General features: G+C 52.1%; 47 protein-coding genes, 1 pseudogene and 2 other annotated features (1 of these 50 running past the window's edge). Of the genes and pseudogenes, 37 read left to right on the top strand and 11 right to left on the bottom strand.

Annotated elements, in window-relative coordinates; all coding sequences use genetic code 11:
• From RB298_RS20970 to RB298_RS20915, 12 genes are all read left to right on the top strand, one after another.
• Positions 1 to 1,510, top strand: partial view of a glycoside hydrolase family 2 protein gene (locus RB298_RS20970; RefSeq protein ID WP_486048394.1) — the 3' portion only. The gene continues 233 nt to the left of window position 1, outside the view; only the last 1,510 of its 1,743 coding nucleotides appear in the window; the start codon falls outside the window, past its left edge; the stop codon is at positions 1,508 to 1,510.
• An 87-nt stretch (positions 1,511 to 1,597) separates the two neighbouring features.
• Positions 1,598 to 2,995 carry a family 43 glycosylhydrolase gene (locus tag RB298_RS20965; RefSeq protein ID WP_213579476.1) on the top strand — a complete coding sequence of 466 codons (1,398 nt, stop codon included), beginning with the start codon at positions 1,598 to 1,600 and terminating at the stop codon, positions 2,993 to 2,995.
• Between the two features lie 246 nt (positions 2,996 to 3,241).
• Complete coding sequence (locus RB298_RS20960) at positions 3,242 to 4,189, top strand: ArsR/SmtB family transcription factor (protein WP_096776185.1); 948 nt, start codon at positions 3,242 to 3,244, stop codon at positions 4,187 to 4,189.
• Between the two features lie 308 nt (positions 4,190 to 4,497).
• Positions 4,498 to 5,529, top strand: coding sequence for a tetracycline efflux ABC transporter Tet(58) subunit A (tetA(58), locus tag RB298_RS20955; RefSeq protein ID WP_486048392.1), 1,032 nt, complete (start codon positions 4,498 to 4,500; stop codon positions 5,527 to 5,529).
• Complete coding sequence (gene tetB(58), locus RB298_RS20950; protein WP_486048390.1) at positions 5,526 to 6,341, top strand: tetracycline efflux ABC transporter Tet(58) subunit B; 816 nt, start codon at positions 5,526 to 5,528, stop codon at positions 6,339 to 6,341. Before tetA(58) ends, tetB(58) begins: the two co-directional genes overlap by 4 nt.
• 117 nt (positions 6,342 to 6,458) lie before the next feature.
• Positions 6,459 to 6,691, top strand: a binding site (T-box leader).
• Positions 6,692 to 6,782: 91 nt separating this feature from the next.
• Positions 6,783 to 8,042 carry a tyrosine--tRNA ligase gene (gene tyrS / locus RB298_RS20945; protein ID WP_009591882.1) on the top strand — a complete coding sequence of 420 codons (1,260 nt, stop codon included), beginning with the start codon at positions 6,783 to 6,785 and terminating at the stop codon, positions 8,040 to 8,042.
• Positions 8,043 to 8,337: 295 nt separating this feature from the next.
• On the top strand, positions 8,338 to 9,438 hold the full coding sequence (locus RB298_RS20940; protein WP_486048388.1) for an NAD(P)H-dependent flavin oxidoreductase: 1,101 nt from the start codon (positions 8,338 to 8,340) through the stop codon (positions 9,436 to 9,438).
• A gap of 419 nt (positions 9,439 to 9,857) precedes the next feature.
• The gene (locus RB298_RS20935) at positions 9,858 to 12,566 is read left to right on the top strand and encodes a winged helix-turn-helix domain-containing protein (RefSeq protein ID WP_486048386.1); all 2,709 of its coding nucleotides are present in this window, start codon (positions 9,858 to 9,860) and stop codon (positions 12,564 to 12,566) included.
• A 112-nt stretch (positions 12,567 to 12,678) separates the two neighbouring features.
• Positions 12,679 to 13,599, top strand: a complete 921-nt coding sequence (locus tag RB298_RS20930) for an NAD(P)-dependent alcohol dehydrogenase (protein WP_486048384.1) — start codon at positions 12,679 to 12,681, stop codon at positions 13,597 to 13,599.
• Between the two features lie 321 nt (positions 13,600 to 13,920).
• Entirely contained in the window at positions 13,921 to 14,106 is a 186-nt protein-coding gene (locus tag RB298_RS20925) for a hypothetical protein (RefSeq protein ID WP_145037067.1), read from the top strand.
• Complete coding sequence (locus tag RB298_RS20920) at positions 14,090 to 15,058, top strand: helix-turn-helix transcriptional regulator (protein ID WP_486048382.1); 969 nt, start codon at positions 14,090 to 14,092, stop codon at positions 15,056 to 15,058. The genes RB298_RS20925 and RB298_RS20920 overlap by 17 nt, the downstream gene beginning before the upstream one ends.
• Before the next feature lie 79 nt (positions 15,059 to 15,137).
• The gene (locus RB298_RS20915) at positions 15,138 to 15,758 is read left to right on the top strand and encodes an SRPBCC domain-containing protein (RefSeq protein WP_486048381.1); all 621 of its coding nucleotides are present in this window, start codon (positions 15,138 to 15,140) and stop codon (positions 15,756 to 15,758) included.
• Between the two features lie 251 nt (positions 15,759 to 16,009).
• Here RB298_RS20915 and RB298_RS20910 read toward each other — a convergent pair whose 3' ends face one another.
• Both RB298_RS20910 and RB298_RS20905 read right to left on the bottom strand, forming a co-directional pair.
• Complete coding sequence (locus tag RB298_RS20910; RefSeq protein ID WP_486048380.1) at positions 16,010 to 16,234, bottom strand: hypothetical protein; 225 nt, start codon at positions 16,232 to 16,234, stop codon at positions 16,010 to 16,012.
• Between the two features lie 396 nt (positions 16,235 to 16,630).
• Positions 16,631 to 17,277 (bottom strand): annotated as a pseudogene (locus RB298_RS20905) (transcriptional regulator).
• Between the two features lie 846 nt (positions 17,278 to 18,123).
• Here RB298_RS20905 and RB298_RS20900 point away from each other — a divergent pair.
• The 4 genes from RB298_RS20900 (at position 18,124) to RB298_RS20885 (ending at position 22,836) form a co-directional block, all read left to right on the top strand.
• Positions 18,124 to 18,306 carry a GapA-binding peptide SR1P gene (locus tag RB298_RS20900; RefSeq protein ID WP_009591018.1) on the top strand — a complete coding sequence of 61 codons (183 nt, stop codon included), beginning with the start codon at positions 18,124 to 18,126 and terminating at the stop codon, positions 18,304 to 18,306.
• Positions 18,307 to 18,649: 343 nt separating this feature from the next.
• Complete coding sequence (locus RB298_RS20895) at positions 18,650 to 19,504, top strand: NAD-dependent epimerase/dehydratase family protein (protein ID WP_486048378.1); 855 nt, start codon at positions 18,650 to 18,652, stop codon at positions 19,502 to 19,504.
• 425 nt (positions 19,505 to 19,929) lie between these two features.
• Positions 19,930 to 21,231 (top strand): DUF1963 domain-containing protein, encoded by a 1,302-nt coding sequence (locus RB298_RS20890; RefSeq protein WP_486048376.1) that lies wholly within the window; start codon positions 19,930 to 19,932, stop codon positions 21,229 to 21,231.
• Positions 21,232 to 21,354: 123 nt separating this feature from the next.
• Positions 21,355 to 22,836: a stalk domain-containing protein gene (locus tag RB298_RS20885; protein WP_486048374.1), complete on the top strand. Its 1,482-nt coding sequence runs from the start codon at positions 21,355 to 21,357 to the stop codon at positions 22,834 to 22,836.
• Between the two features lie 194 nt (positions 22,837 to 23,030).
• On the opposite strand, the gene RB298_RS20880 is transcribed toward RB298_RS20885, so the two are convergent.
• Positions 23,031 to 24,194: an MFS transporter gene (locus tag RB298_RS20880; protein ID WP_486048454.1), complete on the bottom strand. Its 1,164-nt coding sequence runs from the start codon at positions 24,192 to 24,194 to the stop codon at positions 23,031 to 23,033.
• Between the two features lie 382 nt (positions 24,195 to 24,576).
• Here RB298_RS20880 and RB298_RS20875 point away from each other — a divergent pair, with 382 nt between their 5' ends.
• The 4 genes from RB298_RS20875 (at position 24,577) to RB298_RS20860 (ending at position 26,886) form a co-directional block, all read left to right on the top strand.
• Entirely contained in the window at positions 24,577 to 25,158 is a 582-nt protein-coding gene (locus tag RB298_RS20875) for a TetR/AcrR family transcriptional regulator (protein ID WP_486048372.1), read from the top strand.
• A gap of 84 nt (positions 25,159 to 25,242) precedes the next feature.
• Positions 25,243 to 25,752: a GNAT family N-acetyltransferase gene (locus RB298_RS20870; protein ID WP_486048370.1), complete on the top strand. Its 510-nt coding sequence runs from the start codon at positions 25,243 to 25,245 to the stop codon at positions 25,750 to 25,752.
• 227 nt (positions 25,753 to 25,979) lie between these two features.
• Complete coding sequence (locus RB298_RS20865; RefSeq protein ID WP_096776170.1) at positions 25,980 to 26,264, top strand: autorepressor SdpR family transcription factor; 285 nt, start codon at positions 25,980 to 25,982, stop codon at positions 26,262 to 26,264.
• Positions 26,248 to 26,886 carry an SdpI family protein gene (locus tag RB298_RS20860; RefSeq protein ID WP_096776169.1) on the top strand — a complete coding sequence of 213 codons (639 nt, stop codon included), beginning with the start codon at positions 26,248 to 26,250 and terminating at the stop codon, positions 26,884 to 26,886. Before RB298_RS20865 ends, RB298_RS20860 begins: the two co-directional genes overlap by 17 nt.
• 99 nt (positions 26,887 to 26,985) lie before the next feature.
• On the opposite strand, the gene RB298_RS20855 is transcribed toward RB298_RS20860, so the two are convergent.
• Entirely contained in the window at positions 26,986 to 27,969 is a 984-nt protein-coding gene (locus RB298_RS20855) for a glycoside hydrolase family 43 protein (RefSeq protein WP_486048367.1), read from the bottom strand.
• Between the two features lie 167 nt (positions 27,970 to 28,136).
• Here RB298_RS20855 and RB298_RS20850 point away from each other — a divergent pair, with 167 nt between their 5' ends.
• Together RB298_RS20850 and RB298_RS20845 are read left to right on the top strand one after the other, a co-directional pair.
• On the top strand, positions 28,137 to 29,486 hold the full coding sequence (locus tag RB298_RS20850; RefSeq protein WP_096776167.1) for an aminotransferase-like domain-containing protein: 1,350 nt from the start codon (positions 28,137 to 28,139) through the stop codon (positions 29,484 to 29,486).
• A gap of 32 nt (positions 29,487 to 29,518) precedes the next feature.
• Entirely contained in the window at positions 29,519 to 29,893 is a 375-nt protein-coding gene (locus tag RB298_RS20845; RefSeq protein ID WP_192570941.1) for a winged helix-turn-helix transcriptional regulator, read from the top strand.
• A gap of 66 nt (positions 29,894 to 29,959) precedes the next feature.
• Here the strand turns inward: RB298_RS20845 and RB298_RS20840 are convergent, their stop codons facing one another.
• The 3 genes from RB298_RS20840 to mgtE all read right to left on the bottom strand — a co-directional run bounded on the left by RB298_RS20840 (position 29,960) and on the right by mgtE (position 33,448).
• Positions 29,960 to 31,036 carry an SDR family oxidoreductase gene (locus RB298_RS20840; protein WP_486048364.1) on the bottom strand — a complete coding sequence of 359 codons (1,077 nt, stop codon included), beginning with the start codon at positions 31,034 to 31,036 and terminating at the stop codon, positions 29,960 to 29,962.
• Positions 31,037 to 31,306: 270 nt separating this feature from the next.
• Positions 31,307 to 31,903 carry a DUF1349 domain-containing protein gene (locus tag RB298_RS20835; protein ID WP_486048362.1) on the bottom strand — a complete coding sequence of 199 codons (597 nt, stop codon included), beginning with the start codon at positions 31,901 to 31,903 and terminating at the stop codon, positions 31,307 to 31,309.
• Between the two features lie 189 nt (positions 31,904 to 32,092).
• Entirely contained in the window at positions 32,093 to 33,448 is a 1,356-nt protein-coding gene (gene mgtE, locus RB298_RS20830) for a magnesium transporter (RefSeq protein ID WP_213579458.1), read from the bottom strand.
• Between the two features lie 211 nt (positions 33,449 to 33,659).
• Between mgtE and RB298_RS20825 the strand changes: the two genes are divergently transcribed.
• Positions 33,660 to 34,580: an aldo/keto reductase gene (locus RB298_RS20825; RefSeq protein WP_486048359.1), complete on the top strand. Its 921-nt coding sequence runs from the start codon at positions 33,660 to 33,662 to the stop codon at positions 34,578 to 34,580.
• 146 nt (positions 34,581 to 34,726) lie between these two features.
• Here RB298_RS20825 and RB298_RS20820 read toward each other — a convergent pair whose 3' ends face one another.
• Positions 34,727 to 35,623, bottom strand: a complete 897-nt coding sequence (locus RB298_RS20820) for an NAD(P)-dependent oxidoreductase (protein WP_096776161.1) — start codon at positions 35,621 to 35,623, stop codon at positions 34,727 to 34,729.
• Positions 35,624 to 35,979: 356 nt separating this feature from the next.
• Here RB298_RS20820 and RB298_RS20815 point away from each other — a divergent pair, with 356 nt between their 5' ends.
• A complete protein-coding gene (locus tag RB298_RS20815; protein WP_192570946.1) occupies positions 35,980 to 36,936 on the top strand; it encodes a 3'-5' exoribonuclease YhaM family protein in 957 nt (318 codons plus the stop codon).
• A 64-nt stretch (positions 36,937 to 37,000) separates the two neighbouring features.
• Here RB298_RS20815 and RB298_RS20810 read toward each other — a convergent pair whose 3' ends face one another.
• The gene (locus tag RB298_RS20810) at positions 37,001 to 38,458 is read right to left on the bottom strand and encodes a sensor histidine kinase (RefSeq protein ID WP_486048357.1); all 1,458 of its coding nucleotides are present in this window, start codon (positions 38,456 to 38,458) and stop codon (positions 37,001 to 37,003) included.
• On the bottom strand, positions 38,455 to 39,150 hold the full coding sequence (locus tag RB298_RS20805) for a response regulator transcription factor (protein ID WP_486048355.1): 696 nt from the start codon (positions 39,148 to 39,150) through the stop codon (positions 38,455 to 38,457). The genes RB298_RS20810 and RB298_RS20805 overlap by 4 nt, the downstream gene beginning before the upstream one ends.
• A gap of 346 nt (positions 39,151 to 39,496) precedes the next feature.
• Between RB298_RS20805 and RB298_RS20800 the strand changes: the two genes are divergently transcribed.
• The 12 genes from RB298_RS20800 (at position 39,497) to RB298_RS20745 (ending at position 56,011) form a co-directional block, all read left to right on the top strand.
• Positions 39,497 to 40,702 (top strand): DUF418 domain-containing protein, encoded by a 1,206-nt coding sequence (locus RB298_RS20800; RefSeq protein ID WP_486048353.1) that lies wholly within the window; start codon positions 39,497 to 39,499, stop codon positions 40,700 to 40,702.
• 429 nt (positions 40,703 to 41,131) lie between these two features.
• On the top strand, positions 41,132 to 42,202 hold the full coding sequence (locus RB298_RS20795; protein ID WP_096776156.1) for a bifunctional 3-deoxy-7-phosphoheptulonate synthase/chorismate mutase: 1,071 nt from the start codon (positions 41,132 to 41,134) through the stop codon (positions 42,200 to 42,202).
• 81 nt (positions 42,203 to 42,283) lie between these two features.
• Positions 42,284 to 42,513: a binding site (T-box leader), on the top strand.
• 95 nt (positions 42,514 to 42,608) lie between these two features.
• Positions 42,609 to 44,177 (top strand): 2-isopropylmalate synthase, encoded by a 1,569-nt coding sequence (locus RB298_RS20790; protein ID WP_192570950.1) that lies wholly within the window; start codon positions 42,609 to 42,611, stop codon positions 44,175 to 44,177.
• Positions 44,178 to 44,604: 427 nt separating this feature from the next.
• A complete protein-coding gene (locus RB298_RS20785) occupies positions 44,605 to 46,176 on the top strand; it encodes an extracellular solute-binding protein (protein ID WP_096776154.1) in 1,572 nt (523 codons plus the stop codon).
• A 29-nt stretch (positions 46,177 to 46,205) separates the two neighbouring features.
• Entirely contained in the window at positions 46,206 to 47,417 is a 1,212-nt protein-coding gene (locus RB298_RS20780; protein WP_486048351.1) for a glucuronate isomerase, read from the top strand.
• A gap of 118 nt (positions 47,418 to 47,535) precedes the next feature.
• The gene (locus RB298_RS20775; RefSeq protein WP_009591021.1) at positions 47,536 to 47,838 is read left to right on the top strand and encodes an ArsR/SmtB family transcription factor; all 303 of its coding nucleotides are present in this window, start codon (positions 47,536 to 47,538) and stop codon (positions 47,836 to 47,838) included.
• 142 nt (positions 47,839 to 47,980) lie between these two features.
• Positions 47,981 to 49,165 carry an MFS transporter gene (locus tag RB298_RS20770; protein ID WP_486048349.1) on the top strand — a complete coding sequence of 395 codons (1,185 nt, stop codon included), beginning with the start codon at positions 47,981 to 47,983 and terminating at the stop codon, positions 49,163 to 49,165.
• 241 nt (positions 49,166 to 49,406) lie between these two features.
• Positions 49,407 to 50,447 (top strand): LacI family DNA-binding transcriptional regulator, encoded by a 1,041-nt coding sequence (locus RB298_RS20765; protein WP_486048347.1) that lies wholly within the window; start codon positions 49,407 to 49,409, stop codon positions 50,445 to 50,447.
• Positions 50,448 to 51,178: 731 nt separating this feature from the next.
• On the top strand, positions 51,179 to 52,138 hold the full coding sequence (locus RB298_RS20760) for an ABC transporter permease (RefSeq protein WP_192570954.1): 960 nt from the start codon (positions 51,179 to 51,181) through the stop codon (positions 52,136 to 52,138).
• An 18-nt stretch (positions 52,139 to 52,156) separates the two neighbouring features.
• Positions 52,157 to 53,041, top strand: a complete 885-nt coding sequence (locus RB298_RS20755) for a carbohydrate ABC transporter permease (RefSeq protein WP_009590996.1) — start codon at positions 52,157 to 52,159, stop codon at positions 53,039 to 53,041.
• 50 nt (positions 53,042 to 53,091) lie between these two features.
• Positions 53,092 to 54,705 carry an extracellular solute-binding protein gene (locus RB298_RS20750; protein WP_090909321.1) on the top strand — a complete coding sequence of 538 codons (1,614 nt, stop codon included), beginning with the start codon at positions 53,092 to 53,094 and terminating at the stop codon, positions 54,703 to 54,705.
• A gap of 34 nt (positions 54,706 to 54,739) precedes the next feature.
• Complete coding sequence (locus RB298_RS20745; protein WP_192570955.1) at positions 54,740 to 56,011, top strand: Gfo/Idh/MocA family protein; 1,272 nt, start codon at positions 54,740 to 54,742, stop codon at positions 56,009 to 56,011.
• A gap of 93 nt (positions 56,012 to 56,104) precedes the next feature.
• On the opposite strand, the gene RB298_RS20740 is transcribed toward RB298_RS20745, so the two are convergent.
• Positions 56,105 to 56,536 (bottom strand): Lrp/AsnC family transcriptional regulator, encoded by a 432-nt coding sequence (locus tag RB298_RS20740; RefSeq protein WP_036660077.1) that lies wholly within the window; start codon positions 56,534 to 56,536, stop codon positions 56,105 to 56,107.
• A 126-nt stretch (positions 56,537 to 56,662) separates the two neighbouring features.
• Here RB298_RS20740 and RB298_RS20735 point away from each other — a divergent pair, with 126 nt between their 5' ends.
• The gene (locus tag RB298_RS20735) at positions 56,663 to 57,421 is read left to right on the top strand and encodes an MBL fold metallo-hydrolase (RefSeq protein WP_486048344.1); all 759 of its coding nucleotides are present in this window, start codon (positions 56,663 to 56,665) and stop codon (positions 57,419 to 57,421) included.
• The last annotated feature ends 250 nt before the right edge of the window (positions 57,422 to 57,671 follow it).

Below are 57,671 nucleotides of genomic sequence, written 5' to 3'. Positions count from 1 at the left end.
TAAGCGGGAGTTCGAGGTCCCCAAGGATTGGAATGGCAGAATTCTGCTTCACTTCGGGGCGGTGGATTATGAAACCGAAGTCTGGGTAAACGGAGTATCCGTAGGAACGCATCGCGGGGGATATACGCCTTTCAGTTTTGATATCACATCGCATGTGAAGCCGGGCGAGAATATCGTTACCGTCTGCGCGGAAGACGATGTCCGTTCCGGACGCCAGCCGCGCGGAAAGCAAAGCGGACGCTTCTATTCGCATGGCTGCGATTACACCCGTACGACGGGGATTTGGCAAACGGTATGGCTGGAGCAAGTGCCGCAGGCTTATATGTCCGACATGAAGCTGGTGGGTGACCCGGATAATGGCTGTGCCCACCTCGAGATTAAAATCGACGGGAACGCAGCAGGCCATAAACTGACCGCATCCGCCTTGTATGAGGGGAATGCGGTAGGGAATGCAAGTGCTGTCGTATCCGGGCCGTCCGTCAAACTCACCATTCCACTGTCGGAGGTCCATTTGTGGGAAACGGGTCAGGCCAGGCTGTACGATCTGGAATTATCATTGCAAGGAGATGGCCGGGCGAGCGATACTGTCCAATCATATTTCGGCCTCCGAACCGTCATGCTGGACGGCATGGCTTTCCGCATCAACGGCAAATCCGTATTTCAGCGCCTTGTGCTGGACCAAGGCTTCTATCCGGATGGAGTCTATACGGCTCCAAGCGATGAGGATCTCCGCAAAGACATCGAAATTTCCATGGGACTGGGCTTTAACGGCGCCAGGCTTCACGAGAAGATATTCGAACCGCGCTTTCTGTATTGGGCGGACCGGTTAGGGTATCTGGTATGGGGGGAACATGCGAATTGGGGGCTGGACATTACCACTTCCGAGGGATTGTCCCATTTCCTGCCGGAATGGCTCGAAGGCATGGAACGCGATTTCAATCATCCGGCCCTCATCGGCTGGTGCCCGTTCAACGAGACGTGGGACCGGGACGGCGCCAAGCAAAACAACGATGTGCTGCGCATTGTATACGAGGTCACGAAGAAAATGGACCCGACGCGCCCCGTGATTGATACGAGCGGCAACTTCCATGTGGTGACCGATATTTTCGATATCCACGATTATGACCAAAATCCCGAAACGTTCAAGCAGCGATATGAGCCGATGAAGAACGGTGGAGAGGTGTACAACAGTTTCCCGAATCGGCAGCAGTATGGCGGCCAGCCTTATTTTATCAGCGAATACGGCGGCATTTGGTGGAATCCGGATCAGAAAGACGAGAAGTCTTGGGGTTACGGCGACAGACCGACATCCGAGGAAGCGTTTCTGGAGCGTTATGCGGGCTTAACGAACGTGCTGCTGGACCATCCCATGATGTTCGGGTTCTGTTATACCCAATTGTACGACGTGGAGCAGGAAGTGAACGGATTGTACACCTATGACAGACGATCGAAATTCGATCCTGAAGTGATCCGCCGCATTAACGCCCGCAAAGCCGCGATAGAGGATTAAGCGCTCATTATGACCGGTATCTTGAAGTAGGCTTGTACCATGTTTGGTGTATGATTGCACATTATCCGAAAGGAACGTGACGAAAGGATGAAGGTGAATTACCGGAATAAATTATTGCTCACGATATGCGCATTTCTTATTCTTCCGATGGGTCAGGCGACGCATGCGGCCACGCTTCAGAACAACTTTTACAACGTGGTCATGCAGGATGGAGCGGATCCTTGGGTGTATAAACACACGGACGGCTTTTACTACTTCACGAAAACGACCGGAGGCAACGTGACGATATGGAAGTCCGCCCAGCTTACCACGTTGGACGCGGCTCCGACGAGGGTCGTGGAAACGGGCTGCTGCGGGATCTGGGCTCCCGAATTGCATTACATCAATGGCGCCTGGTACATCTACTATGCCAAGGATGACGGGGATAACGTCAACCACCGCATGTATGTCATGGAGAACACGTCGGCGGACCCGACGCAGGGAACCTGGCAGTACAAAGGCCAGATAACGGACCCGACAAACAAATGGGCGATTGACGGCACGGTGCTGCAGGTTAACGGTCAGCTGTATTTTATCTGGTCCGGCTGGGAAGGGGACACCAATGTGCGGCAGAATCTGTACATCGCCCATATGAGCAACCCTTGGACGATTGATTCAAGCCGCGTCGAAATTGCGAGGCCTACGCACAGCTGGGAAACGAATCATTCCCCGCATGTAAACGAAGGACCCCAGGTGATTGTACGCGGCGGCGTCATCAGCCTGGTGTACTCGGCAAGCGGAAGCTGGACCAATGATTATTGCCTCGGCCTGATCACGGCAAGCACAACCAGCGATTTGCTGAATCCGGCTTCATGGACCAAGCGCAGCCAGCCTATATTCAAGTCCGGCAACGGGCTGTACGGCCCGGGCCACCATTCGTTTACCAAGTCACCCGACGGAACGGAAGACTGGATGCTATACCATGTCGCTAAATATAACAACGCGGGATGGAACCGTGAGGTCCGAGCGCAGAAATTCACATGGCACGCCGACCATACGCCGAACCTCGGCGTGCCGGCGAATCCGAATGCTCCGATAGCGCTGCCTTCCGGCGAAGCGGCGCACACCCGATATGAAGGCGAGGAGGGAACGTTCGGCGGCGTCGCCTATGCATCCCAAAGCCCTAACGGCTCGGGAGGCATGAAAGCAGGGCATATCGATACGCCGGAGAGTTACGTGGAATTTTCGGTGCATGCCCCGTCCGCAGGCGACTACATTTTGCTGGCCCGCACGGCGAACGGAACGGCCGGAGGGAATTGGTCCCATCTTATGCTCAGCGTGAATGCCGGAACGGCCGACAAATTCCATATTACGAATAAAGGGTGGGAGAACTGGGGCTTGTCCACGGCGCGGGTTCAGTTAAAGGCCGGCGTGAACACGATACGTTTTTCAAAAGGCGAAGGATACGGAGAAATCGACTTCTTCGACATCAAGCCGGCGAATTAGGACGCAGCGGATGGCTTAGTCAACCGAAAAATGAAGTGCTGCAAGCTCGATCATGGATGGCTTCCGGTTCTCCCGGAAGCCATTTCTGGCTAGGAAGGGACTGGTGTTCTTCGCCGCATCCAGGCTTATGAACGATGGCAAGATGCAGGGGAATCGCGGATGTAAGCCCTTGCAAGCATGATTGTTTTTCATTTCATTAAGAGATAAGATGAAAGGTAATGAATATGTTTAAAGGAGAGCGGATTTGTGCTGGAACTTGGTTTTAACGACCCGGAAAGACTGGTCACGGTAGCTCATGCCTTGTCAACGCGTTCTCGGGTGGATATTCTGAGGCTCTTGAATTCCAAGAACCTGAATATCATCGAAATCGCCGAGAAACTCAAACTTCCCGTTTCGACGGTGGCGAGCAACATCAAAGTGCTGGAAGCGGCAGAGTTAATCAATACGGAATTGCTTCCGGCTTCGCGCGGGGCCATGAAGGTGTGCAGCCGGAATTATGATGATATCCATATTGCGTTGAATTTGAAGAATTCGGTTCCTAAGGGAGTCACGCATGTCTATGAAGTCGATATGCCGATCGGCCATTACAGCGATTGCGAAGTGGCGCCTACCTGCGGAATGGCCAATGCGGACGGGTACATCATCAAGGAAGACGAGCCGGCGAGCTTTTACCATCCCAAGCACGTGAATGCCCAGATCATCTGGCTTCGCAAGGGATACCTGGAATACTTGATGCCGATGGATATTCCGGCCGGAGCACGAATCGAATCGCTGGAACTGTCCATGGAGATGTGCTCAGAGGCCCCCAATTATGATCATAACTGGCCTTCGAATATTTCGGTGTGGGTCAATGGCGTGGAGATCGGCATGTGGACAAGCCCCGGCGATTTCGGGGATCGCCGCGGCAAGCTGAACCCGAACTGGTGGTACGATTGGGCAACGCAATACGGGTTTCTGAAAATATGGCGCGTGGATGATGAGAAAACGACGCTGGATATGGAGAAGATATCGAGCGTTACTTTGGATCAGCTGAATATTGCTGCAAGCCCCAAACTGCGGCTGCGCATCGGCATCAAGCCCGATGCCGTGAATCAGGGAGGGCTGAATCTGTTCGGCCGCCAGTTTGGCGATCACGAACAGAATATCATCATGCAGGTGAAATATACGATGGATCAGGATGAGGAAGAGCTTTAAAAGGTTTTACGTTCACTAGTGGCTGAAGAAGGCTTTGCAGTGGATGTACAAGAACCTTCCGTAACGCATTTCGGCAACGGGGGTTTTCGTTTTCTGAAATAAGACATACCGTGGTGGCAGTGCAGTGATTTTTTCTGCGCTGTCACTTTTTTTGTTTAGGGACTGCAGGGGCGTTGTGTACTGCCGATCCCCGACTCTGATGGTAGGAGGTTTATTTTTCGAGCCTATTCTTCTCCCGGTTTACATTCCGTTTAAGTAGGGGTGTTACGATCCAAACATCATCTGTTAAGCGAATAGGAGGAGTCATAATGGAGCATGCAAAGAGAAGGAACATGGAATACAGCCCTGGCGACTTGGCTGTCGAGGCTTACGGGCTGGTCAAAACGTTTGGCGATAACCGCGCCGTGGACGGCGTGGATTTGAACGTGCGCGCCGGTACGATTTATGGCGTGTTGGGACCGAACGGCGCAGGCAAGACGACGACCATCCGAATGCTGGCCACCTTGCTAAAGCCGGATGCGGGTTCGGCCCGAATCTTCGGGCACGATGTGCTGACGGAATCGCAGATTGTCCGTCAGTTGATCGGGGTCACCGGCCAGTACGCCTCGGTGGATGAATCGCTCAGCGCTACGGAGAATCTGATCATTTTCTCCCGCTTGTTGGGGCTGGGACGCACGGAGGCACGGCGAAAGGCGGGTGAGCTGCTTGAGGAATTCGGGTTGTCGGAAGCCGCCAAACGGCCGCTCAAACATTTCTCCGGCGGCATGCGGAGAAGGTTGGATCTGGCGGCAAGCCTCATTGCCCAGCCGCCGCTCATCTTCCTGGATGAACCGACGACGGGGCTGGATCCAAGGACGCGTTCCCAGATGTGGGATACGATCCGCCGATTGGTGAAGACCGGCTCAACGGTGCTGCTGACCACGCAGTATCTGGAGGAGGCGGACCAACTGGCAGACCGGATCGCCGTAATTGATTACGGGCGGGTCGTGGCCGAGGGGACGGCGGATGAACTGAAGATGTCGGTAGGGACTTCCTCGCTGCACTTGACCGTCCAGGATGCAGTGGATATGGGCCGCGCCCGCCACACCGTGGAACAGGTGCTAGGCGTTCATGCCAACATATCGCCGGAAGCCGGAAAGATAACGGCGCCGATGGCTAATGCGGGTCTAGTTACAGACCTGTTGATCGAGCTGCGCACGGCAGGCATCGGCTTGTCCGAGATGAGCGTGCAGAAGCCGACCCTGGATGAGGTGTTCCTGACGATCACCGGCCACGGCGTGAAGGAAGACGATGCCCCATCGTCTAGTGAATCCAACGATAGAGAGGTGACAAGAGTATGAGCAGCACGATCATGAAATCGGGGACGGAACGCAGGCTTAAAAACCGCACGAGTTTCGGTCAGACGGTACGAAACTCGTTGACGATGGCCTACCGGGGTCTGCTGAAGCTCCGGCGCACGCCCGAGCAGCTGTTTGACGTTACGTTCCAGCCCATTATTTTCGCGCTGATGTTCACCTATATTTTTGGCGGCGCCATCTCCGGCGACGTGGCCAGTTATTTGCCTGTCATCATTCCCGGCATCCTCGTTCAAACCGTGATTACGACCTCCGTCGTCACGGGCGTGCAGCTGCGCGAGGATATGGATAAAGGCGTATTCGACCGATTCAAGTCGCTGCCGATTGCGCGAATTGCTCCGCTTGCAGGCGCCCTGCTGGCAGATACCGTTCGTTATACCATTGCAACGGTGCTTACCTTTTCGATGGGATACGTCATGGGTTACCGCCCGGGCGGGGGCCTGGGTTACGTTGCTCTTGCCGCGCTGATCGTCATTGTATGCTCATGGGCGATCAGCTGGATATTCGCGTTCTTCGGCGTGATTGCAAGATCCGCCTCCGGCGTGCAGGGGATATCGATGATCGTGCTGTTTCCGCTCACGTTTCTCTCCAACGCCTTCGTGCCGGTAGATACGATGCCGGGCTGGCTGCAGTGGTTCGTGAACATCAACCCGATATCGCATCTGGTGACGGCTGTCCGGGATCTGACGAACTCCGGAACCGTGGGCTGGGATCTGACGATATCCTTGGTCGGCGCCGCGATCATCGTGGCGATCTTTGCTCCGATCACGGTTCGTGCATATATGCGCCGCACCTAATATTCTGGGGACACCTCCGGCGGTATTCACCCATGCTGCCGGGGTAAGCGGGACGTCCGTCCAAAACGGAGTTGACATCGATTTATTAATTCACTATACTGTCTGTAATCTTATAAGCGACATACGTTGAAAGAGCCCAGTAGCAGCTTGGTCCCTGTTCTAGAAAGCCGGGGGGAGATGGAACCCGGTACATACCAACGCAGCGAATTACACTCTGGAGTATCTCGGGTAATGCCGAGCGGAAACGGCGAACGATACCTCGTCTAATGAGCGGCATGAATGGCGCGCGGCAAGCGTTGCAGACCATTCGTGCAATCTGGGTGGTAACACGGTTATGAATCGTCCCTATGTCTGTAACAGACAAGGGGCGATTTTTTGTTTTTTCAACAGATGGGCGTTTCGTTATAAGGAAAAATTATGTATTGAAGGAGTGTTAACGCTGTGAATATTATCGACGAACTGGAATGGCGCGATGCGATCAACCAACAGACGGATGCCGAAGGCCTCCGGGAGCTTACGAATGAAAAGTCGATTTCGCTGTACTGCGGCGTGGATCCTACGGGCGACAGCATGCATATCGGTCACCTGATTCCCTTCATCATGCTCAAACGCTTCCAGCTTGCCGGCCATCGTCCGGTCATTCTGATCGGGGGCGCGACCGGCACCATCGGGGATCCAAGCGGACGTCAAACCGAGCGCTCCCTCCAGACGCTGGAGCAGGTTCAAGCTAACGTGGACGCGCTCACCGGACAAATGAAAAAGCTCTTCGTGACGGAGGGCGACAATCAAATCCGCATGGTCAACAACTACGACTGGACGCATAAGATCAACATTATCGAATTCCTGCGCGATTACGGGAAGAACTTCAGCATTAACTCGATGCTGGCGAAGGACGTGGTTGCGAGCCGGCTTGACAGCGGGATTTCGTTTACGGAATTCTCATACCAAATCCTGCAGTCGGTCGATTACCTGCATCTGTACCAGCATGAGGACGTGCAGCTGCAAATCGGCGGATCGGACCAATGGGGCAACATTACAAGCGGACTGGATTTGATCCGGAAGAAGGAAGGACCCGAAGCCAAAGCCTTCGGCCTGACCATACCGCTCATGCTGAAGGCCGACGGCACGAAGTTCGGCAAAACGGCCGGCGGCGCGATCTGGCTTGACCCGAACAAAACGACGCCGTTCGAGTTCTACCAGTTCTGGGCGAACACCGACGACCGCGACGTCGTCAAATACTTGAAATACTTCACCTTCCTGACCAAGGAGCAAATTGACGAGCTGGCCGAAAAGGTGCAGAGCGAGCCGCATAAACGCGAAGCGCAAAAAACGCTGGCCGAGGAAATGACGAGATTCGTGCACGGCGAGGAGATGCTGGAGCAGGCCAAGCGCATCACGGCGGCTCTGTTCAGCGGCGATATTAAATCGCTCACGGCCGATGAGATCGAGCAGGGCTTCAAGGAGATGCCGACGTTCGAAGCAACGCCGGAAACGAAGAATATCGTGGACTGGCTCGTGGATCTGGGCATCGAGCCTTCCAAGCGGCAAGCGCGCGAGGATATCACCAAAGGCGCGATCTCGATGAACGGCGAACGCGTCAGCGATTTGGGCCACGAGGTGACAGCCGACCAGGCGATTGGCGGCCGGTTTATCATCATTCGCAAGGGCAAGAAAAACTACAGTTTGGTGAAAATGTCCTAGAAGGGTAACCATCAGGGAAATAGGTCTCCCCGGACGAACGCACCCGCAAAAGCCGCTAAACACTTTCATGTGCTTAGCGGCTTTCGTATGATCAGGTTAGCCAGAATCTTCTGGTTGGCCTTTATATTAGAGATGAGAAAAAACTTCGAAGGCTTACTCTCCTGATCTCGCCAAAAAAAATGCTGTATGCGGTCTGTCTTCGAGAGGGTACGTCGATCGTCGTTTTTCTTTTATTTGAAAGTTTCTCTCCTTTAATAGGATAATATCTGTAGCGTTAAAGGAGGTAGATGATATCATGAACATTCAACTGCAGACCGAGCTGTGCGAACGGTTTGGCATCCGCTATCCGCTTATATTGGCTGGAATGGCCGGGGGGCCGACAACCGTTGAGCTGGTCGCCGCCGTATCCAACGCAGGCGGGCTCGGTACGCTGGGTGCGGCTTACATGGAGCCGGCCGCCATTCGCCATAGCATCCAGGAAATCCGCAAGCGGACGGATCAACCTTTTGCCGTCAACCTTTTTGCGTCCCGGGCCTCGGATCGCCAGGAGCGAATCGAAGATGTTCAACAGGAGTTAAACCGGATGCGCGGCGACCTTGGCATTCCCCATGCGGGGTCGGAACACGTAACAACGCCCGATTGGTTTGAGCAGCAATTCGCGGTTCTGCTCGAAGAGAAGGTGCCCGTTATCAGCACGGCATTCGGTATTCCGGATGAGCCCCTTATGCGGCAAGCGAAAGAAGCTAAACTGCTTGTGGTTGCGATGGCAACCACGGTGCGCGAAGCTATCCTGGCCGAGCAAGCAGGTTGCGACGCCGTCGTTGCCCAAGGCAGCGAAGCAGGGGGGCATCGGGGCACGTTTGATATTTCGGAGCACCCGATGGGGGCCCAAATCGGAACGTTTGCTTTGGTGCCGCAGATCGTGGACCGGGTCAAGATTCCCGTCATTGCCGCCGGGGGCGTCATGGATGGACGCGGACTTGTGGCCTCGCTTGTTCTTGGCGCCCAAGCCGTTCAGATGGGGACGCGCTTTCTGACGGCGGCCGAATCGGGTGCGCATGAGGTTTACCAGCAAGCGCTGCTTCGCAGCACGGAAGAGAGCACGGTCATTACCAAAGCGTTCTCGGGGCGGCCGGCGAGAGGCATCCGCAATGCCTTCATTAAGCAATGGGATGCAGGCGGCGTAGAGCCGCTGCCTTTCCCTACGCAGAATACGGTGACCCGCGACATACGAAATGCCGCCAATCGCCAAAGCAATCCGGAATATATGTCCTTATGGGCAGGGCAAGGCACAAGAGGGCTCACTTCGGGCCAATCCGCAGCAGATATCGTAGCCGAGACGATCCAAGAAGCGCTGTTGATTTGTCCATATCGCAACTCCGACGATGAGAGCTGAGAGAGGTTATGCGTCTAAACTTAGGAAATTCATTTATGCAGCAGGCCGCCTAAGGAAGAACCTTTGGGTGGCCTGCCAGCCTTTTATCAGAAATCGTAAGTATCTCCGCCAAACTTGAAGGATGGCTTGATCATCATATAAATATAAATAATTTCGATACTTCAACCGTTCAGTCGGAGTCGCTGCATTGCGTTGTTCTCTCTTAACGCCTATCACCTCGCCTTTGAATCGGACTCCTGTTAAAGCGCTCTAATTATAAAATCTTTCATCGTATGCGCAACCCTTCCAATCATGCTTCCGGTTCGACTGCAGCGAGCGGAGGTAGCGCACAAGAGGGAAAACCCTGCATCCGTCGAACACTTAAACATAGCAAACAATAAGTTGAAAACTGCTGCAATGACGGCATAACGGGGGTTATGATGTCCACGACGATTTTGTCCACGAAATTATATATTCCTTCTCCACGGTCCCAGGCTGTCCTTCGTCCCAGACTGATCGAACGTTTGAACGAGGGGCTGCGTCTGCACCGGAAGCTGACCACGATTTCCGCCTCTGCCGGGAGCGGCAAAACCACGCTGCTCAGCCAATGGATCGGGGGCTGTCCGCAGCCCGTTGCCTGGCTGTCCTTGGAAAAGGAGGACCGTGAGCCATCCAGATTTTTCGCTTACCTCTTGGCTGCCCTGCAAACCATCGGGGTTGATATCGAAGAGAGGATGGTGAGCACACTCCACGCCCCGTCTCCGCATCCTCTGCCAATCGAAGCCATCGTTATGGCCATGCTGAATCAAATCACAGCCAAGCTTGACCGTGTCATCCTTGTGCTTGATGACTACCACGTGCTTGATTCCAAACCGATAGACCGCGCCCTTGGCTTTCTCATTGAGCACATGCCGCCACAGATGCATGTGGTTATCGCCAGCCGCAAGGATCCCGATCTGCCCGTGGCCCGGCTCCGTGCAAGGAACCAACTGACGGAAGTACGGACACCGGATTTGCGGTTCACCTCCACTGAAACCTCCGAATTCATGCGGCATGTGATGGGGCTGGACCTGTCAGGGGAGGATGCAGCGCTTATTGCATCCCGTACGGAAGGCTGGATCGCCGGCCTGCAGTTAGCGGCGCTGTCCTTGCAGGGCCATCGAGACGCTGCGGGCTTTATTCGATCCTTCAGCGGCAGCCACCGCTACGTGCTGGACTATTTGATTGAAGAAGTGCTGCAGCAGCAGCCTGAGAGCGTGCAGGATTTTTTGCTGCGCACTTCCATTCTCGACTGGCTCAGCGGTTCCTTGTGCGAATACGTTTTGCAGAGGGAAGACGGTGATTCCCCGATGGCGGCCGTTTCCGGACAAGAAACCCTGGAGTACCTGGAACGTGCCAATCTGTTCATCGTTCCGTTAGATAACGAGAGGCGCTGGTACCGGTATCATCACTTGTTCTCGGATGCATTGCGGCAACGCCTATCCCGAAAAAGCAAGGATGCCGAAGACGGGAAGAGGATCGTGGCGGAACTGCATCGGCGTGCCAGCGACTGGCATGATCGTCATGATTTTTGGCTGGAGGCTTTCCAGCATGCGGCTGCTGCCCAGGACATGGATCGCGCCGCGCGTCTGATTGAAGGGGAGGGGATGCCCCTGGTCTTCCGTGGAGCGATCCACCCCGTGCTCGATTGGCTGGATTCCCTGCCGAAGGCAGAATTGGACGCAAGGCCGGCGCTTAATGTCATGCATGCCTCCGCTCTCCTGATGGTCGGCCAAATGAACCGCGTCGAACGCAAACTTCAAGCCGCCGAGGTTCATTTGCCAGCCGAGGAGAACGGCAATACCCGGGATCTCATAGGACATATTGCCTCCATACGTGCGACGCTTGCGGTTAGCAAGCATCAGCCGGAAGTCATCATGACGGAGTCGCGACGGGCCTTGGAATATTTAAGTCCGCATAATCTGCCTGTCCGCACGGCCTCGATGTGGACGCTGGGATACGCTTACCAGCTCCTGGGCGATCGTGCCGCGGCAGGCCGGGCCTATGAGGAGGCCGTTGCCATCAGTCAGAAGATCGGACATTTCATGATTGCCATGATGGCAACGCTAGGACTCGGACTTCTTCAGGAAGCGGATAATCAATTATATGCAGCAGCCGTGACCTATCGACGCGTTCTGGAATTGGCGGGTGACCCTCCGCCGCCGGCAGCATGCGAAGCGCATTTGGGCCTGGCCCGAATCTGCCGTGAGTGGAATGACCTTGATGCCGCTGAACGGCATGGGCTGAAGGCCCTTCAATTAGCCGCGCAGTTTGATCAAACCGACAGAGCCGTGGCTTGCGAGGTGTTTCTCGCGAGGCTGAAGCTATCGCGAGGAGAAGTGAGGGAAGCAGCCGCCATGTTAGCTAAAGCGGATCGCCTCGGGCGTCAGCAGCAGTTCATGAGTCAGCTACCCTTCATTGCCGAAGCGCAGGTGCTTGTCCTGCTTCAACAAGGAGATTTCAGTGAAGCTTCCCAGCTGGCGCAGGAGCATGGGCTCCCTCTCAGCCAGGCTAGAGTTTTGTTGGCTAAAGGGCAGGCGGGGGCTGCTCAGGCGATCATGGAACCCCTGCTGGCGCAGATGGAAGCTAAGGAATGGGCCGACGAGCAGCTTAAGGTCATGGTCGTGCTGGCCCTGGCTCTGCATGCCCAGGGTGATAGGCTGAAAGCTGCCCGGATCGCCGCAAAGGCTGTGGCGAAGGCCGAGCCCGGCGGTTTTATCCGGTTATTCATCGATGAAGGGCCGCCGATGCAGGAGCTGCTCAGAGCAGCATCTGCCAGCCAACCGATACGAGATGCAACCGGAACCCAACCGATGCATGATTATCTGGAGAAGCTGCTGCATGCTTTTGAGATGGAAGGACTGGAAAGCGCGGGCAAGTCCTCTCCAAGCCAGCTTCAGCTTGCAGAGTCTCTGATCGAGCCCCTAAGCCGACGGGAATTGGAGGTGCTGCGTCTCATTGCCCAAGGACTTTCCAATCGTCAGATCAGCGAAAAGCTTTTTGTTGCGCTTAGTACCGTCAAAGGGCATAACCGGATCATATTCGATAAACTTCAGGCTACCCGCCGTACCGAAGCTGTTGCGCGTGCGCGCGAGCTGGGCTTGCTGTAGGTGACAGCCCGGTTTGAATACCGTATTTTATTCGAAAACCATACTAAAGTATCTATATCCCGGTGCGTCTCGGCAGATATACTGATTGCAAAAGCAGGTTTGGAGGAAACCCATGAAAGCAATGGTATGCACCGCATACGGACCACCGGAGGTGTTACAGCTCCAGGAGGTAGCGAAGCCTATTCCTAAGGATCACGAAGTTCGGATCAAAATTTATGCCACTACCGTCAATTCGGGGGATTGCCGCGTGCGGGGATTTCGCAGTCCTCTATTGTATAAAATTCCCATGCGATTGGTGCTGGGTCTGAGGAAGCCGAGACAACCGATTCTCGGGGTGGAGCTGGCGGGGGAAGTGGAAGCGGTAGGCCAGGATGTTACACGGTTCAAGATCGGCGATCAGGTTCTGGCATTCAGGGGAATGCGGTTTGGCACGTATGCGCAGTACATCTGCATGCACGAAGACGGGATGATCGTAATGAAGCCGGAGCACGTGACTTATGACGATGCGGCCGCGATCTTTTTCGGAGGGACGACGGCCCTGCATTTTTTTAGAAAAGCGAACATCCGGCAGGGGCACAAGGTTCTGATCTATGGTGCATCCGGCGCGGTGGGGAATTTAGCCGTACAGCTTGCCAAACATGCGGGAACCGTGGTTACCGGCGTTTGCAGCACCGTGAATGTAGAGCTGGTGAAGTCGCTCGGAGCCGATCAAGTCGTGGATTATACCCAAGAGGATATTTCGAAAAGCGGGGATCGGTACGACATCATTCTGGACGCGGTCGGCAAACTGCCGAAATCCCGTTGCAAGCATTTGCTTGCCGCGGGCGGGAGTTATGTAACGGTAGAAGGGCAGGGAGTAGCCAAGGTGCTGATGGAGGATTTGCGACGGCTTACGGATCTGCTTGGGGAAGGGAAGATCAAACCGGTCATCGATAGAAGGTATGCATTGGAGCAAATCGCCGAGGCACACCGATACGCGGATACGGGGCGTAAGAGGGGCAGTGTTGTCATCACGGTGGGGCATGATCATTGAGGAAAGAAAAGTTGACTTCGCGATGCGCATGAAGTATGACAGCCGATGAATGAGGAAACGTCGTTATTCACGGTGCGCATGAGTGTGACAGCAGATGAATAAGGAACAGTCGCCACGGTGCTGAGTGTGACAGCAGATGAATGAGGAACAGTCGTCACTGTGCTGAGTGTGACAGCAGATGAAGCAGGGACAGTTGTCGTTCACGGTGCACATGAGTATGACAGCCGATGAAGCAGGGCATCATCTTTCCGTTACATCTAGTCGACAGCCATCCAAGCATGCCACTGACCGCGTACCGTGGGCGTGGGAGTAGCGTGCACGATGTACAAAATCAGGCCGATCCTGCAGCGGGTCGGCTTTTCTCATTGGGAGCGCTGGACAACGTCAGAGCGCAGCAGCAGGAAGAATATCTCCAAACCTTCTAAGGAAGTGAGATATAATAGAACAAACGGCAAACGAAGGAATTCCAAGGGAAGGACGGCTGCACACGATGTCCAAAGCGGATAATATGCTGGCAATTCTTTGGCTGCTGAAATCGCGCAAAAGAATTTCGGCAAAACAGCTATCGGAGGAACTGGGCGTTCACATCCGAACGATTTACCGGAATATCGATGCCCTATGCATTTCGGGAGTGCCTGTCATTTCGGAGATGGGACGCGACGGAGGGTACTCCATTCCGGATCATATCAAGCTGGAGCCCTTGTTTTTTGATGCCGATGAGCAAAAAGCGCTTCTTCATGCAGCAGCATTCGCACGGGAAGCGGGGTATCCATCCGAAGAGCCGCTGAATCGGGCCATATCCAAAATCAAACGATATACGAATCCGGAGCAGTTGAAGCGTTTGGAGCAACAGGAGAACAGTATCGAGGCCATCCATCCGCCTGCAGCCTCCGGGCTTACCTCCATGCTGCATGAGATCGAAGCCGGGATCGACCGGCAAACCAGTCTCGAGATCGATTACACAACAGGCTATGATGGCGTTAAGCAGACACGGACCTTAGATCCCTATGGGCTCGTTCACTGGAAGAGCAAATGGTATGCGGTTGGCTATTGCCATCTGCGCGGTGAAATTCGCTCCTTCCGTGTCGACCGCATGGGCCAGATTCGGCCTACCGACGTCGTGTTTGACCGCCCGGCGACATTTTCCCCGCGTGAATTTTTATTGGACAGCCTGTTGATGGAGCAAGGCTCCGAATCCAATCCCCATTTGGTTTCCGTGCATATCCAAGGCATCCCCCAAGCTTTGGACGATTTATGCGGGCATTGGCTGCTCGGCCACGCGCTCGTCGAACGTACGGCGGAGGAGGCGGTGTTTAGACTGGATGAGTCTACGTTGTATACGCAAGTTGCTTACTATCTTCTATCCTTCGGCGGTAAGATTCGCATCGTCGGGCCCGAGGAGCTGAAATCAGGTTTGGCCGATATTGCCGAGTCGTTATTCAAATATTATCAAAGCTGATGATAAACACTGACCTTCTTTGTCAGTGTTTGTGTTATATAATGAACTCCATCAGATCGTATCAGGAGGAGAGCGCGCGATGGTTGGCTCCATTTTTAAACAAGAAGTGATAAAAGCAACGGAACGTTCGTGGGAAGCATGGGTCGTAGCCCTTGGGCAGGAAGTGGACCCGCTCTGGTCCCATGAGCAGATCAGAAACCACATTGTCGAGCAGCATCAGGTATCCGGGGAGTGGGGCGAATGGATCGCCACGATGTACGAACAGCTGATGGGCCGGGTGCCTGTCGGCGTTACGAAAGATGCCGGGGTTCAGATCGGTGTCAGGAAAACGATGGCCGTGACGAAGGAGAGCCTGTGGGATTTCCTCAAGTCTCCAGAGGGCCTGTCATTATGGATCGGAGCTGTTCCTTCTCTGGAGCTGCGGGTCGGGCAGGAATATGAGTCGAAGGAAGGCGTGTCCGGCAAAATTACGGTGGTCGTCCCTTACCATAAGCTGCGCCTGACCTGGAAACGTAAGGAGTGGGACAACCCGTCCCGGCTGCAAATTTATGTGCTGTCCACGAAAACGGGAAACACGACCATCGCGATCCATCAGGAGATGTTGGATGACGTTTATGTGCGAGAGATCATGAGGCGTTTTTGGGATGAGACGCTGATTGAGATCCAGCATCAGGTGGAGGGCAGAAGTAGTGAGGTTTGAGGACTGAGGTTCCGCTATTTTTGTAGGTACGGGCTTGCGTTTGTGACCGTTGCAACTTGATGAGGACCGAGGTTCCGCTATTTGGTCTTAAATGGCGAGTTTTGGGTTATATGAGGACACCAGATCCGCTATTGCTTAGAAAATGGCTGATAATCATGGTGTTTAGAGTAAATAGCGGATCCTGTGTCCGGAAGTTCGGATAAAGTGGCGTTTTTTTTCGAAATAACGGATCTGGTGTCCACTTAGTGTAACTAATATTCATTTCTCTGGTCTGCAATATCTGCATGAACTACATGAACTTCAAGAACTTCAAGAACTGCAAGAACTGCAAGAACTGCAAGAACTGCAAGAACTGCAAGAACTGCAAGAACTGCAAGAACTGCAAGAACTGCAAGAACTACATGAACTTCAAGAACTTCAAGAACTACAAGGACTGAAGAACTGCAATATCCGCAAGAACTGCAAAACTGTTGCATTCCCCCATCATCACTACCATTTACCTAGCGGAGTTTGTAGGTCCGGGCTTGTTTGTGACTGTTGCAACTTGATAAGGACCAAGGTTCCGCTATTTGGTCTTAAATGGCGAGTTTTGGGTTATATGAGGACAGCAGATCCGCTATTACTTAGAAAATGGCTGATAATCATGGTGTTTAGAGTAAATAGCGGATCCTGTGTCCGGAAGTTCGGATAAAGTGGCTGTTTTTTTCGAAATAACGGATCTGGTGTCCACTTAGTGTAACTAATATTCATTTCTCTGGTCTGTAATATCGCCGGTACCCATCACAAGCCCCCTCCTTGCTGTCCTCATATTCCCGATTGGAATATTGATCCTCTTCTTCCAATAAATATTATCCCCCCGTCATTACTACCATTTACAAGCGGAGTTTGTAGGTACGGACTCGTTGTTCTCCGCTTGCGATGTCCAGAATCCGGAGCTCCACCAGTTTGTGCAATATTCGTCGGGTATGCCGGTCGCTTACCCTAAGATGGGCGGCAAGCTCCAAAGGGGTTATCGGGCGCAGAAGTCGCCGGGCAAATCGCACAGCTTCAGCCTCCAGCCAGCTTAATGATGCAGGTACATCGGATGCAACGAATCTGCCGACGAAGGATAGGATGAGCTGCTGGCACTGCTTTGGCTCTTCGACGATGGAGGGATAGGCTATGGGAAGGAATGTCCAGCCATCCAGTGCCAATAAACAATGGCGGCGGCATAAATCCTTAAACCTTCTGACGTCCAGATCGCGGGCATGCGGCCCGTACCCTTGTATTTCGATGCCTCCTCTAGCATCACCTGGCATATAGGCTAGGTCCAATAACGATAACCATTGCTGAAATCGCGTACTTCCCATTCCGGATGCAAGTCATTGAAATGACCGATCGCTGGAAACCATACGGAACGCAGAAACTCCACGGTGCCATGGCCTAGGCCTTTATTAAGGATTTCGAGCCTGCGGGGATTCTTTTCATTGAGGATATTCGTGTGTATCCAGAGCTCATATTGTTGATCGAACCGTGACATGATCAGTTACCCTCCTCAGTATAAGACGGAATGCGATTTTGCTAGAAAATAAAAAAGCCGCCCCATACAATGCAACCCCAATCCTTCATTGGGGCACTTTGAATAGAAGCGGCGTGTTCTTCACGTCCTTATGTTGGGTAGTATAACTTGTGTTTTGCGGGTTTAGCAATAGGTATTGTTCTCATGATTGAATGGATACCGATATTCGGATCCTAATTACATCAGTCTATTTCGACCATGAAAAAATGCCCCTGATGAGAAGCCGATGCAATGCTGCCTAAATCATGGGGCTTTTTTATTGGTTTCACTATAAGCCTCCAAGCAGACATCAGATGAAACTCGTTTCTTTCGGTACCTCTGGTACGAGCTCATTGGTATAAGAGGTGAGGTGAAGTATCCAACCAGCACTAGCAATTGAAAACCCAAATAACTTTGAGATATTCACCGAATTAGGCTCTGAGCGACAATTATCTTTCGTCACCGATTATCTGATCTTGTCTGGGAAGCTTCATGAAGTATCCCAACCAGCACAAGCGATTAAAAACTCAATGACTGCGACATTTTCGCTCCACAAGGCATGATAGACACTGAGGAGACACGGAACGAAAGTCTATTTAATATGACGTCATATATGATGAAAATAACTATTTTTTTAATATATATTGTGTATTATATATTTATGGTGTACATTAATTACAACCGATTCATATTTAACATGCTTAATTGGAGGTGAATCGAACCCAAAGAGAAGAAGCGGAAATGGAGGTTCGGTCTGTAGGTAAGCAGGAAGCACATGGCTGGGAAGTTCTGAACACAAATCTGATACCAAGAGAGGATGAGTGAAGCATGAACCATTCCGTTAAAAAGGTGAATATGGGTGTCATCCTATGCAGACATTGCAACGCTCTAATCGATACGGTGGATACGAATCGAATCGCGACCTTTTATGGCGTATGCAATCAACCGGAATGCCGGCAGCAGCGCAGCGCTACGAATGCGTCGATACGTGATGTAACAGAAGAAGAGTAAATGGACAGGAACCGGCTATTATTCTCAAGTGAACGCGCCACTTTTATGTGGTGCGTTTTTGTGTTATGCGAATACGGCGAGGATCCACCCGGCTTGGCAAAAAAGAGCTTGTAGTGCGCTTGACTTGATTTGGCTGCTTCCGGGATAACCGTGTTGATCATCTGCGCCGGGGATGAATTGGCACGGTCTGCCCGATGAAAAGTGGCCCTTAAGGATGCTTATCCATCATGCTAAGATGGAACTGCAATTCCAATTTACGACAGGACCAGGGCCCCTTAATGTCTTTCACTCTCGAAGGGTTCCATTCATTTTATATCTAACGAACAGGAGGTTGTCAGTTTATATGAACATATTTGTTGCAGGCTCTACGGGAGTCATCGGCCAGCAGCTGCTTCCCAAGCTGGTGCAAGCCGGTCATGAGGTTACAGGCATGACCCGCAATAATCAGGGTAAAGGGTTGATCGAATCCTGGGGAGCAAGAGGGATCGTTGCGGATGCTTTTGACCGCGAAGGAATGATCGCCGCAATCGGGGAGATCCGGCCGGATGTCATTATCCATCAGCTAACTTCGTTAAGCCAATGGAATCTGGAGGATAATGCCAGGATTCGGATAGAGGGAACGCGTCATTTGGTGGAAGCCGCCCAAATCCATGGCGTTAAGCGAATGATTGCCCAGAGCATTGCTTGGGCGTACGAGCCGGGAGAGCATCCCGCCACCGAAGACGCCCCCCTGGATGTCCAAGCGCCTGCACCTCGCAAGTCGACGATAGACGGTATCGTATCGCTGGAGCATGCCGTTGCCCAAATGCCGAGCCACGTCATTCTAAGGTACGGAATATTCTACGGACCCGACACGTGGTACGACGCCAACGGAATCATGGCGGAAAAAGTACGAAGTCGAGCTCTGCCGGCAACGGATGGCGTTCAGTCCTTTCTCCATGTCGAGGATGCGGCGCTTGCCGCTCTGCTGGCATTGGACTGGCCGTCAGGCCCGGTCAACATCGTTGACGATGAGCCTGCTGCGGGAACGGCATGGCTGCCGGTGTATGCCGATGCGCTGCAAGCACCAGCTCCAGCCTATCAAGCAGGGAGCAAGCGCGGCGAGCGCGGCGCATCCAACGCCAAAGCCCGGAAGGAGTATGGCTGGCAGCCGCTCCATCCCACGTGGCGAACCGGGCTAGCGCAATCGCTGAGGTGAAAGAGCTTAACTGTCCGCCGCCAGGCTGGCGTTTAAGAGTCGATACGCTCGGAGTATGCTATTCCCCTTTCTCGCGTTCATTTTTCTGCATGAACAACTCCCTGATGTAACAGGTTTTTGTACATCGTGCGCACTGCTCCCTGCGCGCACGATGCGTGGTTCGGGGCGTGCTTGGATGGCTGGTCGGCCATATGCCTTTCATGAAGGATCGCTATTTTCGGTAATATGCGTTTCCGTCGAATAATGCGTATTCATAGACGTTAACGGATCTCGCCTTTCTTGAGGTGATAGATCCCGAAGATAAGAGAGCTCCTTGTTGATATGGGAATGAAAAGAAAGCTATAGTTAATAGAGGAAATTCATGGCCATGAGAAAACAGGCCGGGCTCCAGCTGAGTGGACTTACTAGAATAAGGAGGGGACCGCATGACAGAACGGCTGCCATGCCGAAGCGAAGGATGTTCGGCAACGATATTGCCGGCAACCGCGGCCAAAACCGGCGGTTATTGCATGCCGTGCAAGCAGGAGATGGAGCGCGCAGAACGGCAGCGTTACATAGAACAGCACCGGAGAGATATCGACTTGTACGAGGGGATAACGGACCCGGTAGAGATCCTTAAGATCATGCATGCCCCGGTGAAGCGGGATCCATTAATCCGATATATTCCCTATCATCTGAAAAGAGAAGAGGTATATTCCGCTTTATCTGAGGGTGACGCCGACCGCATGCTGAATGCAGCCCTTGAACTGCTCGAATCGGGCGATGAGGACACCTGCCAGGAGATTCTTGTGTCCCTGATCTGCTATCGGGACTACTCGCTTGAATCCTGCATACCGATACTGCTGGAGCGGGGGATCTATTACCCCGGCATTTTGTTCAAAGATGCCCCTGCCCGAGGCCGGGACCGGATGCTTCAATTCGTTGAGCAGGACAGGGAGAACCGCAACCATCTGCTGTTGGCCTTGGCTTGGATCGGCGATGATCAGGTTGTGCGCCAATTTCAAGAATGGAGGTCCGATCCTCCATCTTGGGCTAAGGAGCTGTATGTTCCGCCTGAAGCTTATGCGCATGAGGGGGGCTGGGAGCTCACGGAGAATGGGAGCAAGCGCCGACTATTCTACCATGACAGCTACGCCATAGCGAAAAAAGTGCCAACAGAAAGCACCTATGCAGTTGAACCCGAGCCCGCACAATTTTTGAAGGAGGATTCCGCTTCCTGTCCATGGTGCGGAAGCAGCCTGACCATTTTGGCGGATCTGGACATCAGCCATCCGAAGCTTCGATTCCTGGGGTTGTCCGGAGAGAGGCTTCGTGTGAGCACCTGCGTGAACTGCAGTTGTTACGAAACGATATACATGGATGTGGATTTTCACGGAAAATCCGAATGGAGCCAGACTAATATTAAACCGGAATATGTACCTGTGCCTGATTCCGGGGAGGATGAGCGAAGCTTTGCGTCGGCGGGGCAGTCCTTTCGGCTTGCGGACCATCCTCGGAACAGCTATTATGCCGCCTATTGGGCGCTCGGTCCGGCGGTCTCGCAAATCGGCGGTTACCCGGCTTGGATCCAGGACGCCGTCTACCCTTCCTGCCCTTGCTGTTCCCGAAGCATGACATTCATCGGGCAGCTGGATTGGGAACAGATCGAGGAGTACGGGGAAGGCATCTATTATATGTTCCTGTGCGCGGACTGCAAGGTTACGGCAACTCTATTCCAACAAACATAGGCTGAATCCAGCCATGTTTGAATAACGGCTTCCAGCTATCAGCAGCGAGTATACTATTTTTTCCCTACCATCTTTTGGTATGGTATTATATACCATTATAGATTGAGAATGGAGGCCTCATCCGTGAAGAAATTCAATCGTAGGGTAACTTATATGTTAGTGACGATCCTATTAGCAGTCAATTGTACGGTGCTTGGCTCCGTGGGAGCAGCGGAAGCCGTGAAAAGTGATTCACGCCCCACACCGGTAAGCGTGGCTGGCGGCAGCGGACATGGTGTTGCGGCATGGAGCGACGGCTCCGTGACCGCCTGGGGTTATAACAAGTCAGGTCAAGTAGGTGACGGGACCAGCATTCATCAATTGGTGCCTAAGCAAGTCGCGGGTTTAACCGATATTGTTCAGGTGGCGGCAGGCGACAATTCTTCATTTGCCTTGGACAAGAACGGGGACGTGTGGGCCTGGGGCGATTATTACTCTCCTTATATTAACGGGGATCCGTTGTTACCTTTCCAAAAGCGGGGAGGGCTGATCAAGCTGGAAGGACTTAAGGATGTAGCCGGCTTGGCCATTTCAAACCATGGTTCTGTCGCATTGCATAAGGATGGGTCTGCAACGATATGGAATCCGACGTTTGATCCGAATGATCATTTAAAGATGACGGTAAAGTACTTTCCAATCAAGGGAGTCACGAATGCAAAAACAATCGTGGTCGCCGGACATGAGGCCCTGATTCTCGGTAAAGACGGCAGTGTCGATATGTTAACGGTATATAATAGCTTCTACGATCGATTCCGCCTGGAACGCGAGTTTCGCGAAGTTAAACCTCTGGTTGCTTCCTCCATTACCGGAATCGCCGCGCATTGGTATGACGTGTTTCTGCTGCATGAGAACGGGACGGTGCTTAGGTGGAATGTGAATACGAAGCAGCAAGCACCAGCTGTGGTGAAGGGATTAAACGATATCCAAGAGATAAGAACGGGATCCAACCGTTTATTTATGCTTAAAAACGACGGCACGGTCTGGCAGTGGAATTACAACGATCCGAAGGCCAAGCCTTTTCGAGTGAAAGGTCTGGCAGGTATAACGGCACTTTGGGGAAGCAAGGGATATACCGGTTACGCAACCAATCAGGACGGCAAGGTGCTGGCATGGGGAGAAGAGAAATATCAAGGCAGCGGCTCGGCTAACGAGAACGATGAGAATCCAGTTATGGTACAGACTCCTCTGTCCTGGACGGTAAACGGACAAACGGTTAGCTTCTACGGATCCTCCGCCGTGGTGAAAGGCAAGCTGTATGTACCGTATACTAGCGTATTTGAAGCCCTCGGGATCAGAGTGAAGCGCGGACAGTCGAATCCGGATCCGAAACATGGAAATCATCGATTTCCGGTATGGTCTTTCTCTTATGGCGGGAATACCGTATCCATTAAATCCAGTGATCCTGCCGTTGTATTGGTGAACGGGAAGGTGACGCGAGAAGATGCCAGCGTTCCATTCCTGGCGAAATCGAGCATGTTTCCATTGGAGTTGATCACATCCAAACTTGGCATTCCGATGTCCTGGGATAAGACCACAGGCGAAGTGATCCTGGGGAAAACGCCTTAAGAATAGAATGAAGGCACGCCCATACGGCGTGTCTTTTGTTATTCTGAGGAACTGTACCCGTTCATCCGTATCGATAGTTAGAGATTCGAAAATAATTGACGTCTGGGCTGGCAAGCTCGCACTGTTCGTGGATATTCTAAAAGATCGCCATCCCGTTACAGAGGGAAGCGATCTTTTGTAGTTTGAATTTATTGTCAATGGGCACCATTATTTCCTTTGGTCATAGCCCAAAAAATAAGAGCAATAGAGCTGACGGAGGCCCCGAGCACGCATACCCCATGCCAGCCGAAGTGTGCGTAAATATGGGTCGAAGTTATGGAACCGGCAGCGCTTCCGACGGAATAGAACATCATGTAGCCGCCAACAATCCGACTGCGCGCCTTCGGCCGCAATGCAAAAATCATGCTCTGATTCGTGACATGCACGGCCTGTACCGCCAAGTCCAACAGAATAATGCCAATGACCAAGGCGAACAGCGACCGTTCCGTGTAGCCGATGGGCAGCCATGACAGCAATAACAGGAACAATGCAATTCCTGTCGTTCGCTGTCCATAACCTCGATCGGCCAGCTTACCGGCCTTTGCTGCAGCCAATGCCCCTACGACGCCCACGAGGCCGAACACCCCGATAGCCGAGTGCGAAAGGGATAGCGGCGTCGAGCTAAGAGGCAGTACCAATGGGGTCCACAATATGCTGAAGGCCGTAAAAATCAGCATAGCCAACAGGGCGCGAATACGTAATAGCCGTTCTTGCAGGAACAACATCCATACGGACTTCAGCAGTTGAGCATAAGAAAGGGTCTTTACCTTGTGCGCAGCATTTGGCAGCACCTTATATAATGCGCAGACCATGAGCAGCATCAACGCAGCCGAAACCAAATAAACGAAGCGCCATCCTGCAAGATCCTTCAGGATTCCGGAAAAGGTTCGCGCAAGAAGGATCCCGATCACAATTCCGCTGGTTACCATACCGACGACACGCCCTCTTTCAGCAGGGGCAGCCATAGTTGCGGCGAATGCCACGATGGTCTGCGTCACAACGGCAAGCAGCCCGACCAAAGCCAAGCCTGCGAAGAGCATCGCACCGGAGGAAGCAGTACCAACGATCACCAGAGCTGCTGCGGAGATCGTCATCTGACCGATAATCAATCGGCGCTGGTTCAGCAAATCTCCCAGAGGCACGAGCAGCAGCAGTCCCAATGCATAGAAGACCTGCGTGACGGTAATCACAATGCCGATGACGGAATAATTCATGTTGAACTCGTATGACAGCTGATCGAGCAGCGGCTGTGCAAAGTAGATGTTAGCAACCGACATGCCGCAAGCAATTGCAAACAATAACGTCACGTAACGAGTCATCGGAGCAGCAGTAACGCATTCAGACGAATTTGGCGCTCCCTGTGACGTATTTGCCCCCATTTCGTTATGGGCTGCGTTTTTATCCATCATTCCCTCCATTTTTATGCATCCATTCCTTTCGTTTTTTTTGTGTACCGATCGGTATATTAAAATCATCGATAAATATATCCCATAGTGACAATTCATGTCAATACGTTTATTGAAGTGGTTAGAATTATAGTTGTAAGTGTTGATATAATGCAAAAATCGAATATTGGGTGTTTGACAAAAGCATCCGTAGATCTTAAAATTATTTTACTGATTGGTAATGAAAAATAGCTGTTTGCTTACCGCCTAATCATCGAGCTTCCTTTAAATCTAAAGTAACGAGAGGTAATTAACGATGGGACGAGTCCGCGAATTTGATGAAGAGAAGGTATTGGATGCCGCGATGCAGCTGTTTTGGGAGAAGGGATATGAGGCTACTTCATTAAGCGATTTGACCTCCAGAATGGGCATTCAGCGGCCCAGTATTTACTCTGCGTTTGGAGACAAAAAAGAGCTGTTCGAAACCGCGCTGCGCAAATACACGAGAGGGCATGCTTCCGAGGTGCGAACCAGGCTGCAACATCATCGATCGGTCAGGGAGGCGTTCCGGGCCTTTTTTGAGCATGTGGTGGATGAGGAATACGCCGAAAGCCGCAGCCGCGGATGTTTTTGCATCAATACGATGGTCGAGCTTGCGCCTCATGATGAGAAATTTGAAATTCTGACAAGGGAACATCAGATGTACCTGGCGGTCATATTCCAAGAAACCATTGAGCGGGGCATACAATCGGGCGAGCTTGCGAAGGGCACAGACGCCAAAGCTTTATCGCAAGCGCTCATCGTATCCTTAATTGGTCTGACCGTGATGTTGAAATCCCGTCCGGAGCGCTCTTTCGTAAACAATACGATAGAGGTGACTCTTACATTGCTTAAATAGGATGCTTTCGAGGGTCATGCTTACGAGTTGTTGCAGCCGTCCAACCATAGTAAACTGTTCTAAAAAACAATAGTAGGTGTTTCGATGAATTTGAACATACGGACAGGGCGGACAGAGGACCTTCAGGAAATCATGGCTTTGATTGCACGCTGCGTTACGGTCATGCAGGCTGGAGGCAGCGATCAATGGGATGATCAATATCCGAACCGGGAGGTAATCGGTGAGGATTTGCAGCACGGAACGTTGTTTGCAGCCGAGAGCGAAGGCCGTATTATGGGCATCGTTGTCCTCGACGAATCGCAGGATGAACAGTACCGGACCATTAGCTGGAAGCAGGAAGAGGGACCGCATCTCATGATGCATCGCCTTGCCGTCGATCCGGAAGCGCACGGACAGGGCATTGCGCGAAAGCTGGTGGCTTTCTCCGAAGAGTATGGCGCACGCCGGGGTTACCGAAGTCTTCGACTGGACACCTATGCCAAGAATACGGCTGCGCTTAAGCTGTATCAAGGCTTAGGTTATGACCTGCGGGGAGAAGTGAATTTCCCGGATAGAGCAGCAAGCTTTCCGGTATTCGAGAAGCTGCTTGGATAAACAGGCCGTGGAGCAAGCCTGCTATGGATCAGCGCGTAACGCGGGTCCGTGGCAGGCTTTCGTCGTTTATAGGCAAACAATAATTACGACCATGGCGATGGGGCTTGACCGGATGCCCATTTTGCATTCTATTTAGATTTTTTTCAAAATAGGTATTGCAATTGGATGCAGGTATAAGTCATAATGTATTTAGATGAAATTCTAAATAGAAATATGGGTGATGCACATTGGGGTTTCCGGAAACATTCAAGGCGTTATCTGATCCGGTGAGACGGGACATCCTGGTTATGCTCAAACGCGGCAAAATGTCAGCCGGAGAGATCGGTCAGCATTTCGATATGACCGGGGCGACCATCTCGTATCATCTGTCGCAGCTGAAGAAGGCCGGACTGATATTTGAAACAAAATATAAAAATTATATTTATTATGAGATCAACGTGTCCGTCTTCGAAGAAATCATGCTGTGGTTTTCACAATTTAACGGGGGGAAACAAGATGAGGAAAAAAAATAGCTCGATGCTGGTTTTAACAACGCTGATATGCTTATTGCCGATTATTTTATCGATGACGCTGTACAGCCAATTGCCTGAGCAGGTGGCTGTTCACTGGAATGCGGCGGGCAATCCGGATAATTATGTGCCGAAGGCGGTTGCGGCGTTTGTGCTTCCGTTGATTACGGCGGTTATTAACGTCATTGTCAATGTGGGGCTTAACAACGATCCTAAGAAAATGAACGCTGCCCCGGTTTTAAGAACGATGGGTCTATGGCTCATCCCCGCACTGTCTCTCATTCTCATGCCAATCACGCTGTTTAAGGCTATGGGGGCCGAGCTGCCGATCCAGACGATTGCACCGGCTCTAGTGGGCATGCTGCTCGTGATCACCGGCAATTATTTGCCGAAGAGCAAACAGAACTATACGGTGGGCATCAAGCTGCCTTGGACGCTGAACAGCCAGGATAATTGGAATAAAACGCATCGTTTTGCCGGGTACCTGTGGATGGCAGGCGGAGCGTTCATGATCCTGACGGCGTTTCTGAAGGTGAACCTTGCCATCGCCATCGTCCCTGTCATTATTCTGATCGCGGCGGCTCCGGCGATTTACTCTTTTTCTTTGTTTAAAAAGGGCGTGTAACGGACGGGGCTGCAACAGATGAACAATATTGCGAACGGCAACAAGCTGACTCCATAATGTGGGTCAGCTTGTTTATTTTACGGCATAGCTTGTGACGGCTTATTTGCCGTATGGGTTAATCGTCTCGATGGTGCCGTCCTCGTTGTAGGTCAGCTCGGTAAATTTGACGCTGCGTTTGTTGTCTGCTCCGCCGGACAGGGAACTGTCATGGTAGAAGAGATACCATTTGTCCTGGAACTGAACGATGGAGTGATGGGTCGTCCAGCCGATAACGGGTGTCAGAATCGTGCCCTTGAACTCAAAGGGGCCCGTCGGACTTTCACTCGTGGCATAGACGATTTTGTGCGTTGATCCGGTGGAGTACGATAGATAGTAGATGCCGTTGTATTTATGAACCCAAGGTCCCTCGAAATATCTTCGCTCTTCATCCCCCGCAACGATCGGGTTGCCCTTCTCATCCACGATGGATATTTCTTGGGGCGACTCCTTAAAAGTAAGCATGTCGTCGCTCAGCTCAGCGACCCGCGGTCCGATGGCAGGCGCATCTGCTGCAGGTCCCTCCGCATCCGGAATGTGTGAACCGGTCTGCCATTGTTCCAACTGTCCGCCCCAGAGACCGCCGAAATAAATATAGGCCCGGTTATCGTCGTCCACGAATACGGCAGGATCGATGCTGTAGCTGCCCGGAATGTAATGGGGCTCCGGCTTGAATGGACCGGAAGGCGAAGAGCTTGTAGCTACTCCAAGACGAAAAATATCGTCATGGTCCCTGGCAGGAAAATATAAATAGTAAGTGTCGTTCTTGAAGGCAGCATCCGGTGCCCACATTTGCTTCTTCGCCCATGGAACATCCTTCACATGAAGGGCTTCGCCATGGTCCACGCATGGAGCATTCACATCCTCCATCGAGAGAACGTGGTAGTCCTCCATGTCATATTGGTCGCCGTTATCATTGGACGTGTTCTCGTGATCCAGGTCGTGGGATGGATAAATATAAATTTTGCCCTCGAATACGTGGGCGGAAGGGTCTGCGGTATAGATATGGGTTACGATCGGTTCGTTAGGCTTTACGGGCTTGGTCATCACATGTCCTCCTCGATTCTTGCATTGTAAGCGCTTGTATATATTTTATCAGACGTTTTCCACTCAAAAAACCTAATAAAATTAGGTTTTTCACCTAAAAATATTAGATCTTTTGGGATAAAGGGGAGTCGGATATAATCAAGCATAGAAAAGACAGGAGGTGCATGATGCAAAAATACTTGTCCATTCTCTCGGAGCTGGAAACCAAAATTTCGGAAGGACAGTATCGTCCGGGGCAGAAGCTGCCTTCCGTGCGGCGTGCGGCAGCCATGTACGGATGCAGCATCAGCACCGTACTGCGGGCATACGCCGAGCTGGAGAAACGGCATGCGATTTATTCCGTATCCCAAAGCGGGTATTATGTGGTTGACCGTCCGAAATCGGAGGAGGACGGGAGCGTTCATGCGATGATCGATTTTTCTTCGGCCTCCCCGGACGTGAATGTATTCCCGTATTTGGATTTTCAACATTGCCTGAACAAGGCGATTGATACCTATAAATATGAGCTGTTTACGTATGGCGATACGCAAGGGATGGAGAAGCTTCGCCATACCCTGGTCTCTCACCTGGCCGGAAATCAGGTGTTCACTACCGCCGAGAGAACCGTGGTCACGGCAGGCGCTCAGCAGGCGCTCGAGATCTTGGCGAAAATGCCGTTCCCTGGCGGAAAGTCCATCATTCTGGTGGAACAGCCCAGCTACAATAACTACCTGAAGTTTCTGGAGAGCGAGGGGTTCCCCGTTATCGGAATCGCGCGCACGGCAGCTGGCATCGACCTGCAGGCTTTGGAGGAGCAATTCCGAACCGGACGCATTAAATTTTTCTATACGATGCCGAGATATCATAATCCGCTGGGCACTTCCTATGGCGCCGAGCAGAGGAAGGCCATTGCAAACCTGGCGACCCGATATCGCGTTTATATTGTGGAAGACGACTATATGGCCGATTTAGGCGAAGAACGGGGATACGATCCAATCTATGCGTACAACAGATCCTCGCACGTGGTGTATCTGAAGAGCTTTTCGAAGATCGTTTTTCCCGGACTGCGATTAGGGGCCGTCGTCCTGCCGGAACGTTTGCTCGAAACGTTCCATGCCTACAAAAGTTACGGGGATACGTCGCTGCTTTCCCAAGCGGCACTCGAAATTTATATCAGCAACGGGATGTACGAGCGGCATAAACAGAAAATTTACAGCCAGTACGAAACCCGAATGCAAGCTTTGAACGCTGCGGTGCAGCGGATCGAGGGGACCGGGTTCATTGAAGCCGTGCCCGGCGACGGCGGTATATATCAGCTGTTTAAGCTGCCCCAGACCGTGAACCTGGAGCGGTTGATCAGGCGGCTGAAGGAACGGAACGTTCATGTGGTGTCCGGCAAGCTGTTTTATCTGTCCGACTACCTGATGCGCGAGAAGTTTATACGTATCAGCATTTCCAGAGCGCGATTGGATCAGATCGAGGAAGGTGTTCGTGTTATAGTGGAAGAAGTAAAGCGGGAGATCGGAAATCTGTGGTAATGCCATATGTGTAACGAAGGAGCGAGGCTTGCATGGAGTCTAAAGAAAAAGTGTACAACACGGCGGTCGAAGCTACGCTGGAGGTCATTGGCGGAAAGTGGAAACCGGTCATTCTCTTTCATCTTACTTTCGGCAAAAGGCGAAATAGCGAATTTTTAAGCCTGATTCCCCAGATCACCCAGAAAATGCTGACACAGCATTTGCGGGAGCTGGAAGAGGAAGGCGTTATAGTACGCAAAACGTACAATCAGGTTCCACCCAAGGTGGAGTATGAACTGAGCGAGTATGGCTGGAGCCTGAAGGAGATTCTTCATCTGATGTGCCGATGGGGAGATGCGCATATCGAGCGAAAATACGGCGAGTCCGCAATCGTGCTGGAAAAGCCTGCGCTTGAAGAAACGCATTAACCTGCAGGAGAAGAGCCGGCTATTCCTCTTATAGTCGGCTCTTCGTCATGCAGGTTGCGCGTTCGCTTATGGAATGACTTTACGCCGCCGGAGCTCGTCAAAGATGTCCATGAACATGGCCTCCGTATCGACATACTCATGAAACCCGAAGCGGCGGGCCTTCGAGCCGTCTGCAAAGAAATCATAATCCCAGGAGAACACGAAATCACCGAACTTCCAGGATGAAAGCTCTTCATAATCGTGCTTCGCAAGCCCATGCTTCTCAATCATGCGATTCCAAACCGGCTCTTTATCCGCCATGACCGTTTCCAGATTCATCTGCAGGGGCGGTGCGGTTTCCATCTCAAAATACGATGCGATCTTCGGCCACAATTCGTTCCAGCGGAACAGGTCCCCGTTCGTAATATTGAAGGCTTGATTGGCGCAGCGTTGATCGGTCGCCGCCCAAACGGTCGCCTTCGCGAGCAGATCGGCATCGGTCATCTCCAGCAGGCTGTGATAGGCTCCCGGCTTACCTGGAAAACGCAGAGGAATGCCGAGCTCTTTCGAGATCGAGGCATAGACGGCAATGACCATCGCCAGATTCATCGGGTTTCCAAGGGCGAATCCGCTGACAACGGAGGGGCGCAGCGCGGACCAGGTCCAGGCTTTGCCTTGCTGCCGTACCTCCAGGAAGTTCTGCTGATCCACATTGAACTCCGGCGGCATATGATTCGCATCCGTTTCCCGGGCCGGCGTCTTGAACGGACCGAGATGCGCGCCGTATACCTTATAGCCCTGCATCAGGCTGACATGCTGCAGATTGTCGGCAATGGGCTCGATGGCCTCCACGACATGAACGAGCATGGCCAGATTCGGCGCGACGAGTTCGGCCCATGTTGGCCGGTCCTGATAGGCTGCGTAGAAGATATGCGTCACTTCGGTCAAGGAGCTTAATTTGGCGATCGTATCCTCCCGATCAAGCAGGTCCGCGGAGATATAACGTACGCGGCTCGTGGATTCCCCGCCTCGGCGCGATACGCCGATGATATCCCAGCCTTGAAGCGTCGCAAGGTACTCGATGAGGTTGCGGCCGATCACCCCGTTGGCCCCTACAACCAAGGCCGTTTTTTGCGAATGATGTGAACGTTGATCTGTATTCATATAAGTTCATCTCCTAACGTCATGTTCTTGATTAATGTCATTTTGCACGTTAGGGTTCGGCTTGAGAAGTACGCACTTTGAAGTGATGTAATTACTTTTTGGTAACGTTTAAGCAGTACCAGCCCTTTTAACCAAGGAAATATTTGAACTGCATTTATTGAGGACAAGAACTTGCAACGTGTATCCTTATCAATAGCCGTGTAATGCTGCTAAGTGTAGGGCACGATTTGCGTCCGTAAACCAAAAAAGAAGCAGCTCATGAGCTAACTTCTAAAACCTGCTTTCCTCATCGGATTCTGATAATAGCAAAGACAGAAATTGGACTCGACAGCCTGCTCCCATCGGTGATTGAGCGACCACACCTGCAGTAAAAGGAATCGGGGCATCCATTCCGAAGTATCGAATCAATTTCCAAACTTCACCATCGGATGAGTAGTAAAAGGAAATCGTTTTGTCTTTCTTCGTCATTTTCAAATAAGGATTGCTGACGAATACACGCTCAGAATTACAGTCATCCGAAACACCGTTCCGAGTAACGACGGACACGATGGTTGCATGTTCACCATTGAATTCATAACATAGCTTGGCCCAATTGTTCTCGTCTGCCATCAACATCAAGCACCCGGAATCATATAAATGATGCATGTCTACCTGAAGCTGCGTTAATAGCTGGAATGTTGAATCAACCTGAAGATGAAGATAGGGTGCAGAATGAGCAATATGTTTTCCTGCAGGGTCTTTGAAAAAATCAGCTTTCGATGGAGCATCCATGATGAGCCCGTCATCTGTCGTAAACTCCCAATGTCCAGGTTCATTAAGCCACATTAGTTTCTCTCTTGCTTCAGGATGAAATAAATTTTTACCCATCGCCATTTCTCCTCTTTTACGTATATGATAACCCGGATAGCATCCATTGCAAACTTTTTCCTCATTATCCCATAAGATCCAGACGATTTGAGATCAAGATATCCTTAAACTGGCGGATCCCAAAAAAGACTTCCGGTAATTACCCGGAAGCCTTTTTATCGAGAGGGATGGTTAATCCCAAGTGCTCGGTCAGATATAGGTAAGAAACAGGGTAGCGATGCCAAAGTAGATAACAAGCGAGAGAATATCGTTAATGGTTGTAATGAGCGGACCGGAAGCCACAGCCGGATCGATCTTGAATTTGAACAGAATGAGGGGGATGACGGTGCCGGCCATCGTGCCCACGATCAGCGTGGCAATCAACGAGCTTCCGACCACAAACCCCAAGTAGAGGTTGCCCTGCCAGAAGTATGCGATCAGGGAAATCAGAATGCCGCACGTCACCCCGATCATCAGCCCGACCTTCAGTTCCCTGGCTAACAGCCGAAACACCAGCGATTTGGTCATTTCTTTGGTGGTCAAACCTCTTACGATGACAGCAAGCGACTGCGTTCCGGTATTTCCGGTCATTCCTGCAATCATGGGCATGAAGAAGGCCAGCGCCACAACCTGCGCCAGCGTCTCTTCAAATCGGGAAATGATCGTTCCCGAGATCAGCCCGATGAATAAGAGCAGGATCAACCACGGCAATCTTCGATAGGCGGCAACGGTTGCTTTGGTGTTGAAGTCGATGGTTTTGCCTCCGGTGGCGTTCATTTTCCGAATGTCCTCATCGGCTTCCTTAATGACGACGTCCAGGATATCGTCAACCGTAATGATCCCAACAAGACGGTTGTCCTGCTCAACGACGGGAATGGCAACCAAATCGTATTTTTGGATTATGTGCGCAACTTCCTCCTGATCGGCATCCACGGGCACGGACAGCACCCGACTGTGCATGATGTCCACGATATATTCCTCCGGCTCGGCCAAGATGAGTCCCCGGTAAGACACCACGCCCATCAGCTTCTTGTCATGATCAATGACGTACAGATAGTTGATGGTTTCCGAAATGGAGACGTAGGTTTTCAGCTTCTGGACCACCTCTGAGACGGTGTAATGCTGCGGAATCCACACATAACGGTTCGTCATGATTCGGCCGGCGGTTTCCGGCGGGTATTTCATCAGGTTCAGGACAAATTGGGATTCCTCGTCCCGCATTCCCTTGAGAAATTCGTCCTTCTGCTCGGGTGACAGCTCGTCCAGCAGAATGGCGAGGTCGTCGTTATCCATCAAGTCCAGGATGATGGCCGTTCTCTCTTTGCCCAGCCTGCCCAGAACTTCGATTTGCCGGTCATGCTCCATTTCCTGAATCATGTCGGCCAGTTGTTCCTCGTTCAGAAACTGAAGAAAGCGGGTTTGTTCCGTGTCGCTCAGGTGGCTATGTATTTTTGCCAGGTCATAAGGGAGAAATTCGTCGATGATGCGCTGAAAATCATTTGACGTCTTTGCCTTTAGACTCTCTGTAATGTCCGGCATCCACTGCTCAAGTGTCCGGGAATTCACGCCATGACTCCTCCTTTCTTGTTCCGTCCCATGATAACGAAATGTACGTATTATAGGGTTCACCATAACGACTTGTTGTTAAACAGCATGGATACGGCAAGTGCATGAAAAAAGGATTGGCGAACGAAAAAAGAATCCTCGGCAAGAGTTGCAAACGCTTGCATTTTACAATAAGATATAGGCGCACAAATTCATGAGTAGGGGTGAGTATATGAAATACAGACGTCTCGGGAAAACCAATTTGAAAGTATCGGTAGTCGGTGTGGGAACCTGGCAGTTTGGCGGTGATTGGGGGAAGGATTTCAACCAAAAGGAAGTCGATGCCATCTTGACGCATGCCAAGGAGCTGGGCATTAATTTGCTGGATACAGCCGAATGTTACGGGCCTCATCATATGTCCGAGAATTTCATCGGTGATTTCTTGGCGCGCGACCGCCGCGAGGATTGGGTCATTGCCTCCAAGTTTGGCCATCGATGGCATGAGCAATGGGAGAATGCTTGGGATGCGAAGCAGATCCGAATTCAGCTGGAGGAATCACTTAAAGCGCTTCGTACCGATTATATCGACCTGTATCAATTCCATTCCGGCTCGGATGAAGTGTTCAACAATGATGAGATGTGGACGATGCTGGACAAGCAGGTCCAAGCGGGAACCATCCGCAATCTGGGCATATCCATCGGAAGCAACAGAAATATCTATCAAACCGACAAGGCGGCGGAGGTGAATGCCAAAGCCATCCAGGTCGTGTATAACCGTCTCGATCAGGCGCCGGAGGAAGAGGTTCTCCCTTCATGTTTGAAGCAGGATCTTGGCGTATTGGCGCGAGTTCCGCTTGCGAGCGGCTACTTAAGCGGAAAATACAAGCCTGGCACGGTGTTCAGCGACAATGTGCGCAAGAACCGTGACCAGGATGAGATCGACGCCAAGCTGAAGCTTGTGGAGGAGATCAAGCAGAATGAAGTGCCGGAGGGCGTGAATATGGCCGAGTGGGCCTTGGCCTGGTGCTTGAAGCATCCGGCCGTCAGCTGCGTCATTCCCGGCTGCAAGAGCGTGGAACAGGTGGAGATGAACGCGAAGGCCGTGGAGCTGGATTTGGTGCAGGACGACCATCCGGGAGCCTGGAACAAATAAGCCGCCAATAGGGCGAGGATCGAAAAAGCACCTATACAGGTGCTTTTTCTTGTGTCCTCCATAGGTATTGGAAGAATTCTATTCTAAATCTTCTCCAAACAGGCATAACCGGAAAGTAATGATCGCTCGATTAGGGCAGGGTAAGTTCAATGCGTGGATGCCGCGCTCTTCCTGAACGTTTCAATCAGGCTGGTAAAGCTGTCCCCTTCACGGCCGTTCGCCATCCCCCGCTTGAAGATCTGCAGAACCGCCTCAGGCAATGAAGCGTCCACCCCTGCGTCATGTGTGGTATGAACGATGTGCTCAACGCTGGCAGCACCCATAGCGAGCCGATCCACGTCCCCCGGATATTCTCCTGCATCGATGCGCGGCGTATAGAATTCAATGAATTCCGGCAGCGAAGACATGGTGCTGATCGCATGGGGCTTCAATTGCTCCGCCGTGATGCCGTTTGCTTGGCCGACTGCAACAGCGTGAAGATAACTGAGCATCCCTGTCCAGAACATATCCATTCCGATCTGATAATAAAGCGCGGCGAGTCCTGGATCTTCACCCCGGTAATCCGTACTTGTCAGCACTTCAAGCACTTCTTTATGTGCCTCGAAAACTTCGATGGGACCACTGTAAAAAGTGAACGACTCCGGTTTGCCGATACCCGAAGGAGGAACCTGCACACCGCCGGTAAGGTGCATGGCACCGTGGCCCGCCAGCCATTTGGCTGCTTTCCTGGCGTTCTCCGGGGTATCCGAGCTAAGATTGACGAAGACTTTACCCGCGAGTATGTCCGCGGCATTTTCCAGGATGGCGTACATCGCATCGTAGTCGGTAAGGCTTAGAATTACTAACTCATTAGCGTTCAGTGCTTCCTTAATAGTGACGGCTCTGACCGCACCCCGTTCGACAAGCTCATCAGCTTTGCCGGCCGTACGATTCCACAAAGTGACCTCATGACCATGGCTCAGATAAGTGCGTGCCATCGCTTGGCCCATCGGTCCCAGGCCTATGATCGTCACGGAGTTACTACTTGGATTACTGTTTCTCATATTGAATTATAGCTCCTTTCAAATAAGTCTGACCAAATGCTAAACGATGACACTAGTGTCAAAGTCAAGATCTTTGTTGATGAGAATCATTATCAATTATGCAAGGCCAGATCTGGATGAATCCTGTCTGCATGTGGCTGAAAGCTTTTATTTGCTTCACGACGGCAAAGACATGGCTGATGCCATGGACAGTGCTGACGTTTCTAACCAAAGATGCCTTGTTAAGCGACTTTTGTACTTAATTGGAGTTTGCCCATGCAAGACTCGACGATGCTGCAGAGCTATTACAGGGTAATAGACTCACTGTACGGGACTTTGTTATAGTAAACCTAACGGGATTTTTTGGGGAGGAACAGATGAAACCTATTAATAAACTCAGCATACAAGATGATTTTGTCGGTTTTTATTTGTTAAAAGAATTGAATATGAGACAGACCAACGGCACGCCGCCGAAAGACTATTTCGATATTGTTCTCGCGGATGCCAGCGGTCAAATATCGGCCAAGTACTGGGATGTGACCATACAGGATAAAGAAACGTTCCTGCCGATGCAATTGGTCAAAATCCAGGGAACCGTACTGAGCTACAGGGACCAGCCTCAAGTCAAGATCAGCCGTATCCGCAAGGCCACCGATGCGGATGGCGTCTCGTTAACGGATTTTGTGAGGGCTGCGCCCATTCGCCCCGTGGATCTGTTACATACGATCAAACTTACGATGAACGAGATTACGGAGCCGCAGGTGCGAAGCATCGTACAGTATTGCGTGTCGAAGGTGGAAGAGAAGCTGATGCATTATCCGGCTGCCAAAACCTATCATCATGCCTATTACGCCGGGCTGGCTTACCATATCGTCCGCATGCTGGAGATTGGCGATTTCATCTGCAAGCAGCGGCCGTTTCTGAATCCGGATTTGATCAGGGCGGGCATTATCCTGCATGATATCGCGAAGCCGGAAGAGATGATCGCACAGATGGGCATCGTAACGGATTACAGCAACCAGGGCAAGCTGATAGGGCATATCGCCCTGGCGTCCAACTGGATCGTGGAGGCGGCGATCGAGAACGGCATCGCGCTTGAATCCGAAGTAGTTTTGGGCTTGCAGCATTTGGTGCTTTCCCATCATAACCTCGGAGAGTGGGGCAGCCCGGTTCAGCCGCAAACGGCCGAGGCCGTCGCGCTGCATCATATCGATCTGCTGGATGCCAAGATGCAGATGGTAGAGGACGCCCTGGATACGACGATTGAAACGGAGCCGTGGACACCAATGATCCGCGGCCTGGATAATAAAGCGATTTATCGGTTGAAGGTATGACGATAAAGGCATTCCCCGATCCATTGGATTGTGGGGATGCCTTTTCATTATGGTGTAGGACGGCTCATGTTCCCTGGATCGGCAGCGTAAACCGCACCGTTGCCCCGCGAATCGGGTTGTTCTCGGCTACAATATGTCCTCCATGGTGCTGAACGAGAAGTTTGGCGATATACAGTCCCAGACCGGAATGCCCTTTTTGCCTGGAGGAATGAACCTGCCCCTGATAAAAAGGCTTAAACACCTGCTGCAGATGCCGCTGCTGCCCAAAGCCTGTTCCGTTATCCGTGACGGCCATCACTACCTGCTGCTCGGTGATCTCGATGTGCCATAGAATCCGCCCGGCTTCAGGGGTGTAGCGAAGGCTGTTGGATACGAGATTGTCCAGAACCTGGATGATGCGATAGGGATCGAGCATGACCGGAGTCTTGGCCGTTCGGTTATCGTAAACCTTCGATTGGAAGGCGATGTTCTTCCCCCTGCATAAAGCGGCATATTCCCCGGTTTTTTCGTCCGCCAATTCTTCGATATCCACGGGAAGCGGCTGGAGCCGAAAAGACACCTTCTCGATCTCCGCCATGGTGTTCATGTCTTGAAGAAGCTTCGAAGCGCGGGTTGTGTTCCGTTTGATGACCTGCAGGTACTGCAGCCGTTTGCCTTCATCAGGCTCCCCGTTCATCTGCTCCAGCCCCTCGACATGGCCTTGAACAATCGTTAGCGGCGTCCGAAGGTCGTGAGCGAGCGCCGCAAACATGGTGCTTCGTTCTTGCTCCATTCTCCACTCCCGCTCGATGGAATGCTCCAGCTCCTGACGCATGTCTTCAAAAGCCTTCGTTAGCCGGTTTACCTCCGTAATGGACGAAGCCCCGGACATGCTAAAGCCTAAATTACGCTCTTTAATCATTTCGGCTCCTTGCAGAAGCTGCTGCAGCGGAGCGCTGATTTTTCGGCTGAACCGCCTGCCGAATACCAAGGTGAACAAAACGATATACAAAAATGGCGTCAGGAAGAATGCAAGGAACCCAAAGGTCACCAAGGGATTCAGCGCAGGATTGGCCGCCGTTACCTTCAGGCTGTATCCAACCAGCAGAGCCCCGATCAGATTGCCGTCTCGGGAGACAACCGGCTTGTATACTACGATTTCATTCATGCCGCTGCGCGTCTGGTTTAATCGCGCCAGGATCTTCTGCCGGTTAAGCGATTCATGGATATGAAGATCCCCGTATAAGGGTTTGCCGGTAAGGGACACGACCAGGTAGGACATGCCCTGTGAGGGAATCACCTTTTCCAGCTCGGCTTGCCCCTCCGTGCTCATGATGGAGTCGCCCCGGCTCTGGGCGTATTCCGTAATCACGGGGATTTGCGCCTCGTAATGATTTGCCGGGAGCGCGATGTCATGGTTGAACAAGTAACCCAGCAGCATCACGAGCAGTCCCCAGGTCACAAGCGTAGCCAGCAAGCTGCAGACCAGAATCGAGACGAAATGGCGGGCGAACGTATTTTTGATGGAACGCTGTTTCGTCATTGGGGATCCCACTTGTAGCCGATGCCCCAGACGGTTTGAATAAAGCTGCGGTTCTGTGCGTGGGCGGCCAGCTTGGCCCGGATTTTCTTGATATGCTCGGTGATGGTAGAGTCGTCCCCATCGGCGTCCAAACCCCATAACTTCTCGTACATCTGCTCCCTGGAAAAGACCTGTCCCTGATGCATCGCCAGCAGTTCTACGATCTGAAACTCCTTATTCGTAAGCGTGAGGTTGTGCCCGTTGCAGCTAACGGCATGCCCCCTGCAATCGATCGTGAGGGCTTGGAACCGCAGGATGCCCTGTTCTTTTTGCGTGTGGATTCGCTGTTCCCGCCGCAGATGGGCATGGATTCGGGCTTTTAATTCCGCGAGGCTGAAGGGCTTGAGCAGATAATCATCCCCGCCTGCCGCCAGACCTTTAATTCGGTCCATTTCACTCTGGCAGGCGCTCAGGAACACAATGGGGCACAACGTCGTTTCCCTTAGCTGCTTGCAGACCTCAATGCCGTCCATCTCGGGCATCATCACATCGAGTATGATCAGGGACGGATGCTGCTTGCTCTGGATTAACGCCTCCTGTCCGCTTCCGGCCGTGAGTACGCGGTAGCCTTCAAGCTCCAATGAATCTTGTATAAAAGAGATGATTTCTTCTTCATCATCCACCAATAGGATCGTTTCGTTTGCCATATCCATTACATCCTCCAAGAAATAGCTATTCAAAAGGTCTATCTGGTAAGTGTACACGTCATTTCTAAAGAAAGAATAAAGAAAGTCCTGTTACTTGAAGTTTATATATGCCCCTACTTCAACGGAGCAGGCGGAATCGTTCTGGAGAAGCGGCAGCGGTCGCCTTTGCCCCCGGATTTCAACCATTCTTAAATGGATAGATAGAAATCTGGGGGCAACAGCGATCGGAAGAATGATCCGCATGCGCAGTGATGCTTAAGCTGCTGTATACTTACAGGCCAATTTGAGTTTCTTTATCCTTTCTTTATGATTGTACCTTAACCTGTAGGCACAATGATAAGGAGGTACGATGATGGCAACGAATTCACAGCCCAGAATACAGCTCATCGATAGCTTGAGGGGATTTGCACTATTAGGCATCTTTTTGGTGAACATTACGTTTTTTACGACATCGCTGCAAACCATTTCGTTCGGGGTCGAATTATGGTCGGGCTGGTACAATGAAGTCCTGATGATGCTGCGCGGGATTGTCATTGACGGCAAATTCATTTTGATTTTTTCCTTCCTGTTCGGCTACGGCATGGTGCTGTTACGGGAAAGCAGTCAGGCCAAAGGCCGCAGTTTTAACCGCAACTATGCCCGAAGATTAACGGCTCTGCTTCTGATCGGCCTGATCCACGGAATCTTGATATGGTACGGGGACGTTCTAACGCACTACGCGCTTATGGGATTCCTCCTGATGCTGTTTCAGCGCTGCAAGCCGAAAACGCTGCTGATCTGGTCGGTATCCCTGCTGCTGCTCGTTCCCGTTCTGCTAACGGGGGCAAGCCTGCTGAACCCGGCATCCGGCCAGGTATTCGAGCCGTTTAGCCCGACGGATGCACAACAGATGGGGATCTATTTCCAGGAGCGGGATGCCGCTATTTACGGGGAAGGGTCGATGGCCCAGATCATGGCTCAGCGGCTGAACGATTATATCAGCTCGATATTCAACATGGTGATTTTTTACCCGCAAATTTTAGGCATGTTCCTGATGGGCGCCTACTTCTGCAAGCGCCGGATATTGCACGAGGTCCCGAAGCACCGGCAAGGGATTATCCGATTGGCCCTTCTGGGCGGAATCGCGGGTCTTGCGCTTCAGCTCGTGATGACGCAAGCGGATGGACTTCCGTCCTGGGTCGAGGCGCCAGCCTTGTTCGTGGGGGCACCGCTCTTGGCGCTGGCTTACATCGGAGTGTTTGCACTTTTATACCAGAATAATTCCTGGAAAAAGGTGCTTCAGTGGTTTTCCTATCCCGGCAAAATGGCCTTCACCAACTATTTGCTTCAATCGATCCTGTGCGGATTGATTTTTTACAGCTATGGTCTGGGGTGGTACGGAACCATAGAACCGGTCTGGCAGATGCTGATGGCCGTGATCATTTTTATTGTGCAAGCAGCCTGCAGCAAAGTCTGGTTCAAACGGCTCCCGATCGGCCCGTTCGAATATGTTTGGCGCCTGTTTACGTATTGGGGAAATCCCGTGAAACAAAGAGAAAGGGTGCATGTTCGTTCCTGAAGAATCAGGCCGCCCATTTAAATCATCGCTGCATCAAAGCACCCAAGCTTTAAATAAAACTCTTGCAATTTCAATCCGGGGTGTAATACAATGCTTCTTAATTAACCAACACGATATGTTATAACAAGCGATGATGGAAAGAGTAAGCGAAAGAACGTTCCTGACAGGAAAGGGCAGCCACCGACTGAGAGCGCCCAGGTGAAGGTTCTCCGCCGAAGTTCATTCCGGAGCTGGTATTCTGATCGTTTGCATGTTTCGTGCAAGCCTTAGGTTTACCCGCAACCCTTGCGTTAAGAGGTTCAAGTGAGATGTGCTTGCTATATTTTTCGCATATCTAATAAGGGTGGTACCACGACTCCTCGTCCCTTTCCGGGCGGGGGGTCTTTTTGTTTATATATACCAGAAAAAAATGCGAGGGAGAGATTCTAGATGAGTCAAGGACGTTTGGAGCAATTGAGATCGGAGCTTGATACCGTCAATCTTCAGCTGTTGGAGCTGCTGTCGGAGCGGGCGCGGATCGCCAAGGAAATCGGTCAGGAGAAAGTGAAGCAGGGAGTGCCAGATTTCGATCCGGTACGCGAGAAGAAAATGCTGGACACCTTGGTGGAACATAACCAAGGCCCTTTCGATAATGAGACGGTGCGTCATTTGTTTAAACAGATTTTTCAGGCATCCTTAAAGCTGCAGCAGGTCGATCATAAGAAGCATCTGCTGGTGAGCCGGAAGAAGAAGCAGGAGGATACGCTGATTCAGCTGGGCAGCACGGTGATCGGCGGCGGCACGCCGGTGATGATTGCAGGACCTTGTTCGGTTGAGAGTTATGAGCAGGTGCGCCAGGTTGCGGCAGCCCTCAAGGAAGCCGGCATTACCGTCATGCGCGGAGGAGCGTTCAAGCCGAGAACATCGCCTTACGATTTTCAGGGCTTGGGCGTGGAAGGCCTGAAAATTCTGAAGGAAGTGGCGTCCGAGTTCGGGCTGAAGACGATCAGCGAAATCGTGGATCCTGCCCATATCGAGCTTGCTTGCGAATACATTGACGTCATTCAGATCGGCGCGCGGAACATGCAGAACTTCGAGCTGTTGAAAGCGGCGGGGGATGTCCAAACGCCGGTGCTGCTGAAACGCGGGCTTGCGGCTACGATCGATGAGTTCGTGCACGCTGCGGAATACATCGTGTCCCGCGGCAATACCCAGGTGATGCTGATTGAACGCGGCATTCGGACGTACGAGAAGGCAACGAGAAACACCTTGGACATCTCGGCGGTGCCGATCCTGAAACAAGAAACGCATCTGCCGGTGCTGGTGGACGTGACGCATTCCACGGGCCGCAAAGACATTCTGGCCCCATGTGCCAGAGCGGCGCTGGCTGCGGGTGCAGACGGCGTGATGGTCGAGGTTCATCCCGATCCGGCCACGGCGTTGTCCGATGCGGCCCAGCAGCTGAATATTCCGGAGTTCCATGATTTCCTGGCTAACGTAAGGAAGTCTGGATTGTTGTAAGAAGCGTCGTTTTTAACTTCTGGAAAATGAAGGGTTGACAAATCGCCGTTCATTCCCTAAGATAGTTATCAAAATTCATATCGAAATGTTTTGATTAGAAATAGTAAAAGCGAAATGACTTTTCAGAGAGCCGTTGGCAGGTGCGAAACGGTAACGTCGTTCCCTTTGAACTCGTCTATGAACAGCTGCCTGAACATGTAGGGTTAGCCGGAGTTCCACCGTTACAGGGATAGATGGTGATGGCCATCGAAGAAGATCATTTTGCATAAAATGAATTAGAGTGGTACCGCGGGTTCAACCCCGCCTCTATACGTAGAGGCGGGGTTTTTTGTTGGTTAAATTCCGGGTTTAACCAACCCTGCTTGATATAGATAAACCAAGATCAGCGACCAAGGAGGAATTCCGAATGGAACGAAATATTATCGTATTGGACACAACCTTGCGCGACGGAGAACAGGTTCCCGGCGCCAAATTGAACGTACAGCAAAAAATCGAGTTTGCGCAGCAGCTGAAGCGGTTGAACGTCGATATTATCGAGGCGGGCTTTCCCGCGTCTTCGGCAGGAGACTTTCAGGCGGTTCAGGAAATCGCCCGCACCGTGGGCGACAGCGTATCGATCACTGCGCTTGCGCGCGCGGTGAAGGGCGATATCGATGCCGTATATGAAAGCATTAAGCTTGCGCAAAACCCGCTGATTCATATCGTGCTCGGTACCTCGAACATCCATGTGGAGAAGAAATTCAACCGCTCCAAGGATGCCGTGCTTCAGATGGGCGTAGATGCCGTGAAGTATGCCAAAACGCTGCTGCCTCAAGTTCAGTATTCGACGGAGGACGCATCCAGGTCCGATTTTGAATATCTGTGGAAAACGATCGAGGCCGTGGTAAAGGCCGGGGCAACGATGATCAACGTGCCGGACACGGTCGGTTATGCCGTGCCGGACGAATTCGGCGAATTGATCCGCAAAATCAACGAACGCTTGAAAAACCTTAACGATCAGGTGATCCTCAGCGTTCACTGTCATAACGACCTGGGGCTTGCTACGGCGAACACGCTCAGCGCCGTACGGAACGGCGCCGAGAAAGTGGAATGCACCATCAATGGTTTAGGGGAGCGCGCAGGCAATACTTCGCTGGAAGAAGTGGTCATGGGACTGAAGGTCCGGGAGAATCATTTCAAAGCTTCCACCAATATCCGGCTCAAGGAGCTGATCCGAACCTCCAGGCTGCTGACGCATTTGACGGGCCTGGATGTGCAGGTGAACAAAGCGATAACGGGCGAGAACGCATTCGCGCACTCTTCCGGTATTCATCAGGACGGTCTGCTGAAGGATAAGCAGGTCTATGAAATTATGTCGCCGGAGGAAGTCGGCGCCGACAGCATGGAGCTGATCCTGACGGCGCGTTCGGGAAGGCATGCGTTCAAGAACGCGGTGGAGAAGCTGGGCTTCGAGACGGGCGAAGGCGAAGATTTTGAAGCGCTGTTTGAGAAATTCCTGCTGCTGGCCGATGCCAAGAAGGAAGTATATGACCATGACGTCTTTTATCTGGTGACCCAGCACCGCACCCATGAAGAAGTCAGCAGCCATCTGTACGAGCTGGACTCCTTCCAGGTCGTCACCAATGATCTGTATCCGACGGCAACCGTGAAGCTGAAGAAAGGCAGCGAGACATTCAGGGACAGTATGGTGGGGGATGGTCCGATCGATGCGCTGTACAGTGCCATTAAAGCGTTGGTCGGTTTGGACGTGCAGCTGAAGGATTACAAAATCAACAGTCTGTCGAGGGGAAAAGAAGCCATCGGCCGGGTAAACATTCGTATCGAATACCAGGGCAAAATCTATTCCGGACGCGCGATGGATACGGATATTATCAAGGCCAGCGCGCTGGCATTTCTTAACGGAATCAACGCGGTATTGCTTGATGCCGGCCACGATTCGCAGGCTCAGGCGCAAGCGCCGGTGAGTGCACGATAATAATGCCGATGAAACGGTTTGGGCAGCGGCAGGACATCCGAAAGCCGTGTTTGCCTGTACGCCCCATGAGTTGGCTGCGTTCACCGAAGGGCAAGTAATAACAGTAAGTAATATAAATGAAAGAACCGACTTCGCGTAGCCCCGGAGTCGGTTTTTTTGTGCGTTGCGTAAAGTAGCGTTGATGACAGCGTTCCGATCCGAGCATATAACGGGCCAGCATAGGAAAACACAGGCGAGCTGAAAAAAGTACATGTCAACCGACGGGATTTGAATGATATTATGAAAGCGTTTTATAACCTAGGGTGATACTCTTCGGGGGGAGCGGGCTATCCGGCTTCATCCAAAGCCGGAGAGACTCGAAATCCGGACAGTCATGTAGAAGCAACTGGATAGGCAATCTGCAAGAATAGGGAAGGAAGCGATGTGGATGAGAAGAAAATGGAGTTTTATTGTGATGAGTGCGCTAATCGCCTTAACGGCAGTCGGCTGTAACGGTGCCAAGGAAGCGGATGGAGGGAAAGCCGGTTCGTCCGGGGCCGCGGTTGATGGCAGGCTGTCCTTTACGATGTCCATGGCAACCAGCGGGAACAAACACGCCGAGCGTTCGAAGGATGTGAACGAAGAGAGATGGGTGAAGGAGCTTGAGAAGCGGACCAATACGGACATTCATCTGACGATGCTTCCGCTGAAGGATTTCGATAGCAAAATGACGCTGATGTTCGCTTCCAACGATATTCCTGACGTTGTCCAGAACGTGGGAGGGGCCACGAGCAAGGGGATGTCCGGCTCCGTAGAGGCCGGCGTATTCATGCCGCTTGACGATTTGCTGAAGGAGCATGCGCCGAACTTGATGAAGAGCGTGCCGAAGGAAGCGTGGCAGGAGACCAGCTATGACGGCAAAATATACGGAATCCCGGCCTGGCTGTCCAATCCGTCCCGGCGGGCGTTGTTCATCCGTACCGATCTGCTGGAGAAAACCGGCCTTCCGGCGCCCAAGACGGTGGACGAGTTTCTGGACGTGATGCGTGCGATGAAGAAGGAAGGCGTGGAATTCCCGTATCAGATGCGGGAGAATTTTAAATATGCGGATACGATATTAGGCGCTTTTGATGTGCTGCCGTCCCAGTTTGAGCTGCAGAACGGGGAGGTCGTACCCAAGTTCTTCGACGTGGAGAATATGACGAAGGCGCTGGAGACCTATAAGACCATGTACGACGAAGGCTTGATTCCGAAAGATTTTGCAACCTTGACATCCAGTGACTACGGCAAAAACAACGAGAGCGGCAAATCGGGCATGTGGTCGGCCAACGCGCAGCTTCTCGCGGAATACCGAGGCAAGCTGAAGAACGCCGTGCCGGAGGCTAAACTGGACATCATTCCTGCGCCGAAAGGACCCGAGAACGTCGGAGGCCATCTGCTATACTCCAGCATTAATACGTCTTACTACATTAACAGCAAGGTGTCGGAGGAAAAGGCGATCGGCATCATCAAGTTTTTCGATTGGATGCTGACGCCGGAGGCGGAAACGTACTTCTCGTTCGGAATTGAAGGCGAAACCTATACGAATGAGAATGGAACGGTAAAGTTCACGGCGCCGACTACGCCGGAGGCCATGGATGAGGACCGCTTCCGCGCCATGTTCTGGTTTGTGCACGATATGGTTTATAACAAGGCAAGAGAAGAGCTGACGGAAGACGGGCGGGACATGATCAAGTATATGGATACCGTGGTCTTCAAGGAAGGGCTCGGATCGATACGCTTCTCGCCTGCACTGGACGCGTATGCCAAATATCCGGATGCTGCCCCGCAGGGCGATGACGTGGGCCCGAAGCTGGTTCTTGATCATATGATCAAAATGATCTATGGCAGGGAACCGATCTCGGACTGGCCGAACGTAATCGAGGAATATAAGAAAAAAGGCGGCCTTGAAATCATCAAGGAAGCGACCGACCGTTACAACGAAGGGAAGGGCGTCGTCGTTTCGGAAAATCGAAAGTAGGCGATTTTTGAAGCGAAGGAGATGTTGGCATGAGCCTGCATGATAACGGCGGCAAACAAGCCGTGTTTTTTGAGCGAATGATGGGACTGCCGGTCTTTGATACCCATACCCACCTTGTCGGCGATCGGCTTGGCGCAAGGGATTTCTGGGAAATCGCGCACTACTTCTGGTTCTATCGGGAGCTCCAAGCCGGAGGCTATCCGGATGGAGCGGAGAAGCTGCCTGAGGAGGAACGCATAGCTGTATTTCTGAATGCCTACCGCTCGACGAGAAGCACGCTGATGAACTGGACATTCACTTCCATTATGCGCGAGTTATACGGGATCGGGATCAAGGATGAAGATTCGATCAGGGAAGCCATAACCGCAGTGCGGCATTCGGCCGCCGAAGAGGGATGGGCACAGCAAACGGCAGACCGGATGAATATCCGCCGGTTTGTCGTGAACCATCCGGAGCACGCTGCATTTCAAGGCATGCGGGATCCTGCGGTATGGATTCCCCGGATTGACGGAGCGATGGGCCGATGGGTCGATCAGATCGTGCAATCCGACGAACCGGCCTGGACGTTTCACGCGGTACGGGACGAGATAAACCGGCAGCTTGACGGTTATAAAGATGCGGGCTGCCCGGGCATTATGACCACGCTGCCGCGGTATGAATCGAGCGCGAACCTCCGCCGGGAGATCGGCTCGGCAAGCGGGCGTGACGACATCTTGATGGAGCTGCTGCACTTTATCTGTGCGGCAGCCGATCGAAACGGCTTGCTAGTCCAGCTGTTTCTGGGCGTCGAGAGGTCATGGTGCGGCACGGCGTTCCCTGCGAACGATACGGAGCGGATCCTGAAGCTCGCCGCTTTATTCGAGACATACCGTTGTCCTTTTGAGCTTGTGCTTGCGTCGGAGCTGAACAATCTGGATGCGGTGCAGGCTGCCTGGAATTTTCCGAACGTTCATGTCGGGGGGATGTGGTGGTTCAACTTCCGGGCAAGCACGTACCGGGACAGCATGCAGTACCGTCTGGAAGCACTCCCGGCCAGTAAAAGCTCGGTGATCGTTTCGGATGCCCGATGCATGGAATGGAGCTACGGCAAGATCCTGCTTGTGAAGAAGCTGGCTGCCGAGTTTCTGTGGGAGCGGGTCACGTCGGGCTGGATCGATGAAGAAACGGCGCTGCAGACGGCAGAAGAATGGTTCTACGCGAGTGCCGTGAAACGCTACGGCATATCCGCCGGAGGAGCTTGACGGACAACGAAAGTTTTTATGCAATAGTCGATCCTAACGGGATCGGCTTTTGCTGGTTCAACAAGAAACCGTAGGAATCAGGATTGACATATCGATAAATCTCGATATAATGATACGTATGAAACCAATCGAAGTGTTTAAAGCGTTGTCCAATGAATCAAGACTGGAAATATTGCAGTGGCTCAAGGAACCGGAACAGCATTTTACGCCCCACGAAGGGATTGATATGAGGGAAATCGGGGTATGCGTAAGCCAGGTGACCGAGAAATTGAACATGACGCAGTCCACAGCATCGCAGTATTTATCGATTCTGCATCGGGCAGGCCTGATCAAGACGGAACGCTTGGGGAAATTTACGTATTATAAGCGGGATGAAGAAGTGATCCGGGAAATCGGAGAGTATTTGAAGCAGGAGATATAGAACAGGAACTGAATGTTTCCTTAGAGTAAGGAATATTCAGTTTTGTTCCGCATTACGTATCTATATATTGCGATATGTCTTTTCATTGGTTTAACGTATCGACAATTCACGATATGTAAATACAAAATAAAGGAGTGGAATCATGACAGGTTCATGGAAAATTTATGTTTTGGCAATCGTCAGTTTTTTAGTAGGGACGTCGGAGTATATCATATCGGGGGTGTTGGATAAAATCGCGGATTCGTTAGGGATTACCATCACCGCTGCCGGCCAGCTAATCACGATTTTCTCGTTGGTATACGCAATCTTGACTCCCGTGCTTATGGCATTGACGGCTAAGGTGGAGAGACGGAAGCTGCTGGTCTATTCGTTAGGCGTGTTTGTGGTTGCCAATCTTTTGTCATTCGCTCTGCCGGGATATATCCCGTTTGTCATTGCCCGCGTACTTATGGCGATGGGCGCTGGCATGGTGGTTGTCACGGCGCTTGGAATCGCCGCCAAAATCGCGCCGCCAGGCAAGCAGGCGAGCTCGATCGCCACGGTGGTCATGGGCTTCACGGCTTCGCTCATCATAGGCGTTCCGCTCGGACGAGTCGCAGCCGCTGCTTTTGGATGGAAGTCGGTGTTCGGGTTGATTGCCGTCCTGGGGATTCTTTCGATGTTTGTCCTGTATAAGGCCATTCCCAAAACAACAGGCGATGCCCCTGTCCCGCTGCTCCAGCAGTTCGCCTTGCTCAAGAAACCCAAAGTGGCACTTGGTTTGGCGATTACGTTCTTCTGGCTGGGCGGGTATTCCGTCGCCTATACGTACCTGTCCCCATATCTTCTGAACGTGAGCGGTTTGAACGAACAATGGATCAGTTCAGCCCTGTTTGCCTTCGGCATTGCCAGTCTCATCGGCTCCAAGTTCGGAGGGTTCAGCACGGACAGATGGGGAGTACCGCTTACCTTAATCGGCGGCATGCTTCTGCATATTATTGCTTTAATCGTCCTGACTTTTACCGATGCGGGCGCATCCGTCATGCTCGTGTTTGCCGTACTCGTGATTTGGTCGCTGGCCGCTTGGTCATCCGGGCCCACGCAGCAGTATAATCTCGTCCAGCTGGAGCCGAATTCCTCGGGGGTCATGCTTGGCCTGAACCAGTCCATGATGCAGCTGTCCATGGCGGCAGGCGCGGGTATCGGAGGGATCGCGATCGAACGAATTTCGTTGTCGTCCATCGCCTGGATCGGCGCTGCGGGCGTTGCGATAGCCGCGGTTGTGTCGCTTGTACTGTTTCAATCCAATAAGCAGGAGAGCACGGATCACGCGGCACTCGATGCTTGAAAGCATGACCGATTGTAACAGCCTGCTGCTCCGGGACCTGCGATGCTCCGGCAGCATCGCTGCTGAGACCGGCTTTGTTACTAAAATACGATAAGGGAAGAAAGCAGTAGCTACGGCTGAGGCCGAGACTCCTCGTACAGCCAAATGGACATCCATTTGACGCCCTCCAACCGGAACGTTTATGCTATGATCAATGATAGCGGAAAATTTGGTTCCAAATTTTGCAGGAGGAGGAGATCGATTGGCTAAGCTTAAAGACATCGCCGAAAGGGTCGGCGTATCCATATCCACGGTTTCGCGGGCCATCAGCAACGATGCTAACCGTCCGGTCAATGAAGAAACCAAGCAGAAAATTCGGGAAGCGGCGCTTGAACTCGGTTATAAACTACATGAACCACCCCGAAGCGTACATGCTTACAATACGGCCGACAAACGGGTTGTCTGTGTCGTCCCCCAACATTTGATGGACGATCACCCGTATTTTTCAACGGTTCTAGCCGGTTTTCATAAAAAAATGGAGGAGCTGGGCCAGCCCCCGGCTATCGTCCGCACATGCGAAGAGGTCGGGGATGCGGACCGGATACGGCTCATGCTGAGGGAGACGGGAGCGCAGGGTATTGTAGCCATCAGCTGGTACGACAAGGAGCTGTTTGAGCTGATGCAGCAGGCCGGAGTTGCCATCATGGGCGTGAGTTTGAATGATGACCGGCTGAACGTCCCGGTAGTAGACTGTGACCGGATCCTATCGGCGAGGGCAGCCGTACGCCACCTGATCGACCAAGGGCATTCGCGGATCGCTTATATCGGAGGCCCCGCATATTCCAAGCAGATGGAAAGCGAGGAACGGTATGTCGGATACAAATTCGCTATGCTCGAGGCCAACTTGGAGGTGCGCGAGGAGTGGCAGATGAACACCGGATGGAACGTGGATCGAAGCTTCAGTAATTTGTCCGAGCTATTGGGAGGGCTTCCAAAAGGGCAATGGCCGACGGCAGTTTTTTGTGCAAGCGACATGCTTGCCATTCCAGCCATGCGGGCCGTCGTCGAGAACGGCGGCCGCATACCGGAGGATATCGCGATCGTAGGAATGGATAACATCGATGTGGCCCAGTACACAACGCCGCCGCTGTCCTCCGTATCCGTTCCCAAATACGAAATCGGCAGGGTAGCGGCCAAATCGATTGTGGATTATTTGGATGGCCATTTCCCGATGGCAACCAAGATATTGCTGCCATGCTCATTGATTGTGCGGGAATCCTCCAGATTTACCCGAAACGAGTAAAATATAACTTATCATGTTTAATTAACTGACATATGAAGAAGAGAGAAAATGATCAAACAGCCGTCGGCTTGAAAACCGGCGGCTGTTTTTTGCTGTTGCTCACCAAAAAATAAATCATTTCACGCCAAAAATATCCAAAAAAGTGTTTGACTTTGCCAAATTCCTATATTATTATGAGTGAAAATCAATGAGGTGTTTGGCGCTGGATTCTCCTTTTTTGGAGTTGGGTAATCAACGCCTGTATCATGCCATTCATATATTTGATTTCGTTTTCATTCCTTTGATATAAAGGTAATCTAGTGATACGAAATATTCCCCGTAGAGAAGTTGAAGACCCTTCGATTTGCAAGTTCAAACTCATGCAAGTATCGATAGCTATCCAAAATAAATCCAAATATAACATGATGTTGTCCAAAAATAATTCCAAATCACTAGAATAACGTCCGACTCCATCGGATTTTATTTATAAACTCAGAAGGTGTCATTATTTATGACATGGAATTCCTGGAATGCCGCATTGAATAACTGAGCCTTAATGCGGTTGTCGTTTTGTCAGATGACGATAACGGAGCAAAGGAGGGAAATCGTAAACCGAGTGCTTTGCCCGCTGGATCCATAGGAAGAGAACACGATCCCCAGAAGGAATCCGGTTGAGCAGGGGGACCATGGAATGTAATTGTTTGTTTTGTTGGCGTTTCTAGATTAACCAATACATACCGAGGTGATGCTCATTGGCAAATACGACCCTGCAGCCCGCAGCAAAAGCGGTTTCCGATACGAAGCGTAAGCGCTTCATGTGGAATCGCATCCTTCGTAATTGGCAGCTTTATGCTCTGATTTCACCGGTCATCGCCTATTACGTCCTGTTCCAGTACGTTCCGATGTACGGCATCCAGATCGCCTTTAAGGACTTTATTGCAACGCAAGGGATATGGGGCAGTCCGTGGGTCGGCTTTGAGCACTTTGACCGATTTTTCAACAGCTATTATTTCTGGCGCTTGATCAAGAACACGCTGGGCATCGGTTTATACAGCCTGGCCGTCGGTTTTCCGATCCCGATTATTCTGGCATTGCTCATGAATGAGATACGGGCCGAACGTTTCAAGAAATTCGTGCAGACCATCACCTATGCTCCTCACTTTCTTTCTACCGTGGTCGTTGTCGGGATGATGATGATCTTCCTGTCCCCCCGTTACGGCATCATCAACCATTTCATTGAAATGTTTGGAGGCCAGCCGATCAATTTCATGACGGAGCCCTCCTGGTTCAAGTCCCTGTACGTGCTGTCGGATGTATGGCAGACCATGGGCTGGAGCTCCATTATTTATTTGGCTGCCCTTGCCGGCATTGACAACCAGCTGCACGAAGCCGCGCGTGTCGATGGTGCGACCAGGCTTCAGCGCATATGGCATATTAACATCCCGGGCATCATGCCAACGATCATCATCCTCTTGATCTTGAACATGGGCAGCATTATGGGCATCGGGTTCGAGAAGGTGCTCCTCATGCAAAACAACCTGAATATGGAGAGCTCCGACATTATAGCCACCTATGTCTACCGAATGGGGATCCAGAATGCCGAGTACAGCTTCTCCGCGGCGATCGGATTGTTCAATTCCGTCATCAATTTCATTCTGCTGGTTGCGGTGAACTTTATTTCGAAGCGGGTTAGCGAAACAAGTCTTTGGTAAAGAGGGGAGCATCGAACCATGCAAATTGAATCCAGAGGGGACCGTATTTTTAATGTCATCAACTATGCGATTCTGATCCTGGTCACCGTCATCGTCATGTACCCGCTGCTTTTTGTGCTCAGCGCATCGTTTAGCGACCCGCAGGCGGTTCTCCGGGGCGAGATGCTGTTGTGGCCAAAGGGAGTCAACCTGAATTCCTACGCGAAAATATTCCAGAACCAGGATATCATCAGCGGTTTTACCAACACGCTGGTGTACACATCGCTGGGCACGTTCATCAACCTCACGATGACCATTCTTGCGGCCTATCCGCTGTCGCGGAAGGATTTTGTCGGGCGAAATGCCATCATGGCACTATTGGTTTTCACGATGTTTTTCAGCGGAGGGCTTATTCCGACGTATTTGCTGATCAAGAACCTCGGCATGCTGAACACGCTCTGGGTCATGATTATCCCGAATGCCGTATCCATCTGGAACATCATCATCATGCGCACCTTCTTTCAGCAGTCCATTCCCGGCGAGCTGCAGGAGGCCGCGACCATCGACGGCTGCTCGAACATCAAAATATTGACCCGGATCATATTGCCGCTGTCCATGCCGATTATCGCGGTGACCATTCTCTTCTATGCGGTCGGTCATTGGAATGCGTTCTTCAATGCACTGTTGTATCTATCGGACAAAGATAAATTTCCGCTGCAGCTCATCCTGCGCGAAATCCTGATTCAGGGACAAACGAACGACATGGTCAAAATGTCGACCGAATCGGCGATCAAGCAGCAAAGGGAAGTGGAGGGCATCAAGTACGCGGTATTGGTCGTGGCCAATATCCCGGTGCTGGCGCTCTATCCGTTCCTGCAGCGATATTTTGTCAAAGGCGTGATGATCGGGGCCATCAAAGGATAAATTCCTTGCATGGATAAATGGATGGAACACGATAAAGGGGAGGATTACGGATGAAGCTGAAGCAATGGGGAAGTTTTCTGTTGACCTGCATGTTGTCGGTATCGCTGGCGGCGGGCTGCAGCCCGAAGGGTTCGGGCGGAACGGACTCGGCCGATGAAGGGAAAGCCGCGATAAATGAAACGGGATTTCCGATTGTCGACGACAAGATGACGGTGACCGGCTTTGCCGGAAAGTTCTTTGCCAATGCCGACTGGAACAACATCAAGCTGTGGCAGGAATATGAGAAAATGACCAATATCAAGGTGCAGTGGGACACGGTGCATAAAGACAATTTGGCCGAAAAACGCAACCTGCTGCTTGCCGGCGGCGATTATCCGGAGATGTTCTATGCTTCCGCATTCCCGAGGGCGGATTTGCTGAAGTACGGCAAGCAGGGCGCTTTTATCCCGTTGAATGACCTGATAAATCAATACGCGCCGAATTTTAAAGCGTTGATGGAGAAATATCCGGTCATCGAGAAGGGGATTACGATGCCGGACGGCAACATTTACGGGCTGCCGACGCTGTATGACCCGGAATTCCGGTCCGTGCTGTACGGAACGCCGTGGGTGAAGACGGAGTGGTTGACCAAGCTTGGGCTTCAAGAGCCGCAGACGCTGGATGAATTCTACGATATGTTGAAGGCGTTCAAGGAGAAGGATCCGAACGGCAACGGCCAGAAGGATGAATATGCTTGGGGTGGCGTAGGAACCGCCGGCATCGTCAACTATTTGCGGGGTTCGTTCGGCCTTAATTATCACGGAACCTCGAACATTAACGTGGATACCGACCCGGCGAGCGGGAAGGTCCGGTTCATTCCGACGGATCCAAGATACAAGGAACTGCTTCAATTCGTGAACAAACTGTATAAGGACGGCCTGCTGGAGCAGGATATCATGTCCGTGAAGAGCACGGAGGTGGACGCCAAAGGCGTGGAAGGCCTTCTCGGCGTTGTCGATAACGTGGACCCGGTCGCCATCTACAACCAGGAGGGTTATGTGGGGCTTCCGGTATTGAAGGGGCCGCACGGCGATCAGATGTTCAGCGCTACAGGCTCCCCGCTGGGGAACATCGGGATGTTTGTCCTGACCGATAAAGCGAAGAATCCGGCCGCGCTGATCCGCTGGATGGATTATTTCTACAGCGACGAAGGCATCCGCATGTTCTTCATGGGCTGGAAAGACGAAACGTATAAGGAAGATGCGGCCGGCAATGTGGATTACGTGGACGAAATCAAGAACAATCCGGAGGGTCTCAACCTGGACCAAGCGGTCGGGCAGTATCTGATATGGCCCGGCGGATATTATCCGGGCTTCGTGACGCAGAAATATTTCAAGGGAGCGGAAGGCCTGCCGACGTCCGTAGAAAACGCAAAGAAAGCCGAGCCGTACGTCATCCCTCAAGACAAGGTCTGGCCGCCGTTTAACTTTACGGCCGATGAGCAGTCCGAGCTTACCGGAATCCAGACCGACATTCACACGTACGTGGACGAGATGCGGGACAAATTCATAGCCGGCAACGAGTCTTTTGATAACTGGGACCAGTATGTCGCTAACCTGCAAAAGATGGGGTCGGAGCGCTATCTGTCCATTTATCAATCCGCGGCCGACCGATATACCGAATAAGACAATTACCAGAACATTAAAGGAGCGACATGAGATGACACAATTGAAAGCCATATTGATCGGGGCAGGCGCGCGCGGCGCCGGGGGGTATGCCCCCTATGCCCTGGACTACCCGCATGAACTGGCCTTCGTGGCCGTAGCCGAGGCCGATCCGGCGCGGCGCACCCGATTTGCCGAGGAGCATGGCATCCCGCCGGAGCGGTGTTACGAAACCTGGGAACCGCTGCTGGCCGAGGCCCGGCTTGCCGATATCGCCGTCATTTGTACGCAGGACCGTATGCACTATGGCCCAACCATGCAGGCCTTGGAGAAACAGTATCACGTGCTTTTGGAGAAGCCGATGTCCCCGGAACCGAAGGAATGCCTGGAGATGGAGCAGGCCGCCATCCGTAACAACAGGCTTTTGACCATATGCCATGTGCTGAGGTATACCCCCTTTTGGAGTGCCATTAAACGCGTGCTTCAGGAAGGGACCATCGGCGAGGTGGCTTCGATCCAGTTGAACGAGAACGTGGGATATTGGCATATGGCGCACAGCTTTGTGCGGGGGAATTGGAATAACTCCGACAAGGCAAGCCCGATGATTCTGGCCAAATCGTGCCATGACATGGATGTGCTGTCTTGGTTGATGGACCGTCCCTGCACGCAGGTCACTTCGTTTGGCTCGCTGATGCATTTTCGTGAGGACCAGGCGCCCGAAGGCTCGGGGGACCGATGCCTGGATTGCAAAGTGGAACCCGTCTGTCCCTATTCCGCTCCCCGGTTTTACTTGAGCGATGAGTACAAGGGCTGGGCAAGGCATTTTACCCAGGAGCTGACCAAGCCGAACATTATTCAGGGGCTTCGCGAGACGGACTATGGCCGCTGCGTATATCGGAGCGATAACAACGTCGTTGATCATCAGGTCGTCAATATGGAGTTTGAGGGCGGGGCCACCGCGATGTTCAGCATGTGCGGATTTACGCATGAACAGGAGCGCAGAATCCAAATTATGGGTACCCGCGGCGAGCTTCGGGGAGAGGAAGGCAAGATCACGGTATACGATTTCCTGACCGGTCAGAAGACGGAGATTACGATTCCTTCGCAATCCAGCGGACATGGCGGGGGCGACAGCGGGATCGTGGCCAGCTTCCTGAGAGAGGTTCGGAGCTATAATGGACAGGAGAGCCTGACGTCGGCAAGCGCCTCCGTGCGGAGCCATCTTATCGCGTTCGCAGCGGAGAAATCGAGGCTGAATCAAGGCCGGTCCATCAATCTGAACGAATATGCGCGGGAATTGATGGCTGAAGAAAACGCGGTAAAATAAACGGAAGTATATTTAAATTTCATCATATGAAAAATTCACAATAGTTTTAAAAGAAGAAGCGGGCTGATCCTGGGGACAGCCTGCTTCTTCTTTTTATTTGACCTGGTCAATGGACAGGCTGACTTTATAATTCCCGTACTTCAGAAGCTCTTCCAGAAAATCGTTCAAATCCTTGGGCGAACCCGCCCGTACCCTGAGCCAATAACAGCCCTCACCGCTGACGCGGTGGGTTTCGGCGACCATGTCGTGCGACTGAATAAAGGACAGGAAAGGAGAGTGAGCCGTATGTAAGGCCAAGAACACGGTGACAAAAGCGTGTACGGTCAGACCGATTTTGTCCGGATTCCAACGAAGCGTAAAGCCTTCAATGACACCCAGATCCTGCAGCTTGCGAACGCGGGCCCCGACGGCTTGTCCCGTCAAATGCACCCGCTGTCCGATCGCTTTGTGAGACAGGCTTGCATCCTCGAGCAGGTGCTGCAATATGCGAAGATCGACTTCGTCGAATTCATGAGCGCTTGGCATGCGAATGTTCCTTTCACGATGAAAGTGAGTTCCCCTAATTCCTTTCACGAAGCCGTAGGCAGGAATTATAGCGATCTCTATAATGGGTTTAAGAACCATATTAATTGAAACAAAGGGGAAATGAAAGTGAAACTTCAGCTTATACGTAATGCTACGTTAAGAATACAGTACGCCCATCTTGAACTGCTGGTCGATCCGATGTTTAGCGATGCCAAGGCGAACCCGCCCGTCTTCAACTCCGCGAATGACAGACGGAATCCGCTTGTCCCGCTGCCGTTCTCCATGGCTGACAAGCTCCGTCCGAACGCGGTGCTGGTCACGCACCTGCACCCGGATCACTGGGATCAAGACGCGATCGACGCACTGCCGAAGTCAACGCCGATCCTGTGCCAACCGGGAGATGAGGATACCTTATCTTCACAGGGTTTTGCGTCCGTGACGGCAGTATCGGAATCCTTGGAATATGAAGGAATCTCGATCATCCGAACCGGCGGCCGGCATGGAACCGGTGAGATCGGCCAGATGATGGGGCAGGTATCCGGCTTTATTCTGAAAGCAGAAGGACACCCGACGCTTTATATAGCGGGCGATACCATCTGGTGCGATGAAGTGAAAGAAGCGCTCGATGCACATAAGCCCGATATGACGGTTGTCAATGCCGGCGGCGCCCGGTTTCTCGCGGGGGACCCGATCATCATGGATGAGGACGATGTGGTCGAACTGCTGCGGTATGCTCCATATACGAAGGCCGTTGCGGTCCATATGGAAGCCATCAACCACTGCCTAGTGACAAGAGAAGCGCTGTCCGGTCGTCTGGCAGCTGAAGGCCTTGGCTCGCGAATCGAAATTCCGCAGGATGGCCAATGGGTCGAGTGGAAAGCGTAAAACCGCAACACGTTGCCGTTTGCTATAGCAGCGGGAAAAGCTTGCTGCCATCCGATGGCTTCAGCAGCAGTGAGACCGTCTGAATATGATATAATCTATGCAGGAAGCTCGGGACTGACCCCATAACGTGAGACAGATTAAAAACACCTTCAAGAGAATGCAACCATGTCGTAAGATATGGGGACAACTATGGAGGTGTTTTTGCGTTGGCAACGAGAGTCAGCTATCCAGTAGAAGTGAAAAAGAAAGC

The organism is Priestia sp. BR_2 (genome assembly GCF_041954005.1).
GTDB lineage: Bacteria > Bacillota > Bacilli > Paenibacillales > Paenibacillaceae > Paenibacillus_AQ > Paenibacillus_AQ lautus_A.
The sequence above is the reverse complement of the archived record's forward strand: the minus strand, read 5'-3'. Positions and strand labels throughout refer to the sequence as shown.

Coding starts and splice junctions, on each gene's coding strand:
- RB298_RS20965 (WP_213579476.1), top strand. CDS start 1,598: ATGAAGGTGAATTACCGGAATAAATTATTGCTCACGATATGCGCATTT.
- RB298_RS20940 (WP_486048388.1), top strand. CDS start 8,338: ATGAACATTCAACTGCAGACCGAGCTGTGCGAACGGTTTGGCATCCGC.
- RB298_RS20935 (WP_486048386.1), top strand. CDS start 9,858: ATGTCCACGACGATTTTGTCCACGAAATTATATATTCCTTCTCCACGG.
- RB298_RS20930 (WP_486048384.1), top strand. CDS start 12,679: ATGAAAGCAATGGTATGCACCGCATACGGACCACCGGAGGTGTTACAG.
- RB298_RS20925 (WP_145037067.1), top strand. CDS start 13,921: ATGTACAAAATCAGGCCGATCCTGCAGCGGGTCGGCTTTTCTCATTGG.
- RB298_RS20920 (WP_486048382.1), top strand. CDS start 14,090: ATGTCCAAAGCGGATAATATGCTGGCAATTCTTTGGCTGCTGAAATCG.
- RB298_RS20915 (WP_486048381.1), top strand. CDS start 15,138: ATGGTTGGCTCCATTTTTAAACAAGAAGTGATAAAAGCAACGGAACGT.
- RB298_RS20910 (WP_486048380.1), bottom strand. CDS start 16,234: ATGCAACAGTTTTGCAGTTCTTGCGGATATTGCAGTTCTTCAGTCCTT.
- RB298_RS20900 (WP_009591018.1), top strand. CDS start 18,124: ATGAACCATTCCGTTAAAAAGGTGAATATGGGTGTCATCCTATGCAGA.
- RB298_RS20895 (WP_486048378.1), top strand. CDS start 18,650: ATGAACATATTTGTTGCAGGCTCTACGGGAGTCATCGGCCAGCAGCTG.
- RB298_RS20890 (WP_486048376.1), top strand. CDS start 19,930: ATGACAGAACGGCTGCCATGCCGAAGCGAAGGATGTTCGGCAACGATA.
- RB298_RS20880 (WP_486048454.1), bottom strand. CDS start 24,194: ATGACTCGTTACGTGACGTTATTGTTTGCAATTGCTTGCGGCATGTCG.
- RB298_RS20875 (WP_486048372.1), top strand. CDS start 24,577: ATGGGACGAGTCCGCGAATTTGATGAAGAGAAGGTATTGGATGCCGCG.
- RB298_RS20870 (WP_486048370.1), top strand. CDS start 25,243: ATGAATTTGAACATACGGACAGGGCGGACAGAGGACCTTCAGGAAATC.
- RB298_RS20860 (WP_096776169.1), top strand. CDS start 26,248: ATGAGGAAAAAAAATAGCTCGATGCTGGTTTTAACAACGCTGATATGC.
- RB298_RS20855 (WP_486048367.1), bottom strand. CDS start 27,969: ATGACCAAGCCCGTAAAGCCTAACGAACCGATCGTAACCCATATCTAT.
- RB298_RS20850 (WP_096776167.1), top strand. CDS start 28,137: ATGCAAAAATACTTGTCCATTCTCTCGGAGCTGGAAACCAAAATTTCG.
- RB298_RS20845 (WP_192570941.1), top strand. CDS start 29,519: ATGGAGTCTAAAGAAAAAGTGTACAACACGGCGGTCGAAGCTACGCTG.
- RB298_RS20840 (WP_486048364.1), bottom strand. CDS start 31,036: ATGAATACAGATCAACGTTCACATCATTCGCAAAAAACGGCCTTGGTT.
- RB298_RS20835 (WP_486048362.1), bottom strand. CDS start 31,903: ATGGGTAAAAATTTATTTCATCCTGAAGCAAGAGAGAAACTAATGTGG.
- RB298_RS20825 (WP_486048359.1), top strand. CDS start 33,660: ATGAAATACAGACGTCTCGGGAAAACCAATTTGAAAGTATCGGTAGTC.
- RB298_RS20820 (WP_096776161.1), bottom strand. CDS start 35,623: ATGAGAAACAGTAATCCAAGTAGTAACTCCGTGACGATCATAGGCCTG.
- RB298_RS20815 (WP_192570946.1), top strand. CDS start 35,980: ATGAAACCTATTAATAAACTCAGCATACAAGATGATTTTGTCGGTTTT.
- RB298_RS20810 (WP_486048357.1), bottom strand. CDS start 38,458: ATGACGAAACAGCGTTCCATCAAAAATACGTTCGCCCGCCATTTCGTC.
- RB298_RS20805 (WP_486048355.1), bottom strand. CDS start 39,150: ATGGATATGGCAAACGAAACGATCCTATTGGTGGATGATGAAGAAGAA.
- RB298_RS20800 (WP_486048353.1), top strand. CDS start 39,497: ATGGCAACGAATTCACAGCCCAGAATACAGCTCATCGATAGCTTGAGG.
- RB298_RS20795 (WP_096776156.1), top strand. CDS start 41,132: ATGAGTCAAGGACGTTTGGAGCAATTGAGATCGGAGCTTGATACCGTC.
- RB298_RS20790 (WP_192570950.1), top strand. CDS start 42,609: ATGGAACGAAATATTATCGTATTGGACACAACCTTGCGCGACGGAGAA.
- RB298_RS20785 (WP_096776154.1), top strand. CDS start 44,605: ATGAGAAGAAAATGGAGTTTTATTGTGATGAGTGCGCTAATCGCCTTA.
- RB298_RS20780 (WP_486048351.1), top strand. CDS start 46,206: ATGAGCCTGCATGATAACGGCGGCAAACAAGCCGTGTTTTTTGAGCGA.
- RB298_RS20775 (WP_009591021.1), top strand. CDS start 47,536: ATGAAACCAATCGAAGTGTTTAAAGCGTTGTCCAATGAATCAAGACTG.
- RB298_RS20770 (WP_486048349.1), top strand. CDS start 47,981: ATGACAGGTTCATGGAAAATTTATGTTTTGGCAATCGTCAGTTTTTTA.
- RB298_RS20755 (WP_009590996.1), top strand. CDS start 52,157: ATGCAAATTGAATCCAGAGGGGACCGTATTTTTAATGTCATCAACTAT.
- RB298_RS20750 (WP_090909321.1), top strand. CDS start 53,092: ATGAAGCTGAAGCAATGGGGAAGTTTTCTGTTGACCTGCATGTTGTCG.
- RB298_RS20745 (WP_192570955.1), top strand. CDS start 54,740: ATGACACAATTGAAAGCCATATTGATCGGGGCAGGCGCGCGCGGCGCC.
- RB298_RS20740 (WP_036660077.1), bottom strand. CDS start 56,536: ATGCCAAGCGCTCATGAATTCGACGAAGTCGATCTTCGCATATTGCAG.